This is a genomic window from Pseudomonas sp. Pseusp21 (assembly GCF_059492145.1).
Genome location: NZ_CP168520.1, coordinates 1,366,271 through 1,423,941, shown reverse-complemented (window position 1 = coordinate 1,423,941; position 57,671 = coordinate 1,366,271). Strand labels below are relative to the sequence as shown.

The 57,671-nt window shown below is 60.8% G+C and carries 49 protein-coding genes (1 of these 49 cut by a window edge); 22 read left to right on the top strand and 27 right to left on the bottom strand.

Annotation, left to right across the window (positions count from 1 at the left end; genetic code table 11):
* Window positions 1–538, bottom strand: the 5' portion of a protein-coding gene (gene xthA, locus ACEN93_RS06320; protein WP_085612688.1) for an exodeoxyribonuclease III. The gene continues 275 nt to the left of window position 1, outside the view; the window shows 538 of its 813 coding nt (coding positions 1–538); its start codon is at window positions 536–538; its stop codon lies off the left edge, out of view.
* A 174-nt stretch (window positions 539–712) separates the two neighbouring features.
* Here xthA and ACEN93_RS06315 point away from each other — a divergent pair, with 174 nt between their 5' ends.
* The 7 genes from ACEN93_RS06315 (at window position 713) to ACEN93_RS06285 (ending at window position 11,873) form a co-directional block, all read left to right on the top strand.
* Entirely contained in the window at window positions 713–1,363 is a 651-nt protein-coding gene (locus ACEN93_RS06315) for a GNAT family N-acetyltransferase (protein WP_495611196.1), read from the top strand.
* 66 nt (window positions 1,364–1,429) lie between these two features.
* Window positions 1,430–3,157, top strand: coding sequence for an autotransporter assembly complex protein TamA (locus ACEN93_RS06310; protein WP_495611195.1), 1,728 nt, complete (start codon window positions 1,430–1,432; stop codon window positions 3,155–3,157).
* Window positions 3,154–6,828: a translocation/assembly module TamB domain-containing protein gene (locus ACEN93_RS06305; protein ID WP_495611194.1), complete on the top strand. Its 3,675-nt coding sequence runs from the start codon at window positions 3,154–3,156 to the stop codon at window positions 6,826–6,828. The genes ACEN93_RS06310 and ACEN93_RS06305 overlap by 4 nt, the downstream gene beginning before the upstream one ends.
* Before the next feature lie 263 nt (window positions 6,829–7,091).
* Window positions 7,092–7,574, top strand: a complete 483-nt coding sequence (locus ACEN93_RS06300) for a MarR family winged helix-turn-helix transcriptional regulator (protein ID WP_011334990.1) — start codon at window positions 7,092–7,094, stop codon at window positions 7,572–7,574.
* Window positions 7,564–9,033 carry an efflux transporter outer membrane subunit gene (locus ACEN93_RS06295; protein ID WP_495611193.1) on the top strand — a complete coding sequence of 490 codons (1,470 nt, stop codon included), beginning with the start codon at window positions 7,564–7,566 and terminating at the stop codon, window positions 9,031–9,033. Before ACEN93_RS06300 ends, ACEN93_RS06295 begins: the two co-directional genes overlap by 11 nt.
* A gap of 15 nt (window positions 9,034–9,048) precedes the next feature.
* Window positions 9,049–10,251, top strand: coding sequence for an HlyD family secretion protein (locus ACEN93_RS06290; RefSeq protein ID WP_495611192.1), 1,203 nt, complete (start codon window positions 9,049–9,051; stop codon window positions 10,249–10,251).
* A gap of 92 nt (window positions 10,252–10,343) precedes the next feature.
* Window positions 10,344–11,873: a DHA2 family efflux MFS transporter permease subunit gene (locus ACEN93_RS06285; protein WP_039767480.1), complete on the top strand. Its 1,530-nt coding sequence runs from the start codon at window positions 10,344–10,346 to the stop codon at window positions 11,871–11,873.
* 137 nt (window positions 11,874–12,010) lie between these two features.
* Here the strand turns inward: ACEN93_RS06285 and lpxH are convergent, their stop codons facing one another.
* Window positions 12,011–12,766 carry a UDP-2,3-diacylglucosamine diphosphatase gene (lpxH, locus tag ACEN93_RS06280; RefSeq protein WP_210709773.1) on the bottom strand — a complete coding sequence of 252 codons (756 nt, stop codon included), beginning with the start codon at window positions 12,764–12,766 and terminating at the stop codon, window positions 12,011–12,013.
* Window positions 12,763–13,269, bottom strand: coding sequence for a peptidylprolyl isomerase (locus ACEN93_RS06275; RefSeq protein WP_039767476.1), 507 nt, complete (start codon window positions 13,267–13,269; stop codon window positions 12,763–12,765). The genes lpxH and ACEN93_RS06275 overlap by 4 nt, the downstream gene beginning before the upstream one ends.
* Window positions 13,270–13,519: 250 nt before the next feature.
* Between ACEN93_RS06275 and ACEN93_RS06270 the strand changes: the two genes are divergently transcribed.
* From ACEN93_RS06270 to ACEN93_RS06260, 3 genes are all read left to right on the top strand, one after another.
* Window positions 13,520–15,220 carry a glutamine--tRNA ligase/YqeY domain fusion protein gene (locus tag ACEN93_RS06270; protein WP_074688980.1) on the top strand — a complete coding sequence of 567 codons (1,701 nt, stop codon included), beginning with the start codon at window positions 13,520–13,522 and terminating at the stop codon, window positions 15,218–15,220.
* Between the two features lie 20 nt (window positions 15,221–15,240).
* Window positions 15,241–16,623 (top strand): cysteine--tRNA ligase, encoded by a 1,383-nt coding sequence (cysS, locus tag ACEN93_RS06265; RefSeq protein ID WP_039767472.1) that lies wholly within the window; start codon window positions 15,241–15,243, stop codon window positions 16,621–16,623.
* A gap of 280 nt (window positions 16,624–16,903) precedes the next feature.
* Window positions 16,904–18,115 (top strand): MFS transporter, encoded by a 1,212-nt coding sequence (locus ACEN93_RS06260; RefSeq protein ID WP_039767469.1) that lies wholly within the window; start codon window positions 16,904–16,906, stop codon window positions 18,113–18,115.
* A 16-nt stretch (window positions 18,116–18,131) separates the two neighbouring features.
* On the opposite strand, the gene ACEN93_RS06255 is transcribed toward ACEN93_RS06260, so the two are convergent.
* The gene (locus tag ACEN93_RS06255; RefSeq protein ID WP_495611191.1) at window positions 18,132–19,982 is read right to left on the bottom strand and encodes a sigma-54-dependent Fis family transcriptional regulator; all 1,851 of its coding nucleotides are present in this window, start codon (window positions 19,980–19,982) and stop codon (window positions 18,132–18,134) included.
* A gap of 270 nt (window positions 19,983–20,252) precedes the next feature.
* Here ACEN93_RS06255 and ACEN93_RS06250 point away from each other — a divergent pair, with 270 nt between their 5' ends.
* Genes ACEN93_RS06250 through ACEN93_RS06225 form a run of 6 tightly spaced genes read left to right on the top strand, consistent with a single transcriptional unit; the run spans window position 20,253 to window position 26,205 of the window.
* Window positions 20,253–21,347: an ABC transporter ATP-binding protein gene (locus ACEN93_RS06250; RefSeq protein WP_039767464.1), complete on the top strand. Its 1,095-nt coding sequence runs from the start codon at window positions 20,253–20,255 to the stop codon at window positions 21,345–21,347.
* Entirely contained in the window at window positions 21,347–22,459 is a 1,113-nt protein-coding gene (locus ACEN93_RS06245) for an ABC transporter ATP-binding protein (RefSeq protein ID WP_007951488.1), read from the top strand. The genes ACEN93_RS06250 and ACEN93_RS06245 overlap by 1 nt, the downstream gene beginning before the upstream one ends.
* Window positions 22,456–23,322: a carbohydrate ABC transporter permease gene (locus ACEN93_RS06240; RefSeq protein WP_007951487.1), complete on the top strand. Its 867-nt coding sequence runs from the start codon at window positions 22,456–22,458 to the stop codon at window positions 23,320–23,322. Before ACEN93_RS06245 ends, ACEN93_RS06240 begins: the two co-directional genes overlap by 4 nt.
* Window positions 23,323–23,331: 9 nt before the next feature.
* Complete coding sequence (locus tag ACEN93_RS06235; RefSeq protein ID WP_007951486.1) at window positions 23,332–24,132, top strand: carbohydrate ABC transporter permease; 801 nt, start codon at window positions 23,332–23,334, stop codon at window positions 24,130–24,132.
* 10 nt (window positions 24,133–24,142) lie between these two features.
* Complete coding sequence (locus tag ACEN93_RS06230) at window positions 24,143–24,415, top strand: DUF2160 domain-containing protein (RefSeq protein WP_039767461.1); 273 nt, start codon at window positions 24,143–24,145, stop codon at window positions 24,413–24,415.
* A gap of 47 nt (window positions 24,416–24,462) precedes the next feature.
* The gene (locus ACEN93_RS06225) at window positions 24,463–26,205 is read left to right on the top strand and encodes an ABC transporter substrate-binding protein (protein WP_064380728.1); all 1,743 of its coding nucleotides are present in this window, start codon (window positions 24,463–24,465) and stop codon (window positions 26,203–26,205) included.
* 55 nt (window positions 26,206–26,260) lie between these two features.
* On the opposite strand, the gene ACEN93_RS06220 is transcribed toward ACEN93_RS06225, so the two are convergent.
* From ACEN93_RS06220 to ACEN93_RS06185, 8 genes are all read right to left on the bottom strand, one after another.
* Window positions 26,261–26,638 carry a type II toxin-antitoxin system VapC family toxin gene (locus ACEN93_RS06220; RefSeq protein WP_039767456.1) on the bottom strand — a complete coding sequence of 126 codons (378 nt, stop codon included), beginning with the start codon at window positions 26,636–26,638 and terminating at the stop codon, window positions 26,261–26,263.
* Window positions 26,635–27,066 (bottom strand): type II toxin-antitoxin system Phd/YefM family antitoxin, encoded by a 432-nt coding sequence (locus tag ACEN93_RS06215; RefSeq protein WP_074688974.1) that lies wholly within the window; start codon window positions 27,064–27,066, stop codon window positions 26,635–26,637. The genes ACEN93_RS06220 and ACEN93_RS06215 overlap by 4 nt, the downstream gene beginning before the upstream one ends.
* 158 nt (window positions 27,067–27,224) lie before the next feature.
* Entirely contained in the window at window positions 27,225–28,103 is an 879-nt protein-coding gene (locus ACEN93_RS06210) for an alpha/beta fold hydrolase (protein WP_039767453.1), read from the bottom strand.
* On the bottom strand, window positions 28,100–29,050 hold the full coding sequence (locus tag ACEN93_RS06205; protein WP_074688970.1) for a class I SAM-dependent methyltransferase: 951 nt from the start codon (window positions 29,048–29,050) through the stop codon (window positions 28,100–28,102). The genes ACEN93_RS06210 and ACEN93_RS06205 overlap by 4 nt, the downstream gene beginning before the upstream one ends.
* Window positions 29,047–30,270, bottom strand: coding sequence for a YcaO-like family protein (locus ACEN93_RS06200; RefSeq protein WP_495611190.1), 1,224 nt, complete (start codon window positions 30,268–30,270; stop codon window positions 29,047–29,049). Before ACEN93_RS06200 ends, ACEN93_RS06205 begins: the two co-directional genes overlap by 4 nt.
* A gap of 50 nt (window positions 30,271–30,320) precedes the next feature.
* Window positions 30,321–30,449 (bottom strand): hypothetical protein, encoded by a 129-nt coding sequence (locus tag ACEN93_RS06195; protein ID WP_256574470.1) that lies wholly within the window; start codon window positions 30,447–30,449, stop codon window positions 30,321–30,323.
* A gap of 373 nt (window positions 30,450–30,822) precedes the next feature.
* Complete coding sequence (locus tag ACEN93_RS06190; protein WP_490840820.1) at window positions 30,823–32,232, bottom strand: heavy metal sensor histidine kinase; 1,410 nt, start codon at window positions 32,230–32,232, stop codon at window positions 30,823–30,825.
* The gene (locus tag ACEN93_RS06185; protein WP_007951475.1) at window positions 32,229–32,903 is read right to left on the bottom strand and encodes a heavy metal response regulator transcription factor; all 675 of its coding nucleotides are present in this window, start codon (window positions 32,901–32,903) and stop codon (window positions 32,229–32,231) included. Before ACEN93_RS06185 ends, ACEN93_RS06190 begins: the two co-directional genes overlap by 4 nt.
* A gap of 408 nt (window positions 32,904–33,311) precedes the next feature.
* Here ACEN93_RS06185 and ACEN93_RS06180 point away from each other — a divergent pair, with 408 nt between their 5' ends.
* The 5 genes from ACEN93_RS06180 to ACEN93_RS06160 all read left to right on the top strand — a co-directional run bounded on the left by ACEN93_RS06180 (window position 33,312) and on the right by ACEN93_RS06160 (window position 39,717).
* Window positions 33,312–34,559, top strand: coding sequence for a TolC family protein (locus ACEN93_RS06180; protein WP_414882730.1), 1,248 nt, complete (start codon window positions 33,312–33,314; stop codon window positions 34,557–34,559).
* Window positions 34,560–34,608: 49 nt separating this feature from the next.
* Window positions 34,609–35,802 (top strand): efflux RND transporter periplasmic adaptor subunit, encoded by a 1,194-nt coding sequence (locus ACEN93_RS06175; protein WP_495611189.1) that lies wholly within the window; start codon window positions 34,609–34,611, stop codon window positions 35,800–35,802.
* 15 nt (window positions 35,803–35,817) lie between these two features.
* Window positions 35,818–38,970 (top strand): efflux RND transporter permease subunit, encoded by a 3,153-nt coding sequence (locus ACEN93_RS06170; RefSeq protein ID WP_495611188.1) that lies wholly within the window; start codon window positions 35,818–35,820, stop codon window positions 38,968–38,970.
* A 134-nt stretch (window positions 38,971–39,104) separates the two neighbouring features.
* Window positions 39,105–39,305 carry a co-regulatory protein PtrA N-terminal domain-containing protein gene (locus ACEN93_RS06165; RefSeq protein ID WP_163975831.1) on the top strand — a complete coding sequence of 67 codons (201 nt, stop codon included), beginning with the start codon at window positions 39,105–39,107 and terminating at the stop codon, window positions 39,303–39,305.
* A gap of 79 nt (window positions 39,306–39,384) precedes the next feature.
* Window positions 39,385–39,717 carry a DUF2790 domain-containing protein gene (locus tag ACEN93_RS06160; protein ID WP_039767437.1) on the top strand — a complete coding sequence of 111 codons (333 nt, stop codon included), beginning with the start codon at window positions 39,385–39,387 and terminating at the stop codon, window positions 39,715–39,717.
* Window positions 39,718–39,866: 149 nt separating this feature from the next.
* On the opposite strand, the gene ACEN93_RS06155 is transcribed toward ACEN93_RS06160, so the two are convergent.
* Complete coding sequence (locus ACEN93_RS06155; protein ID WP_495611187.1) at window positions 39,867–41,192, bottom strand: OprD family porin; 1,326 nt, start codon at window positions 41,190–41,192, stop codon at window positions 39,867–39,869.
* Window positions 41,193–41,339: 147 nt separating this feature from the next.
* Window positions 41,340–41,519, bottom strand: coding sequence for a hypothetical protein (locus tag ACEN93_RS06150; protein ID WP_134333884.1), 180 nt, complete (start codon window positions 41,517–41,519; stop codon window positions 41,340–41,342).
* A 326-nt stretch (window positions 41,520–41,845) separates the two neighbouring features.
* On the opposite strand from ACEN93_RS06150, the gene ACEN93_RS06145 reads away from it, so the two are divergent.
* Entirely contained in the window at window positions 41,846–42,319 is a 474-nt protein-coding gene (locus ACEN93_RS06145) for a GNAT family N-acetyltransferase (RefSeq protein ID WP_039767435.1), read from the top strand.
* 58 nt (window positions 42,320–42,377) lie between these two features.
* On the opposite strand, the gene nuoN is transcribed toward ACEN93_RS06145, so the two are convergent.
* From nuoN to ACEN93_RS06080, 13 genes are all read right to left on the bottom strand, one after another.
* Complete coding sequence (nuoN, locus tag ACEN93_RS06140; protein WP_064597748.1) at window positions 42,378–43,841, bottom strand: NADH-quinone oxidoreductase subunit NuoN; 1,464 nt, start codon at window positions 43,839–43,841, stop codon at window positions 42,378–42,380.
* A 7-nt stretch (window positions 43,842–43,848) separates the two neighbouring features.
* Window positions 43,849–45,381 (bottom strand): NADH-quinone oxidoreductase subunit M, encoded by a 1,533-nt coding sequence (gene nuoM, locus ACEN93_RS06135; protein ID WP_039767431.1) that lies wholly within the window; start codon window positions 45,379–45,381, stop codon window positions 43,849–43,851.
* Window positions 45,382–45,420: 39 nt separating this feature from the next.
* Window positions 45,421–47,274: an NADH-quinone oxidoreductase subunit L gene (gene nuoL, locus ACEN93_RS06130; RefSeq protein WP_074688953.1), complete on the bottom strand. Its 1,854-nt coding sequence runs from the start codon at window positions 47,272–47,274 to the stop codon at window positions 45,421–45,423.
* Window positions 47,271–47,579, bottom strand: coding sequence for an NADH-quinone oxidoreductase subunit NuoK (gene nuoK / locus ACEN93_RS06125; RefSeq protein WP_003180046.1), 309 nt, complete (start codon window positions 47,577–47,579; stop codon window positions 47,271–47,273). Before nuoK ends, nuoL begins: the two co-directional genes overlap by 4 nt.
* A 3-nt stretch (window positions 47,580–47,582) precedes the next feature.
* Complete coding sequence (nuoJ, locus tag ACEN93_RS06120; RefSeq protein ID WP_007951462.1) at window positions 47,583–48,083, bottom strand: NADH-quinone oxidoreductase subunit J; 501 nt, start codon at window positions 48,081–48,083, stop codon at window positions 47,583–47,585.
* A 9-nt stretch (window positions 48,084–48,092) separates the two neighbouring features.
* Window positions 48,093–48,641: an NADH-quinone oxidoreductase subunit NuoI gene (nuoI, locus tag ACEN93_RS06115; RefSeq protein ID WP_007951461.1), complete on the bottom strand. Its 549-nt coding sequence runs from the start codon at window positions 48,639–48,641 to the stop codon at window positions 48,093–48,095.
* Between the two features lie 11 nt (window positions 48,642–48,652).
* Complete coding sequence (gene nuoH / locus ACEN93_RS06110; RefSeq protein ID WP_007964859.1) at window positions 48,653–49,660, bottom strand: NADH-quinone oxidoreductase subunit NuoH; 1,008 nt, start codon at window positions 49,658–49,660, stop codon at window positions 48,653–48,655.
* Window positions 49,657–52,371 carry an NADH-quinone oxidoreductase subunit NuoG gene (nuoG, locus tag ACEN93_RS06105; protein WP_495611186.1) on the bottom strand — a complete coding sequence of 905 codons (2,715 nt, stop codon included), beginning with the start codon at window positions 52,369–52,371 and terminating at the stop codon, window positions 49,657–49,659. Before nuoG ends, nuoH begins: the two co-directional genes overlap by 4 nt.
* A 136-nt stretch (window positions 52,372–52,507) precedes the next feature.
* Window positions 52,508–53,863 carry an NADH-quinone oxidoreductase subunit NuoF gene (gene nuoF, locus ACEN93_RS06100; RefSeq protein WP_074688949.1) on the bottom strand — a complete coding sequence of 452 codons (1,356 nt, stop codon included), beginning with the start codon at window positions 53,861–53,863 and terminating at the stop codon, window positions 52,508–52,510.
* Entirely contained in the window at window positions 53,860–54,357 is a 498-nt protein-coding gene (nuoE, locus tag ACEN93_RS06095) for an NADH-quinone oxidoreductase subunit NuoE (protein ID WP_039767421.1), read from the bottom strand. The genes nuoF and nuoE overlap by 4 nt, the downstream gene beginning before the upstream one ends.
* Window positions 54,358–54,359: 2 nt before the next feature.
* The gene (nuoC, locus tag ACEN93_RS06090; protein WP_039767687.1) at window positions 54,360–56,144 is read right to left on the bottom strand and encodes an NADH-quinone oxidoreductase subunit C/D; all 1,785 of its coding nucleotides are present in this window, start codon (window positions 56,142–56,144) and stop codon (window positions 54,360–54,362) included.
* A gap of 69 nt (window positions 56,145–56,213) precedes the next feature.
* Window positions 56,214–56,888, bottom strand: a complete 675-nt coding sequence (locus ACEN93_RS06085) for a NuoB/complex I 20 kDa subunit family protein (RefSeq protein ID WP_007951456.1) — start codon at window positions 56,886–56,888, stop codon at window positions 56,214–56,216.
* Window positions 56,889–56,898: 10 nt separating this feature from the next.
* Window positions 56,899–57,312: an NADH-quinone oxidoreductase subunit A gene (locus tag ACEN93_RS06080; protein ID WP_003223812.1), complete on the bottom strand. Its 414-nt coding sequence runs from the start codon at window positions 57,310–57,312 to the stop codon at window positions 56,899–56,901.
* Between the last annotated feature and the right edge of the window lie 359 nt (window positions 57,313–57,671).

Sequence of the window (57,671 nt, the reverse complement as noted above, 5' to 3'; positions counted from 1 at the left end):
AGCTGCATTTGCCGGTTTTCAGCCAGCGTTTCATGTTGTCCGGGCCGATGCCGATGTCGCTGTCTTCCGGAGAGATGTTGACGTCGCCCATCACCACCAGCGGCTGCTCGTTGTGGAACTGGCTCTCCAGCAGGGCTTGCAGGTCGCTGTAGAAACGCTGTTTGGCCGGGAATTTGGTCGGATGGTCGCGGCTTTCGCCCTGTGGGAAATAGCCGTTCATGATCGTCACCGGCACGCCGTTGGCGTCGGCGAATGTGCCCCAGATAAAGCGCCGCTGTGCGTCTTCTTCATCGGTGGCAAAACCTTTGTGTACGGCAATCGGTTCCTGGCGCGAGAGCAGGGCGACGCCGTAATGGCCTTTCTGGCCGTGGAAATACACGTGATAACCCAGGGCCCGCACTTCATCCAGCGGGAACTGGTCGTCGTGGACCTTGGTTTCCTGCAGGCCGATGACGTCCGGCTGATGCTTTTCGATCAGCGCCGCCAGCTGATGCGGACGGGCCCGCAGTCCGTTGATGTTGAAGGAAACGATCTTCATGGTCGGCAGTCCTGGCAAAAGGGCGATGCTAGCTGACATGTAGGATCTGGGCCAGCGTGGCGGTAGTCCATATGCGCTGCTAATGTCTTTCGGATGTGGGAACGATCCCTTCTGCCCAAGGCTCGTATAAAAAGAACGGGGCCTCTTGAGTCCCGTCCAGGGAGAATCACCGTCATGCCTGAAACCCAAACCGCTGTTGCCGACATTCATATGCTCGACCGCGGCTATTCCCGTGAAGCGCGATCCCTTCTTTATCAGGCCTATCGTCACGAGCCGACCTTCGCTTACCTGTTCGAAGCCGAGCGTCCGGGTTACGAGCAACGGGTGCGCGCCACGGTGCGGGAGCTGGTCAAACAGCATTTCCTGCAGGATCTGCCGGCCATCGGCCTGTTGGTCAACGACCGCTTGATCGGCATCGCCCTGATTGCGCCGCCGCAACGTCGTCTGGGCGTCACCGAGAGCTGGGCCTGGCGTTTGCGCATGGTGCTGAGCACCGGTTTCCGCTGCACCCGGCGTTATCTGGAATATCACGCCGCCGTTGAGGCCTGCGTGCCGACCGACTCGGTGCACATGCTGCCGCTGCTCGGCGTGCATCCACAATTTCAGGGCAAGCATTTCGGCGAGCAACTGCTGCAAGCGGTGCACAACTGGTGCGCGGTGGACGAAAGCTCCCAAGGCGTGATTCTCGACACCGGCAACCCGCGCTATCTGGAGTTCTACAAGCGTCAGGGTTACGAGGAAATCGGCGAAGTGGCCGTCGGCCCGGTTCGCGAGCACGTGTTTTTCCACGCCACCCCGCAGGTGTTACAAACAGCAACGGGATGACCATCGAACTTTTTCGGAAATTTCCTGTTCTATCACGCTCCCAAGCCCGTGATAGCATCCGCGCCTATGAAGTTTCCAGGAAGATTTACCAGTGGCGTGCTCATGCTGTTAACCAGCTGCGCGGCGCTGGCGCAAAGTGAATTGGATGTGCGGATCAAACCGTCCAACGATGAACTGAAAGCCAATATAGAAGGCTATATCGGCAGTCTCGGCGATCGTGACGAAGAAGCCTTGCAGCGCTTCAGTCGCGGCGCCGAAGAACAGGCGCGCAAGGCGGCCCAGGCCTTGGGTTATTACCAGCCGCAGATCGAAAGTGACGTCAAGGGCGGTGAAAAACCGCGTCTGGTGCTGAACATCGATCCCGGCGAGCCGATTCGCCTGCGCAACGTGACCGTGCGTGTTGACGGTCCGGCGGCCTCTCTCAAATCCTTTCGAGTCCCCAAGAGTGACGTGCTCAAGCCCGGCGCGGTGCTCAACCATGGGCGTTACGAAGACGCCAAGCGCCTGATTCAGAACCAGGCCTCGCGTTATGGCTTCTTCAGTGGCCGTTTCACCAGCCAGAAATTGATGGTCGATCCACGCGCCGGGGTCGCCGATGTCGAACTGATCTACGAAAGCGGCCCGCGTTATGCGCTGGGCAAGGTCAGCTTCGAAGGCGACACCCCGTTCGACGAAGACCTGCTACAACGCATGGTGCCGTTCAAGGCCGGCGAGCCGTATGACTCCGAGCTGATCGCCGAACTCAACCGCGACCTGCAATCGAGCGGATATTTTGAAGGCGTGCGGGTCGACGCCGCGCCGACCGCCGCGAAAAACGGCGTGATCCCGGTGGACGTCAAACTCGACACCCGCAAGCCGCGCACCATGGGCCTGGGGCTGGGTTATTCCACCGACGTCGGCCCGCGCATCAAGGCCAACTGGACCCGCCACTGGGTCAACCCGCAGGGCGACAGTTATGGCTGGGAGGCCGAACTATCGGCGCCACGGCAGAACGTCGGTCTGTTCTACGACGTCCCGCTGGACCCGCCGCTGACCGACAAACTGCGCTGGGCCGGCGGTTATCAATACGAGGACATCGACGGTTCCGACACCTTGAGCAAGCTGCTGACTTTCGGCCCGGAATGGCACAGCAAATTGCCCAGCGGCTGGCAGCGAGTGATCTCGCTGAAATGGCAGCGCGAGGAATACCAGCTCGGAGACGACTCCGGTCTGAGCACCTTGCTAATGCCCGGCGTCAGCTATTCCTACCTCAAGAGTGACAACCGCATCGACCCGCACAACGGCTATCGCCTGACCTTCGAAAGCAAGGTTGCGAAAGAAGGCCTCGGCTCCGACAACAACCTGGTTTACGGCACGGCGCTGGTCAAAGGCCTGACCACCGTGTTCGACAAGCACCGTCTGCTCGGTCGGGTACAGGTCGGCGGCAGCGCCACCAACGGCTACAAGTCAGTGCCGCCTTCACTGCGCTTCTTCGCTGGTGGCGATCAGAGCGTGCGCGGTTACGACTATCAGAGCCTGTCCCCGGAGAACTCCGAGGGCGACCGTATCGGCGGGCGCTACATGGTGGCCGGCAGCGTCGAATATCAATATTCGATTGCCGAGAAGTGGCGCGTGGCGACCTTCGTCGATCAGGGCAACTCTTTCAATAAGCTCGAACTGCCGAACCTCAAGACCGGGGTCGGTATCGGTGTGCGCTGGGTTTCGCCAGTGGGGCCGATCCGCCTCGACCTGGCCCACGCGCTGGACGACGATGGCGGCATCCGGCTGCACTTTTCCATGGGGCCTGAGCTGTGAAGCGTGGTTTGAAAATATCGGCGCTGGCGCTGTTGTCGCTGGTGCTGCTGATTGTATTGAGCATTACCGTTGTCCTCGGAACGCAGGCCGGCAGCCGTTGGGTGCTGGGTCTGGTGCCGGGTTTGAGCGTCGACAATTTTCAGGGTCGCCTCGGCGGGCAGTGGAGCGCCGATCATCTGCTGTGGCAGCAGGACAGCAGCCGCGTCGAACTGGACAAGCCGATCTTCGAATGGTCGCCGCTGTGTCTGACGCGCATGACGTTGTGCATCGAACAGCTCAAGGCCGATACCGTCAGCCTGCAATTCCCGCCGAGCGAAGAAGTCACCGAAAGCGGCCCGATCAAGCTTCCTGATCTGCAATTGCCCGTGGCCATTGAGCTGGGCGACGTGCAGGTCGGCAGCCTGTTGTTCAACGGCAGCGAAGAATTGAAAGGCCTGCAACTGGCGGCGCACTGGACGGCCAAAGGCATGCAGATCGACAGCGTGAAACTGCAACGCGACGAGTTGAGCCTGAACCTCTCCGGCCTGCTACAACCGACCGGCAACTGGCCGCTGAACATCACCGGTGATCTGACCTTGCCGTCGCCGGCGCCCGAGCCGTGGACGCTGGCGCTGAAAATCGACGGCGACCTGCTAAAAACCCTCAACCTTAACGCCGACAGCCGTGGCTACCTCGACGGCCAGTTGAGCGGCGAACTGCAACCGTTGGCGGAAAACCTGCCGGCCAAAGTGCGGATCACCTCGGAGGCGTTCAAGCCGAGTGCGGATCTGCCGGACACGCTGCAATTCAATCAACTGCTATTGACCGGCGAAGGCGACCTGAAAAACGGTTACCAATTGCTCGGCAATGCGACGCTGCCTGCCGATAAAGGCCCGGTAGCGCTGTTGCTCAAAGGCAAGGTCGACGCCAACGGTGCACAGATTGCCGGCCTCGATCTGACGGCCAACGACAAGCAAAGCCTCAAGCTCACTGGCAATGTCGACTGGAGCAAAGGCCTCAGCGCCCAGGCCAATATCAACTGGCTGGATTTCCCCTGGCACCGGCTCTATCCGGAAATCGACGAGCCGCAGGTCACGTTGCGTACCTTCACCGGCGAAGTCTCCTACACCGACGGTCAGTACCTCGGTAACTTCGCCGCCGCTGCAGATGGTCCGGCGGGGGCGTTCAGCCTGAGCAGTCCGTTCAGTGGCAATCTCAAGCAGATCTTCCTGCCGCAACTGAAACTCGAAGCCGGGCAGGGCAAGGCCGAAGGCCATGTGAACGTGCAGTTCGCCGATGGTATCGCCTGGGACACCGCGCTGGAGCTGTCGGCGCTCAACCCGGCGTATTGGGTCGCGGAGCTGCCGGGCACCCTGGCCGGCCCGTTGAAGAGCAAAGGCGAAATGAAGAACGAGCGCCTGAGCCTGAATGCCGACCTCGATCTGAAAGGCAAACTGCGCGGCCAACCGGCGATCCTGCAAGCCAAGGCCGACGGCGCGGGCGAGCAGTGGAATCTGAATGCCCTGCAAATTCGCCTCGGCGACAACAGCATCAACGGCAAGGGCAGCCTGCAACAGAAGCTCACCGGGCAGATCGACATCAAACTGGCGCGTCTGGCCCAGCTCTGGCCGCAGCTGCGCGGGCAGATCAACGGTCGGGTCGATGTTGCCGGTACGCTCAAGGCACCGCAGGGCAAGCTCGGTCTGCAAGGTTCGCAACTGGCGTTCCAGGACAATCGCCTGCAAAGCCTTAACCTCGATGCCACCCTCGACAGCGCGCAACGGGCGAAAATCGACCTCAAGGGCAGCGGGATTCAGGCCGGCGACACGTCGCTGGGCACCCTGACCGCCAGCGCTCAGGGCGATATCAAAAGCCAGAAACTCAACCTCGACCTGCTCGGGCCGAAGCTGAAACTGGCGCTGGGCCTGGACGGCAATCTGGACAAGGGCAACTGGCGCGGGCGTCTGGCCAGCGGTGACATTCAGGCCGGCGGTCAGGACTGGAAACTGCAAAACCCGGCGAAACTCGAGCGTCTGGCCGACGGCAAGATCAACTTTGGCACCCATTGTTGGATGTCCGGCAATGCCAGCCTGTGCGGTGAAGATCAGCGCCTGATGCCGGAGCCGAAGCTGCGTTATCACCTCAAGCAATTCCCGATCGATAGCCTGGCGCAATGGCTGCCGAAGGATTTCGCCTGGCAGGGCAAGCTCAACGCCGACCTGCAACTGGACCTGCCGGCCAGCGGCCCGAATGGCCAGATCAGCGTCGATGCCAGCGGCGGCACCTTGCGCATGCGCGAGAAGGATCAGTGGGTCGACTTCCCGTACCAGACCCTCAAGCTCACCAGCAAACTCACGCCCAAGCGCATCGACACTGATCTCAACTTCGTCGGCGGCAAGCTCGGTGAACTGATGGTGCAGGCGCAGCTCAATCCGCTGCCGAAGAACAAACCGCTCAGCGGTACATTCCGCCTCAGCGGGCTTGATCTGTCGGTGGCGCGGCCGTTTGTGCCGATGGTCGAAAAACTCACCGGGCGCCTGAACGGCAGCGGCACGATTTCCGGTGGCCTGCTCGCGCCGCTGGTCAACGGCACCGTGCAGCTCAGCGACGGCGAAGTGTCCGGGCCGGAGTTGCCGATCGAGCTGCAAGCGTTGCAACTGCAAGCGGTGATCGCCGGTGAGGCTGTGCAATTGAACGGCGGCTGGAAAAGCGGCAAGAGCGGGCAGGGCAGTCTGAACGGCAACATCGCCTGGGGTCAGGCGCTGGTGGTGGATCTGGCGCTCAAGGGCACGCAATTGCCGGTCACGGTCGAGCCCTACGCGAAACTGGAGGTAGCGCCGGACCTGAAGATTTCCATGGCCGGCGATGAGCTGGCGATTGCCGGCAAGGTGCTGGTACCGAAAGGCGAAATCACTGTGCGGGAACTGCCGCCATCGACGGTGAAAGTCTCCGATGACACGATCATCGTCGGCGCGCAGACCGAAGAGGGCAAGCCGCCGCTGGCGATGAAAATGGACATCGATGTGGTGGTCGGCCAGGACAAATTGAGCTTCGCCGGATTCGGCCTGACCGCGAACCTGCAAGGCCAGGTGCACATCGGCGACAACATGGATACTCGCGGCGAACTGTGGCTCAACGACGGACGCTACCGCGCCTACGGCCAGCGCCTCACGGTACGTCGCGCGCGTCTGCTGTTCGCCGGGCCGCTGGATCAGCCGTATCTGGACATCGAAGCGATTCGCCAGACCGATGACGTGATCGCAGGCATCCGCCTGAGCGGCAGCGCCGAGCAGCCGACGACACAGATCTTCTCGGAACCGGCCATGAGCCAGGAACAGGCGCTGTCTTATCTGGTGCTGGGACGTCCGCTGAGCACCACCGGCGAGGACAACAACATGCTCGCGCAGGCCGCGCTCGGCCTGGGCCTGATGGGCAGTTCCGGGGTCACCAGCAGTCTGGCCAGCGACCTGGGCATTCAGGACTTCCAGCTCGACACCCAGGGCAGCGGCAACACCACCAGCGTGGTGGCCAGCGGCAACATCTCGGAAAAACTCAGCCTGCGCTATGGCGTCGGCGTGTTCGAGCCGGCCAACACCATCGCCTTGCGTTACAAACTGAGCAAAAAGGTTTACCTCGAAGCCGCCAGCGGCGTGGCCAGTTCGCTGGACATCTTCTACAAGCGGGATTTCTAGCCCGCTTTCCCTCTCCTCCTGATCGTTCCCACGCTCCGCGTGGGAATGCAGCCCGGGACGCTCCGCGTCCCATTCAACGGCGGATGCAGAGCGTCCCTTTATGCATTCCCACGCAGACGGTTCGACGCCTCGACGTGGGAACGATCTTGCGCGGTCAGTTATCGGCTAATTACAAAGCAACCTAACTATTACGTTGACATTCGCTGCCTAGGCAGTAACATCTCGACATACATTCACTGCCTAGGCAGTTATTAGGTGAGCACATGAAGCATTTCACCCCAGACGAATTCCAGCATTGCCATCTCGGCCTGTTGCTCGGCCGTGCCGCTTTACTCAAGGACAAGATCATCGACACCCACATGGAACCCCACGGCATCACCGCCGCGCAGTTCAAGGTGTTGATCATCATGGCCCAGTTCGGCGTCGACACCCCGGCCGAGCTGTGCCGGCACCTGTCGCTGGACAGCGGTTCGATGACCCGCATGCTCGATCGTCTGGAGCAGAAAGGTTTTCTGGTTCGCCAACGCAGCGAAGGCGATCGCCGTCAGGTGCAACTCAAACTCACCGAGCAGGGCCAGCAACTGGCCGATCGCCTGCCGCACATCGGTGCCGATGCCATGAACGAACTGGCCGGCGCCGTGACCCCGGACGAGTTGAAAACCCTGGAATACATCCTCAAGAAAATTTTGCTGGCAGCCGGTGACCCCATCACCATCCAGCGGTTAGGTGAACACAATGAGCGGTAAAACCTTGCGCAGCAGCCTGACACTGGTGCTGTCGGCGATGATCCTCGCCGGTTGCGCCAACTACAGTGGCCTCGATACCCAGGGCGCGAGTCTCGATGCGAAAACCCTGAAAGCCGGGCAATCGCTCAACGGCGTGACCCTGTCCCAGGCCGCCTGGCCGAAGAGCGACTGGTGGACCAGCCTCGGCGATCCGCAGCTCGACGGCCTGATTCGCGAAGCCCTGAAAGACAGCCCGGACATGCAGATCGCCGACGCCCGCGCCCATCAGGCCAGCGCCGCCGCGTATGCCGCCGATGCCGAGCGTTATCCGACCCTCGACGCCAGCGCCGGCATCAGCCGTTCGCGTCTGGCCAAGGACCAGGACCCGTTGGGGCAGGGTGGGGCTTACTCCACCGTGCGCAACATCAGCGCCGGCTTCAATTACAACTTCGACCTGTGGGGTGGTCAGCGTGACGCCTGGGAAGCTGCACTCGGTCAGGCCCGCGCCGCCGAAGTCGACCGTCAGGCCGCGCAACTGACCCTCGCCGCCGACGTGGCTCGGGCCTACAGCGATCTGGGTCAGGCGCACATCGTTTATGACCTGGCCAACGAAGATTTGAAGCGCACCAAACAGATGCTCGACCTGAGCCAGCGTCGTTTGAGTTCGGGGATCGACAGCCAGTACCAGTTCCAGCAGACCCAAAGTCTGGAAGCCAGCTCCGAAGCCAGCCTGATCGACGCCGAAAAACGCCTGAACAGCGCAAAAATCGCCCTGGCCGTGCTGCTCGGCAAAGGCCCGGATCGCGGCAACGAAATCGCTCGGCCGAAAGTCCTGCAAGCCAGCGCTGTCGCACTGCCATCGATGCTGCCGGCCGAACTGCTGGGCCGTCGCCCGGATCTGGTCGCGGCGCGCTGGCGTGTCGAGGCGGCAAGCAAGGACATCGACTCGGCCAAGACCCGCTTTTATCCCAACCTGAACCTCTCGGCTTCGGCCGGTGCCGAATCCTTGTTGGGGGACGCGATGTTCGGTTCCGCCAGTCGCTTCTTCAACATTGCCCCGACGATTTCGGTGCCGATCTTCGATGGCGGACGTCTGCGCGCCAACCTCGATGCCCGCGACGCCGATTACGACCTCGCCGTGGCGCAGTACAACAAAAGCCTGGTGAAAGCCCTGGGCGATGTCAGCGACACGATCAACCAGTTGCGTGACATCGGCCGGCAGATCGGCGCCCAGCAGCACGCGACCGAGATTGCCCAGGATTCTTACAACACCGTCGTCCAGCGTTACGGTTCCGGCATCGGCAACTACCTGGACGTGCTCAGCATCGAGCAGCAATTGCTGCAGGCCCAGCGTCAGCTGGCCAACCTGAATGCCGAGCAGATCGACCTGTCGATTCAACTGATGCAAGCGCTGGGCGGCGGCTTCCAGGGTGAAACCCTGACCGCAGCCAACGCCACCCCAGCCACGCCGCACAACTAATTCAAGGTACTTGTCATGGCCACTGCCGAAAACACACAAGCTCAAGACAACGCCCAGGACACTGGCAATCCGCGCAAACGCAAGGTGATGCTGCTGGTGCTGGCCGTTGTGGTTGCCCTCGCCGGTGCCGGCGTCTGGGCGTATCACGAATTCATCCGGCGCTGGAGCGAAAGCACCGACGACGCCTACGTCAACGGCAACGTGGTGGAAATCACCCCGCTGGTGACCGGCACCGTGGTCAGCATCGGTGCCGACGATGGCGATCTGGTGCATGAAGGCCAGGTGCTGATCAACTTCGACCCGAACGACGCCGAAGTCGGTCTGCAAAGTGCCAAGGCCAATCTGGCCCGCACCGTGCGTCAGGTGCGCGGCCTGTACAGCAACGTCGACGGCATGAAGGCCCAGGTCAATGCGCAACAGGCCGAAGTGCAGAAAGCCCAGGACAACTTCAACCGGCGGAAAAACCTCGCGGCCGGCGGGGCGATTTCCCAGGAAGAACTGTCCCACGCTCGCGATGACCTGACCTCGGCGCAAAACGCCCTGGCCAATGCCAAACAGCAGCTGAAAACCACCAGCGCGCTGGTCGATGACACCGTGGTCTCCTCGCACCCGGACGTGATGGCCGCCGCCGCGCAACTGCGTCAGGCCTACCTGACCAACGCACGCAGCACCTTGATCGCGCCGGTCACCGGTTATGTCGCCAAGCGCACCGTGCAGCTTGGCCAGCGTGTGCAGCCGGGCACCGCGCTGATGGCGGTGATTCCGCTGGATCAGCTGTGGATCGACGCCAACTTCAAGGAAACCCAGCTGCGTGACATGCGCATCGGCCAACCGGTGGAGATCGAGTCGGACATCTACGGCAGCGACGTCAAGTTCAGCGGCACCATCGACAGCCTCGGCGCGGGCACCGGCAGCGCGTTCGCCCTGTTGCCGGCGCAGAACGCCACCGGTAACTGGATCAAGATCGTGCAACGTGTGCCGGTACGGATTCACGTCAACGCCGAAGAGCTGGCCAAACACCCGCTGCGCGTCGGCCTGTCGACCAATGTCGAGGTCAACCTGCACGACCAGAGCGGTCCGGTACTGGCCCAGCAGCCGCCGCAAAAGGCCTCGTTCAGCACCAACGTCTACGACCGCCAACTGGCCGAAGCCGACGCGATGATCACCCAGTTGATCCACGACAACAGCGCGGCGGTCAGCAAGACTGCGCAACGCTGATCTCTTTCCCCCTGTGGGAGCGGGCTTGCTCCCACAAAGGGCAGCTGTGTCCGTAACAGACACGGCGCCAACCCGGCTTCATAGGATTCGCGATGAGCAATAACGCCTCTTTTACGCCGCCCAGCCTGTTGCTCAGCACCATCGGCCTGTCGCTGGCGACCTTCATGCAGGTGCTCGACACCACCATCGCCAACGTGGCGTTGCCGACCATTTCCGGCAACCTCGGCGTGAGTTCGGAGCAGGGCACCTGGGTCATCACCTCGTTCGCCGTGAGCAACGCCATTGCGCTGCCGCTCACCGGCTGGCTGAGCCGTCGCTTCGGCGAGGTGAAGCTGTTTCTGTGGGCGACCATCCTGTTTGTGCTGGCTTCGTTCCTCTGCGGTATCTCCACGTCGATGCCGGAACTGATCGGCTTCCGCGTGCTGCAAGGCCTGGTGGCCGGGCCGTTGTACCCGATGACCCAGACACTGCTGATTGCGGTGTATCCGCCGGCGAGGCGGGGCATGGCCCTGGCGTTGCTGGCGATGGTTACGGTGGTGGCGCCGATTGCCGGGCCGATCCTCGGCGGCTGGATCACCGACAGTTACAGCTGGCCGTGGATTTTCTTCATCAACGTGCCGATCGGGATCTTCGCGGTGATGGTGGTGCGCCAGCAGCTGGCCAAACGCCCGGTGGTCACCAGCCATCAGCCGATGGATTACGTCGGGCTGATCACGCTGATCATCGGCGTGGGCGCGTTGCAGGTGATCCTCGACAAGGGCAATGACCTGGACTGGTTCGAGTCGAACTTCATCATCATCGGCGCGGCGATTTCGGTGATCGCGCTGGCGGTGTTCGTGATCTGGGAAATGACCGACCAGCATCCGGTGGTCAACCTGCGGCTATTTGCCTATCGCAACTTCCGCATCGGCACGCTGGTGCTGGTGTTGGGTTACGCCGGGTTCTTCGGCATCAACCTGATCCTGCCGCAGTGGTTGCAGACCCAGATGGGCTACACCGCGACCTGGGCCGGTCTGGCGGTGGCACCGATCGGTATTCTGCCGGTGCTGCTGTCGCCGTTTGTCGGCAAGTACGCGCACAAGTTCGACCTGCGCCTGCTGGCCGGGCTGGCGTTCTTGGCGATCGGTCTGAGCTGCTTCATGCGCGCCGAGTTCACCAACGAAGTGGACTTCCAGCACATCGCTCTGGTGCAGCTGTTCATGGGGATTGGCGTGGCGCTGTTCTTCATGCCGACCCTGAGCATTCTGATGTCGGACCTGCCGCCGAGCCAGATTGCCGATGGTGCGGGTCTGGCGACGTTCCTGCGGACGCTGGGCGGCAGCTTTGCGGCGTCGTTGACTACGTGGATCTGGATTCGCCGGGCGGATCAGCATCATGCCTACATGAGCGAGAGTATCAGCACCTTCGAACCAGCGACTCGCGAGACCTTGCATTCGCTGGGTGGCGCGAGCCAATCGGCCTATGCGCAGATGGATCAGATCCTCACCAGTCAGGCGTACATGCTCTCCACCGTGGATTACTTCACGTTGCTGGGCTGGGGGTTCATGGGGTTGATTCTGATTGTGTGGCTGGCTAAGCCGCCGTTTGCTGCGAAGGCAGGGCCGGCCGCCAGCGGTCACTAAGTCAGGCAGATCGTTCCCACGCTCTGCGTGGGAATGCAGCCCGGGACGCTCCGCGTCCCATGCCGAAGCGGACGCGGAGCGTCCATTGAGGCATTCCCACGCAGAGCGTGGGAACGATCAACTAAGTCCGGGAACGATCAGACGGTGGCGGGGGCGGGCAGTGCTGGCGGCGGTGCGAAGTCGAATGGCGCCAACGCAAACCCGTTCTCATCCACCTGCAACGCCCAACCCTGACGATCCCAATCCCCCAGCACAATTCGCTTCGCCGCCTGATCGCCGATCTGCAACTTGTGGATCGCCGGGCGATGGGTGTGTCCGTGAACCAGGGTTTTCACCCCATACTCCTGCATGATTCGCGGAATTTCCTCCGGCGTGACATCGACGATGTCATTGGCCTTCATCCGCGTCTGCGCCCGGCTTTCGTTGCGCAGCTTGCGCGCAAGTTTGTGCCGGGTGCGCAACGGCAGGTTGCGCAGGATGAACAGGCTCAGCGGGTTGCGCAGGTAGCGGCGCAGCTTCATGTAGGCTTCGTCGCGGGTGCACAGGCTGTCGCCGTGCATCAGCAATACGGGCTCGCCGTAAAACTGCACGACACTCGGGTCCTTCAACAGCGTGCAGCCGGCCTGCTTGCAGAAGGCCTTGCCGAGCATGAAGTCGCGATTGCCGTGCATCAGAAATATCGCCGTGCCGCTGTCGCTGAGTTCGCGCAGGGCCTGGCAGATGGAACGCTGGAAGGGCGTCATGGCGTCGTCGCCAATCCACGCTTCGAAGAAGTCGCCCAGAATGTACAACGCACTCGCCGAGCGGGCGCGTCCGGCGAGCAAATCCAGAAACGCCCGGGTAATGTCCGGGCGCTCCTCCTCCAGATGCAAGTCTGAAATCAGCAATATCACGCTTCGATGATCTCGGCTTTCTCGATGATCACGTCGTCTGCGGGTACGTCCTGGTGGCCTGCCTTGGACGTGGTGGAAACGCCTTCGATCTTGTCGACAACGTCGGTGCCCGAAACCACTTTACCGAACACGGCATAACCCCAGCCCTGAGCGGTCTTGGCGGTGTGGTTCAGGAAGCTGTTGTCGGAGGCGTTGATGAAGAACTGTGCCGAAGCCGAATGCGGGTCCATGGTGCGGGCCATGGCGATGGTGTACTTGTCGTTCTTCAGACCGTTGTCGGCTTCGTTCTGGATGCTCGGGCTCTTGTCTTTCTTTTCTTTCATGCCTGGCTCGAAACCGCCGCCCTGGATCATGAAGCCTTTGATTACGCGGTGGAACACGACGTTCTCGTAGTGACCTTTCTTGACGTATTCGATGAAGTTGGCGGTGGTGAGAGGCGCCTTTTCAGCGTTCAGTTCGATGACGATGTCACCGAAGTTGGTGGTCAATTTAACTTGAGTCATGATCGATGCTCTTTATAAGGAATTCGTGGGTATTGGGACATTTGGGCCCCGTACCGGTTCAGCCCGTGAGGGCCAAGGTGCGCAGTTTAGCGTGACAGGCGCGAATTTCGAGGCTGTTTTTCAAAACCCGGCGATTAAATGCATTCCTTTTAAGCCCTGCTCTGTCAGGGGCTTGACAGCATCGGCTATGATAGCCGCTTTGTTTTGTCAGGCCCGTGTCCCGGCCGCGCACTGTACGTTCAAGGATCCTATGAGCAAGCCCACTGTCGACCCTACCTCGAATTCCAAGACCGGCCCCGTTACGCCGGTCAATTTCCTGCGCCCGATCATCCAGGCGGACCTGGACTCGGGTAAGCACACGCAGATCGTCACCCGTTTCCCGCCTGAGCCCAACGGCTACCTGCACATCGGCCACGCCAAGTCGATCTGTGTGAACTTCGGCCTGGCCCAGGAGTTCGGCGGCGTCACTCACCTGCGTTTCGACGACACCAACCCGGCCAAGGAAGACCAGGAATACATCGACGCGATCGAAAGCGACGTCAAATGGCTGGGCTTCGAATGGTCCGGCGAAGTGCGCTACGCCTCGCAATATTTCGACCAGTTGCACGACTGGGCCGTCGAGCTGATCAAGGCCGGCAAGGCCTACGTCGACGACCTGACGCCCGAGCAAGCCAGGGAATACCGCGGCAGCCTGACCGAGCCGGGCAAGAACAGCCCGTTCCGCGACCGTTCGGTGGAAGAGAACCTGGACTGGTTCGCCCGGATGCGCGCCGGTGAGTTCCCGGACGGTGCCCGCGTGCTGCGCGCCAAGATCGACATGGCCTCGCCGAACATGAACCTGCGCGACCCGATCATGTACCGCATCCGCCACGCCCATCACCACCAGACCGGTGACAAGTGGTGCATCTACCCGAACTACGACTTCACCCACGGTCAGTCGGACGCCATCGAAGGCATCACCCACTCGATCTGCACCCTGGAGTTCGAAAGCCATCGTCCGCTGTACGAGTGGTTCCTCGACGCACTGCCAGTGCCGGCGCACCCGCGTCAGTACGAGTTCAGCCGTCTGAACCTCAACTACACCATCACCAGCAAGCGCAAGCTCAAGCAACTGGTTGACGAGAAACACGTCAACGGCTGGGACGATCCGCGCATGTCCACGCTGTCGGGCTTCCGCCGCCGTGGCTACACCCCGGCATCGATCCGCAACTTCTGCGAGATGATCGGCACCAACCGTTCCGACGGCGTGGTCGACTTCGGCATGCTCGAGTTCAGCATCCGTCAGGACCTGGACGCGAACGCCCCGCGCGCCATGTGCGTGCTGCGTCCGTTGAAAGTCGTGATCACCAACTACCCGGAAGGCCAGATCGAGAACCTCGAACTGCCGCGTCATCCGCAGAAAGAAGAACTTGGCGTGCGCCAGCTGCCGTTCGCCCGTGAAATCTACATCGACCGCGATGACTTCATGGAAGAACCGCCAAAAGGCTACAAGCGCCTGGAGCCGAACGGCGAAGTGCGTCTGCGCGGCAGCTACGTGATCCGTGCCGACGAAGCGATCAAGGACGCCGACGGCAACATCGTCGAACTGCGTTGCTCCTACGATCCGGACACCTTGGGCAAGAACCCTGAAGGCCGCAAGGTCAAGGGCGTGATCCACTGGGTGCCGGCCGCTGCCAGCATCGAGTGCGAAGTGCGTCTGTACGATCGCCTGTTCCGTTCTCCGAACCCGGAGAAGGCCGAAGACAGCGCGAGTTTCCTGGACAACATCAACCCTGACTCACTGCAAGTGCTGACCGGTTGTCGTGCTGAACCCTCGCTGGGCAACGCACAGCCGGAAGACCGTTTCCAGTTCGAGCGCGAAGGCTACTTCGTCGCGGATATCAAGGACTCGAAACCAGGTCAGCCGGTATTCAACCGTACCGTGACCCTGCGCGATTCGTGGGGCCAGTGATCAAGTCTTAAGGAAACACCGTGCTTACGATCTACAACACGCTCACCAAGAGCAAAGAAGTCTTCAAGCCGCTGGATGGCAACAAGGTGCGCATGTACGTCTGCGGGATGACCGTGTACGACTACTGCCACCTGGGCCACGGCCGCAGCATGGTCGCGTTCGACCTGGTGACCCGCTGGTTGCGGTTCAGCGGTTATGACCTGACCTACGTGCGCAACATCACCGACATCGACGACAAGATCATCAACCGGGCCAACGAGAACGGCGAGTCGTTCGAAGCGTTGACCGAGCGCATGATCGCGGCGATGCACGAAGACGAAGCGCGCCTGAACATCCAGAAGCCGGACATGGAGCCGCGCGCCACGGATCACATCCCTGGCATGCACGCGATGATCCAGACCCTGATCGACAAGGGTTACGCCTACGCCCCGGGCAATGGCGACGTGTACTACCGCGTCGGCAAGTTCATGGGCTACGGCAAGCTGTCGCGCAAGAAGATCGAAGACCTGCGCATCGGTGCGCGGATCGAGGTCGACGAAGCCAAGGAAGATCCGCTGGACTTCGTGCTGTGGAAAGGCGTCAAGCCGGGCGAGCCGAGCTGGGAATCGCCGTGGGGCGCCGGGCGTCCGGGCTGGCACATCGAGTGCTCGGTGATGTCCACCTGCTGCCTCGGTGAGACTTTCGACATTCATGGCGGCGGCAGCGATCTCGAGTTCCCGCACCATGAAAACGAAATCGCCCAGAGCGAAGCGGCCACCGGCAAGACCTACGCCAACGCGTGGATGCATTGCGGCATGATCCGTATCAATGGCGAGAAGATGTCCAAGTCCTTGAACAACTTCTTCACCATTCGCGACGTGCTCGATAAGTACCACCCGGAAGTCGTGCGTTACCTGTTGGTGTCGAGCCACTACCGCAGCGCGATCAACTACTCGGAAGACAACCTCAAGGACGCCAAGGGCGCACTGGAGCGTTTCTACCACGCGTTGAAAGGCCTGCCGAACGTGGCGCCGGCTGGCGGCGAAGCGTTCGTCGAGCGCTTCACCACGGTGATGAACGACGACTTCGGCACGCCGGAAGCCTGCGCGGTACTGTTCGAGATGGTCCGTGAGATCAACCGTCTGCGTGAGAGCGATCTCGATGCCGCGGCCGGTCTGGCGGCGCGCCTGAAAGAACTGGCCAGCGTGCTGGGTGTGTTGCAGCTCGAAGCCGACGACTTCCTGCAAGCTGGTGCCGAAGGGCGCGTGGATGCAGCCGAAGTCGAGGCGCTGATCGCTGCGCGTCTGGCGGCACGTGCCGGCAAGGACTGGGCCGAATCCGACCGCATCCGCGACCAGCTCACCGCCATGGGCGTGGTGCTGGAAGACGGCAAGGGCGGCACGACCTGGCGTCTGGCTGACTGATTGCTGCGCCTGTTACAAACAAAACCCGCCTTGTGCGGGTTTTTGTTTTTCGGTTCGCATTGATCGTTCCCACGCTCCGCGTGGGAATGCAGCCCGGGACGCTCCGCGTCCCATGCCGAAGCGGACGCGGAGCGTCCAATGAGGCGTTCCCACGCAGACGGTTCGACGCCTCGACGTGGGAACGATCCAGACAATGTGTGATTGCTTTTGGCATTCGCATAGGTCTTGATAGCGCACGCGGCAGGATGCTCATCAGCGGCGAATCCGGAAGGGAGGAATCATGGCTAATCACTATCGCGAGTTGGTATCGACACCCGGCGCGACCGGGCTGATCCTCGCGAGCTCTATTGCCCGACTGCCCCAGGCAATGATCGGCATCGGCATCATCACCATGCTGGTGCAGCAGACCGGCGTTTACTGGCTGGCCGGCGCAGTCGCCGGTACGTTTACCCTGGCCAATGCGCTGCTCGGCCCGCGCATCTCGAAACAGGTTGATCGGCGAGGCCAGAGTCGCGTGCTGCCCGTCGTCACGGCGTTCAGCATCGTCATGTTGCTGGCGCTGATTGTTGCCGTGCACCTGAGGGCGCCGGCCGCGCTGTTTTTTGTGCTGGCGGCACTGGCGGGGACGATGCCGAGCATGCCGTCCATGATCCGCGCACGCTGGACGCAGCTGTTTCGTGGCAAGCCACAACTGCACACCGCGTTCTCGCTGGACACGGTTCTCACCGAACTGGCCTACATCATCGGCCCGCCACTGGCGATCGGTTTGAGCGTGAGTTTTTTCGCGGAAGCCGGGCCGCTGGTGGCGGTGGGGTTGCTGGCCGTCGGCGTGACGGCGTTTCTCATGCAGCGTCAGACCGAACCGAAAGTCGTGGCGGGCAACCGGAAAAACAGTGGTTCGACCCTGCTGATTCCCGGCGTTCGCACCATTGTCCTGGCACTGCTGGCGATGGGCGCCATTGGCGGATCGATCGATGTCGCCGTTGTAGCGTTCGCCAATGCCCAGGGCTGGCCAGCGTCCGCCACCTTCATCCTCGCCGCCTATGCGTTCGGCTCGCTGGTGGCGGGCCTGACCTTCGGCGCGTTGCGGGTTTCGCTAGCGATTGAAAAGCAGTTCTTTATCGGGATCCTGGTCACGGCAGTCACCGGCGTATTGCCGATTTTCTCACCGGACGTTTATGTCCTTACCGCGATGCTGTTTATCGCCGGCATCTCGTTCGCGCCGACCATGGTTGTGGTCATGAAGCTGGGGACGATCATCATTCCTGCCGCGAGGATGACCGAAGGCCTGACGTGGATGACCACCGGAATCAGCATCGGCGTGGCGCTCGGCGGCATGCTGGCGGGGCTGGTGATTGATGCTTTTGGTGCACGGGCAGGGTTCGCGGTCGCGATTGCTGCAGGTCTGATGATGATGGTCGTGGTGCTGATGGGCCTGCGGACGTTGGCGGCCGCATCGGCTGCGCCTGTTGAGCCGACCGTTTCGGCCTGACCGGCTATGGGGGCGCTCAGCTTTCAAGCTGCCGCAATCGCTTGTACAGCGTATTGCGGCTCACCCCCAATCGCCGAGCCAGGTGGGAAATATTCCCGCCGGCCAGTTGCAACTCCCGGTTCAGCGCCTCGGCATCGTTCAGGTCGATGCCCAACGGCTCGGCCGCTTCAACCGGCTCCATCTCCAGATCGACAAAAAAATCGTCCGGCAAATGCTCGGGCCTAATCGGTTGCTCCTCGGCCATCGCCAGCGCCACCTGCATCACGCTGCTGACCTGACGCAGATTGCCCGGCCACGGGTGCCGCTCGAACAGCTCCAGCACCTCACGACTCAATCCCGCCCACTGCGACGGCTCGCGATGTTGTTCCCACAGGCGTTTGAACAGCGCCTGCTTGTCGCTGCGCTCGCGAAGCGGTGGTAATTCGAGAGTCAGGCCGCCGATGCGGTAGTACAAGTCTTCGCGAAAGCGCCCCAGTTGCACCTGTTCCCGAAGCGAACGGTTGGTGGCGGAGATGATCCGCAGATCCACCGGGAACAGCTCGCTGCTGCCCACCGGTTGCACGCAGCGCTCCTGCAGCACCCGCAACAGCCGGGCCTGGGTCGGCAGCGGCATGTCGCCGATCTCGTCGAGGAACAGCGTGCCTTTGTCGGCCTTGCGGATCAGGCCGATGCTGCCTTTCTGGTTGGCGCCGGTGAACGCGCCTTTCTCATAGCCGAACAGCTCGGACTCCACCAGTTCGGCGGGGATCGCCGCGCAGTTGACGGCAATGAACGCCTGTTTGCTGCGGGAGCTGGCCTGATGCAGGGCTTTGACGAACACTTCCTTGCCGACCCCGGTTTCCCCGTGAATAAGCAGCGGGATGTCCTTTTCCAGCAGACGTTCGGCCTGGCGCACGGCTTTCTCCACGCGGCTGTCGCCGAAGTGCAAAGTGCTCAGGCTGATGGCCGTCGGTGCGGCGACTTTCGGTTCGGCGGTTCTTGTTTCAGTGAAGACACGCGCCTGAACCGGCGCCTGTTTAGGTCGCTTCAACAAACACTGGAAACGATTGCGCCCGGAGGTCTGCAAGGCGAACGGCAAACCGTCCGGCTGATTGATCAACTCCAGCAACGAGACCTTGAACAGACTCTCAACGCTGACCCGCGACAAGCGCACACCCAGCAGATTGTCGGCCCGACGGTTGGCCGACAGCACCTGACCGCTCTCATCAAAGATCAGCAGCCCGGCCCACTGGCTGTCGAGATTGTTCAACCCGGTGTTGAAGGTCAGTTGAAAGTGCTGGCCATGGAACAGGTTGAGGATCAGCCGGTTTTCCACGGTCTGGCTCATCATCTTGACCATGCCGAGGGTGTGCGAGGGCGGCAGGTAGCTGTCGCTGGACACATCGAGTACGGCGATGACCTTGCGCTCGGCATCGAAAATCGGTGCGGCGGAACCGGTCATGAAGCGGTTGGCCTTGAGAAAGTGTTCATCGTGTTCGATGTGCACCGCCTGCTCGCAGGCCAGCGCCGTGCCGATGGCGTTGGTGCCGCTGGCGCGTTCGATCCAACTCGCTCCCGGTTGAAAACCCCGCGCCAGACTCGGCTCGATAAAGCGTTGCGTGCCCCACGAGGTCAGCACCTGGCCCTGATTGTCGGCGAGCATGATCAGGCAGTTGGAATTGCTGAGGATGTTTTCGTAGTAGGGCAAGACTTCCTGGTGGGTGGTCTGCACCAGCGCGTGATGGCTGTCGAGCAGATGCGCGATGCCGGCGGCGGGCAACTGATCAAAGGCCGGGGCGCTTTGGTGATCCAGACCGAACGCGCGGCAACGTTGCCAGGAACTCTGGACGAGGGCGTCGTGGGACAGCGGCGGGGCAGGTGCGGCCATGATTGGCAGTCTCTGAAGGGTGCTTTGTTGTTTTTGTTATGGCTCGTTCGACGAGCAAAAAGCATCCATAGAGTGTTGTTCACTATTGTTCATTGTCAATCGCCAAACTGTTCAATTGTTCAGTCGCGACTGTTCACTTGTGTTCAGCTACGAACCACGGTTTGCGTGGCTTTCAGCGAATCTAACGGTAAATCAACAGCTTGCCGTTTCTGGCACGAATGTCGCTCTACAGGACAGGTCGCTTGACTCCAATAATAAAAAGGCCGAGCCATGTCACTCACCCTGGAGCACGTCTGCCGTACCGTCGAGGGCCAGACCTGGATCGACGATGCGAGCCTGAAATTCGAACCTGGATCTTTCAACGTTTTGCTCGGACGCACGCTGTCCGGCAAGACCAGTCTGATGCGCCTGATGGCCGGTCTGGACAAGCCCGACAGCGGCCGCATCCTGATGAACGGCGTCGACGTCACCCAGCGTCCGGTGCGTTTGCGCAACGTGTCGATGGTCTATCAGCAGTTCATCAATTACCCGACCATGACGGTGTTCGAGAACATCGCCTCGCCGCTGCGCCAGGCCGGGATCTCCAACGAACAGATCCAGAGCAAGGTGCAGGAAACCGCGAAGATGCTGCGCATCGAAAAGTTTCTGCAGCGTTATCCGCTGGAACTGTCCGGCGGCCAGCAGCAGCGTACCGCGATGGCGCGGGCGCTGGTCAAGGATGCCGAGCTGATTCTGTTCGACGAGCCGCTGGTCAACCTCGATTACAAGCTGCGCGAAGAGCTGCGCCAGGAAATGCGCGAGCTGTTCAAGGCGCGCCACACCATCGCCATCTATGCCACCACCGAACCCAACGAAGCGCTGGCGCTGGGCGGTACCACGACCATTCTGCACGAGGGCCGGGTGATCCAGAGCGGCCCGTCGACCGAGGTCTACCACCAGCCACAAACGGTGCTGGCCGCCGAATTGTTCTCCGAGCCGCCGATCAACCTGATGCCGGGGCGTATCGCCGGTAACGAAGTGAGTTTCGCCAACTTCGTGCACTTCCCGCTGAACGTCGATCTGCGGCCAGTGGGCGAGGGCGAGTTCCGTTTTGGTGTGCGCCCGAGTCATATCTCGCTGGTGCCGAGCAACGACGACGACCTGGAACTGGCGGTGACCGTCGAGGTGGCGGAAATCAGCGGTTCGGAAACCTTCCTGCACGTGCGCAACGAGCATTTTCTGCTGGTGTTGCATTTGCCGGGGGTTCACGAATACGACGTCGATGCGCCGATCCGCATCTACATTCCGACCCATAAACTGTTTGTGTTCGATGCGCAGGGCCGTCTGGTGCAGGCACCGGGCCGGCGCGTCGCGAGGGTTGCCTGATGGCCGAAATCCGTTTGCAGCACCTCGCCCACAGCTACAGCAAAACCCCGAGCGGGCCCGAGGACTATGCGATCCGCGAGATGGACCACATCTGGGAGCAGGGCGGCGCCTATGCCTTGCTCGGCCCTTCGGGTTGCGGCAAATCGACCTTGCTCAACATCATTTCCGGTCTGCTCAGCCCGTCCCAGGGCCATGTGCTGTTCGATGGCAAAGCGGTCAACGACCTGACCCCGGAGAAGCGCAATATCGCCCAGGTGTTCCAGTTCCCGGTGGTGTACGACACCATGACCGTGTTCGACAACCTGGCCTTTCCCCTGCGCAATCAGGGCCTGGCCGAGGCGAAAGTTCACAGCAAGGTGCAGGAAATCGCCGAAGTCCTCGACCTGCAAAACCTGTTGAGCAAAAAGGCGCGCAACCTCACCGCCGACGAAAAACAGAAAGTCTCCATGGGCCGTGGCCTGGTGCGCGATGACGTCTCGGCGATTCTGTTCGACGAGCCGCTGACGGTGATCGACCCGCACCTGAAATGGAAACTGCGGCGCAAGCTCAAGCAGATCCACGAGCAGTTCAACATCACCATGGTCTACGTAACTCACGATCAGCTGGAGGCTTCGACTTTTGCCGACAAGATCGCGGTGATGTACGGCGGCCAGATCGTCCAGTTCGGAACGCCACGGGAATTGTTCGAGCGGCCGAGCCACACCTTTGTCGGCTACTTCATCGGCAGCCCGGGGATGAACCTGATCGAAGTGCAACCGCAACCGGGCGGGGTCGGTTTCAATTCAACCCATCTGCCGCTGTCCGACGGCTTGCAGCGCCATATCGAACACGGCCAGTGGAAAAATCTGAAGGTCGGCATCCGTCCCGAGTTCATCCATGTGTGGGACGAGCCGTTTGATGACGCGATGCAGGCGCGGGTCGTACACGTCGAAGACCTCGGCACCTACAAGATCATGACCCTGGATCTGGACGGCGCACCGCTGAAAGTGCGCCTGGCCGAGGACAAACCGGTGCCCCAGGGCACTGCGTACATCAGTTTTCCGGCGCAGTGGCTGATGGTCTACGCCGACGAGTTTCTGCTGGATGCCACCGACAGCGAGGTACAGCCATGAACAAGGTGCAGAACAACAAGGCCTGGTGGCTGGTGTTGCCGGTGTTCCTGCTGGTGGCGTTCAGTGCCGTGATCCCGATGATGACCGTGGTCAACTATTCGGTGCAGGACATTTTCGACCAGTCCAGCCGCTACTTCGTCGGTGCCGACTGGTACAAGCAGGTGCTGCTCGATCCGCGTCTGCACGACTCGTTGCTGCGCCAGTTCATCTACTCGGCGTGTGTGCTGCTGATCGAAATCCCCCTCGGGATCGCCATTGCCCTGACCATGCCGACCAAGGGTCGCTGGTCGTCGGTGGTGCTGATCGTGCTGGCGATCCCGTTGCTGATTCCATGGAACGTAGTCGGCACCATCTGGCAGATTTTCGGCCGTGCCGACATCGGCCTGCTGGGGTCGAGCCTCAATGCCATGGGCATCAGCTACAACTACGCGGCCAACACCATGGACGCCTGGGTCACTGTGCTGGTGATGGACGTCTGGCACTGGACTTCGCTGGTGGCGCTGCTGTGTTTTTCCGGCTTGCGGGCGATTCCCGATGTGTATTACCAGGCCGCGCGCATCGACCGGGCCTCGGCCTGGGCTGTGTTCCGGCACATTCAGTTGCCCAAGTTGAAGAGCGTGCTGCTGATCGCGGTGATGCTGCGCTTCATGGACAGCTTCATGATCTACACCGAGCCGTTCGTGCTCACCGGTGGCGGGCCGGGCAACTCGACGACCTTCCTGAGTCAGACCCTGACCCAGATGGCCGTAGGCCAATTCGACCTGGGGCCGGCGGCGGCATTCTCGCTGGTGTACTTCCTGATCATCCTGCTGGTGTCCTGGCTGTTCTACACCGCCATGACCCACAACGATGCCAACCGCTGAGGCCCGGCCATGAGCAAAAGAAAGCTGATTCCCCTGCTGCTCTACATTCTGTTCCTGCTGGTGCCGATCTACTGGCTGCTGAACATGTCGTTCAAGAGCAACACCGAAATCCTCGGCGGACTGACCCTTTTCCCACAGGATTTCACGCTGGCGAACTACAAGGTGATCTTCACCGACCCGAGCTGGTACACCGGTTATATCAACTCGCTGTACTACGTCAGTCTGAACACGATCATTTCTCTGACCGTGGCACTGCCGGCGGCCTACGCGTTTTCACGCTACCGTTTTCTCGGCGACAAGCACCTGTTCTTCTGGCTGCTGACCAACCGCATGGCACCGCCGGCGGTGTTCCTGCTGCCGTTCTTCCAGCTGTATTCGTCGATCGGTCTGTTTGATACCCACATCGCCGTGGCGCTGGCGCACTGCCTGTTCAACGTGCCGTTGGCGGTGTGGATCCTCGAAGGTTTCATGTCCGGGGTGCCGAAGGAAATCGACGAAACCGCCTACATCGACGGCTACAGCTTTCCCAAGTTCTTCGTGAAGATCTTCATTCCGCTGATCGGCTCCGGCATCGGTGTGACAGCGTTTTTCTGCTTCATGTTTTCCTGGGTCGAGCTGCTGCTGGCGCGCACGCTGACCTCGGTGAACGCCAAACCGATCGCGGCGGTGATGACGCGCACGGTGTCGGCATCCGGGATTGACTGGGGCGTACTGGCGGCAGCGGGGGTGTTGACTATTCTCCCCGGCATGCTGGTGATCTGGTTCGTTCGCAACCACGTGGCCAAGGGCTTTGCCCTGGGCCGGGTCTGAGGAACTGATGATGGAATGGATGAGCTGGACCGTCCCGACGGCGGCGTTTTTCATCGTGATCGGGTTGATCCTGGTGGGCATGACCACCTGGGAACTGCGCTCGCCGAGCATCTTGCGGCGAGGGTTTCTGCCGATTGCCACCACCCGTGGCGATCGTTTGTTCATCGGTCTTCTCGGCAGCGCCTACCTGCATCTGCTGGTAATCGGCGTGACCGACTGGAGCATCTGGGTAGCGTCCGCGTTGTCCCTGGTGTGGCTGTTGGCTGTGATGCGTTGGGGCTAGTCGAATCGCTCGGCAATCGTGCTCCGAAAACCTAACAGGAGGTCTCTATGTTCGATAAGAAAAATAAGCTGCGACATAGCATTTCATTGGCAGCCATGCTGGCACTCAGCGGTTTGAGCGCGTCTGCCTGGGCCGACGCCTACGAAGATGCCGCAAAAAAATGGATCGGCAGCGAGTTCAAACCGTCGACCCTGACGGCAGATCAGCAGCTCGAAGAACTGAAGTGGTTCATCAAGGCGGCCGAGCCGTTTCGCGGGATGGACATCAAGGTGGTTTCGGAAACCCTGACCACCCACGAATATGAATCCAAGGTGCTGGCCAAGGCCTTCAGCGAAATCACCGGCATCAAGCTGACCCACGACCTGCTGCAGGAAGGCGATGTCGTGGAAAAAATGCAGACGGTGATGCAGTCGGACAAGAACATCTACGACGGCTGGGTCAACGACTCGGACCTGATCGGTACGCACTTTCGCTACGGCAAGACCGAATCGATCACCGACCTGATGGCCAACGAAGGCAAGAACTTCACCTCGCCGACCCTCGACATCAAGGACTTCATCGGCATCTCCTTCACCACTGCGCCGGACGGCAAGATCTATCAATTGCCCGATCAGCAGTTCGCCAACCTGTACTGGTTCCGTGCCGACTGGTTCGAACGCGCCGACCTGAAAGCCAAGTTCAAGGAAAAGTACGGCTATGAACTGGGCGTGCCGGTGAACTGGTCGGCCTATGAAGACATCGCCAAGTTCTTCAGCGAAGACGTCAAGGAAATCGACGGCAAACGCATTTACGGGCACATGGACTACGGCAAGAAAGACCCGTCGCTGGGCTGGCGCTTCACCGATGCCTGGTTCTCCATGGCCGGTGGCGGCGACAAGGGCATTCCCAACGGCTTGCCGGTGGACGAGTGGGGGATTCGCGTCGAGGATTGCCACCCGGTCGGCTCCAGCGTGACCCGCGGCGGCGACACCAACGGCCCGGCGGCGGTGTTCGCCACCACCAAATACGTCGACTGGCTGAAGAAGTACGCGCCACCGGAAGCGGCGGGCATGACCTTCTCCGAATCCGGCCCGGTGCCGTCCCAGGGCAACATCGCCCAGCAGATTTTCTGGTACACCGCGTTCACCGCCGACATGACCAAGCCGGGCCTGCCGGTGGTCAACGCCGACGGCACGCCGAAATGGCGCATGGCACCGTCGCCACGCGGGCCGTACTGGGAAGAGGGGATGAAGCTCGGTTATCAGGACGTGGGCTCGTGGACCTTCATGAAATCCACGCCTGAGAAACAGAAACTCGCGGCCTGGCTGTACGCGCAGTTCGTGACCTCGAAAACCGTGTCGCTGAAGAAAACCATCGTCGGTCTGACGCCGATTCGCGAGTCGGACATCAACTCGCAAGCGATGACCGATCTGGCACCGAAACTCGGTGGTCTGGTCGAGTTCTACCGCAGCCCGGCCCGTGTGCAATGGACGCCGACCGGCACCAACGTGCCGGACTACCCACGCCTGGCACAATTGTGGTGGAGCCACATCGCCGAAGCCGCCAGCGGCGAGAAGACCCCGCAACAGGCCCTCGACGGTCTGGCCAAGGATCAGGACGCGATCATGACCCGTCTGGAACGCTCCAAGGCCCAAGCGGTGTGCGCCCCGAAAATGAACCCCGAGCGCGACGCGCAATACTGGTTCGACCAGCCGGGCGCACCAAAACCGAAACTGGCCAACGAGAAGCCGAAAGGCGAAACCGTGAGCTACAACGAACTGCTCAAGTCGTGGGAGGCGGCACGCAAATAAGCGCTTTTGCGGGACGGAACGGCACCTTCGGGTGCCGTTTTTCTTTGTGCGGGATTCAGACCAGAACAGCCAGATCTGTGTACTGAGCCACCAGGGGATCGGCGGTTAGCAGCTTCATCGGCTCAATCATGGCGGTTGCAACAATAAGCCGATCGAATGGATCGCGATGGTGGTGTTCAAGCTCCTTTACGGCAATGGCGTGTTCTGAGGTCACTGGGAGTTCTATAAAGCCGCTGTCGAGGCTGTATTGCCTTATTTCTTCGAGATCTACATTCAACTTACCGAGCCCGACCTTGATTGCCATCTCCCAATAGGTCGCAGCGCTGATATAGATTTCGGTGGCGTTCTCAATCAGTTTTCTGGCTTTTGCGGAGAGTCTGGAATCGTCTGAAAGCGTCCAGAGCAGAATGTGGGTGTCGAGCAATACCCTCATGACTGGCCACCCTCAAATGCGTCGAGCATGTCATCCGATAGTGGCGCGTCGAAGTTTTCGGGAAGCACGAGTTTGCCCTTCATCGCACCTATGCGCGGACCGTGAGACTTGGTGACAGGAACCAGACGAGCGAGTGCACGCCCATGTTTGGCAATTGTAATGATCTGCCCCGAGGCGGCCTCATCGACGAGTCTGGATAGATTGTTTTTGGCTTCGGCCAACGGAACGATGATCATCATGTTTTCCTCATATTCTGGACAAATATAGCCAGAATCAAGGGGGCCGGCAAAGTCCCGGATTTGTTCTGTGCAGGTGGGGGGCAAACCTGCACGTCGCGCTATATAGGGAAATTGCATGACTTTGCTCCGTCGCTCGACCACCGATGAATCGAAGCTGCTCACCAGCTCAAAAAAGATTTCACGTTTCATTGTCCGTTCTGGCCTCAGCCGCTTGGTAAACCGTGACCCAAGATAACGTCTTGTTTCCTGGTGTGGCTGTAGGACGAGACGGGCATTCTGGAGAGAGCTTTCTGTGTTCCCGGCGGGACGGGCCAGTAACGGAAAAAGATCCTACGGCCATATAACGCTCACCTTTCGATTTCACGTTTCACCGCCCGACGCACCGCTTTGAGGAGGGCGTTTTCAAAGGCGTTGTGCCCGGCGTGCAGCAGCCGGCAGTGGATGTTCATGCGTTGCCTGAGCCAGCGCACGCTGGCCATGCCATGGGTGTCGCGGATGCCCTGGATCAGCAGGGTGTTGTCATCGAGGGTCAGGTCTTCATCCTTTGGCGTGAAGCAGTAGTTCTGCAGGTGGTAATGCAGCTCGAGACGGATGGCGAGCACCGCTTCCTGATCGACAAAGCGCTCCAGAGTGTCGGGGCAGATCGTCTGCCCTGTGCGACGTAGAACAGCGTTCAACCATTCGATGGCGGCGCGGTATTGCTGCGATGGACAGCCTTCGCCGAGGATCCGGTAGATGTCCCTGGCACGGTGGCCGGGCGACATGTGAGGCGATTGTGCCAACCCGTCATTGAGTGCCTGATCGTAGGCCCGGACATTGGCGGCAAACGGCACGAATACCGAAACCAGCGTGGTTTTCAGCAGGTGCTGCGGATATCGCTGTTGGTACTGGATCGCCAGCCAGCTACCCCATGACACGCCAAGCACGCTGATTTTTTCGAAGCCGAAATACTGGCGCAGGGCATCGATGTCTTCGACACACAGCCCGGTAGTGTTGTCCCGCAGTTCGCCGTAAGGCGTCGAGCGCCCGCAGCCCCGTTGGTCGAACAGGATGATGTCGAACCGACCCGGTTCGAAGAACTGCAAATGGTGGCGGCTTATACGTCCGCCGGGCCCGCCATGGAGGAAAAACACCGGTTCGTGTCCCGGAACACCATGCCGTTCCCAATAGAGTTGATGGCCGTCGCCGGTCGGGTAATAACCTCGGCTATGCAGGGAAAAGCTCATGGCGCCGGAACCGTCAGACGATAGAACTGGAACAGCTCGATTTGCCCTGGTCGTGCCGCGACACTGGATTCAAGTTTCAGGTGATGGATGGAGGCAAGCCAGGTGACCGGAATCAGCACCGGGGTGTGACCGAAGACGAGGATCGTGCCACCGGGATTGACGCAGCGGATCAGCGATTCGAACGCTACGTGGGCCTCACGGCGGGTCAAGACTTCGGCGTTGAGGAAACGCAGGATCAAGACATCGCAGCGAATTCCGGAATTGAAAGCTTCACTCGCCTCCAGCACGTCAAATTCGACGGATGTCCCGCTGTGCCAGCGCCTGGCATGTTCGATCATCGAGGCCGAACGGTCAGTGCCCAGGCACAGACAGTCGGGCAGGGCGCGGGCGAGGTGGGCGATGAACGCGCCGGTCGAACAGGCCGGGTCGTAAATCAGTGCGCCTTTTTCAGTGATGGCCTGGAGCAGCCCGGCGCAGTATTCGCGCAAGTGCTGCTCGTCAGTGTTCAGCTGTTCGGCCAGTGATTCGTTGCATTGCCAGAAGTCTGCCGGGCAGACCGCTTCCCGGCCCGCCTCATCCAGCAGCGGGAAGGGAACCAGGATCTCGCTGTCAGCCTGATGCAATGCATGTTCAAAGACCTGCGCTTTCTCCGCGGGTGAGGCCGTCCGATAGCCGATCGACAACCCGTCATCCCCCCACAATGAATGCAGATGCGGGCCAAACAACATGTCGGGTTTGAGCGAGCTGCTGGCCTGCCATCGAAAATGCCGGTCACGTTGCAGGAGCTTGCGGCCGACCCAGAGCTCATCGTTTACCCGCAGGAAAAAAACGTGATGCAGTCCGCTGCCTCGCGGTTCGAGGAAGTGGCCAACAGCGCCGTTCTCGTTGAGGTAAAGGCGCATGGATCGGGCCAGTGTCAGCTCCCGGTTGCGATCGGGTCGGCTCATGGGGCGGGCCTCTCCAGAGTACGGCCCCGGGCTTGCGGTATGACGACGTTACCGCTGCAGACCACGAAGAAGCGTTCCAGTCCGGGGATCACCACGTTGAGCAGGGTCGTGCCGAGCTCGGTTCGCTGCAGGACCGCTGCACCCAGCGAACGGCCATGAATCCGCAGGTCTTGAGTCAGCAGGTGCAGTTGATTTTGCACCGACAGGTCTTTGGCGGCATCCGGCAGGCTCACCTCGTGTTGAACGCAGCGATGCAGAAGCGTGTGCGGATCAAACTGCGAACAGCGCAGCAGGCGCGGGAACGGTTGCAGGTTGCGCAGCGCATTGGCCAGTGTCTGACGGTATTCGGGTTCGGCGGCACTCAGTTGCAGCTGCACCAGTTCAGTAAGCGCCCGCCACGCCGCGTGCCGCGGGTCGAGGGAGCTACCGCTGCCGAATACCTGTGGGTGAGCGCCCGGCTTCGTGGTGAAGGCCAGAAAGGTTCGCGTCTTGAACTCGGTGCTGATATCCACCAGCACGATTTCGCCGTCGATCTCTTGTTCGGCATCAGCCCAAAGACGATCGAGATCGTCGCGTTCAGTGAGACGCGCCACCCGTCGCAGTGGCGGATGGTTCTGATAATAAAAATGATCGAGCAGAAACAACGACACGGCGTCGCGCTCGATGCATTCGTTGGCGGCGTGCAGCATCGCTTCGTGGTAAGTGGCGCCAATGGCGGTGCCGCTGTTGCTGGCGTAGCGCTGCACGGCACGGTAGTCCGCCATGCCCGGTGACGAGGGTAAACGTGAGCCGTTCGGCGAGGTCAGCGCCACCGGGTAGGAAAACCGGTCATGCCACGGCGGACAGACATAGGTCCGGCAGGGGATGCGCACGTTTTGCTGGCAAGTGAGCCTGTGCAGAAGCGAGTCATCGGCAAACACCGGCGTGTCTTTGAAATAGCGTTCCGTTTCGTGGTGAACATCGTAGGTACAGAGCTCATCCGTCCAGTAATGCTCGAGCGCTTCATAGAGCGCGCCCAGGTGCGCCTGATCCGCATAACCCTTGCCGGAGCCACGGGCATGACGGTTGTCGCCGCCATGAAGACTCGCCTGAACTGCAACCACTTTGCTGCCGAGGGTGCGGGTGTGCGGTGTGAGGCCCAGGCGTGAAAGTTCGGTGTGAATACGCCGTTCTGCCTGATCGGCCGTGAGCTCACGCTCGGCCAACGTTGTCTTGTGCATGATTTCCTTCCTGGAAAGCCCGCGAGGGCGCAAGGCCCCCGCGGGTTCTGTCACTCGGCGTTGAGTTCCGCCTGTTCTTCCTCGGTCAGTTGCAGCGCTTCGATCTGCTCTGGCGAGGGTGCTTCCTGCTCTTCCAGTTCATCGATAGGGTTTGCGTTCCAGCTGCCCATGTAGCCCATGATGTTGCTCCTTGGTTGTTGTTTGGGAGTGCTGTTGCAAGCACGAGCCGAATCTAAAAGGGCGGTGAGGGCGGGGTCAAAAATGTCCGGACGTTTCCAGTCGCGGGTTTCAGCGGTGTCGAAATACGTACTGATAAAACGTGAATTGACGCCGCGAGGACGTGTTTCTGAGGGGGCAGCACTGCATTGCAACGGGCGAGCCACGCGAAAGGAATCAGCGGTTTGAGGCGTTCTGTCTTTTGCCGCTGTCAGACGTTTCAGCGCAGGGGCGACGCAAATTCGTGCTGAAGGATTTACGGGGATGGATGCAGCACTTGTGCGGCGATTTTTCCTATGAAGTTTGAGAACACACCGCACAAATCAGCTTGAAGGTTCAGTGCCGTTCCGGGTGCATCGCAGGAAACACCAGACTGAACACCGTCATCGCCCCCGGTCGGCTTTGAACCTGCGCAGAGCCTTGATGCAAGGTCATGATCGAGTGCACGATGGCCAGTCCCAGACCGGTACTGCCCTGTGACCGGGTGCGGCTGCTGTCGACCCGGTAAAAACGGTCGAACAGATACGGCAGGTGCTGCGCTTCGATGCCCGCACCGGGATTGCTCACCCGCAATGACACCTCGTTCGACGCCTGTTCGATGAACAGCGAAACGGTCTTGCCGGACGGGCAGTGGCGCAGGGCATTGGACAGCAGATTGGAAATCGCTCGCTGAATCATCAGCCGGTCCCCCGACACCTGCGCGCTGCCGATGATCTTCAGATCGATCTGTTTGTCCTGTGCCGTCAGGGAAAACAGATCCACCACCCTGGACGCCTCTTCCTCCAGCGCAATCGGTTCGAACGAGGCGTGCGCCGCAGGCTGGCTGGCCTGGGCCAGGAACAGCATGTCCGAGACAATCCGCGCGACCCGCTCCAGCTCTTCGGTGCAGGACACCAGAACGTTGGTGTATTCCTCGACCGAGCGCTCCCGCGACAGCGTCACCTGGGCCTTGCCCATCAGGTTGTTGATCGGCGTGCGCAGCTCGTGGGCCAGGTCATCGGAGAACTGCGACAACTGCTGCACGCCGCTGTCCAGTCGATCGAGCATGACGTTGATGCCCTGCGCCAGTTCGCTGAGTTCCTGGGGCATGTTCAGCACCGACAGGCGATGGTCGAGATCCTGCGTCGTCACTCGCGCCGCCACTTTGCGAAACTCGCGCAACGGTGCCAGCCCTCGCTGCACGGCACCCCATGCGGTCAGGCCGATGAATACCAGCAGCAACGGCAAAGCCATCAATGTCGAGCGCAAATAAGCACTGAGCAAGGCCTGATCGTGGGCGTTATCCATCGACAGCAGGACCGGTACGCTGCTGCCGTCCTTGAGGCGAATCAGCTTGGAGACGGTGAGAAACTTCGCACCTTCGGCATCGGCGCTGTCGGTGTGGGTCAACTGATCGGTTGTCGCCCGTACCGCCTTCAGTTCAACGCGCGGATCGGTCAGACCCGAACCGGACTTGAGCAGCGGGGTGCGCAGGTTGTTCAGGTCATAAATGGTCAGGGTCAGGTTATCGTGCCCCATGACCTGATCGAGCAGAATGTGCGGCTTGGCGCTGATCTCGCCGGTGTCGAAGTACAGCGTCAGGCTGTGCTCGACCTGTTCCAGCTTCTTTTCCAGGCTGTCGCGCGATAGCGCGTTCAGCTCGTGGGTCAGGGCGAAATACGCGAGGATCGCCAGGAACACCACCAGCAGCGCGCCGAGAATGCTGACCGTCAGACCCAGCCGCAGCGACAGGCTCGCAGGCTTCATTCCCGCGCCTCCAGCACATAGCCGACACCGCGCAGGGTGTGGATCAGTTTGCTGTCGAACGGGTCGTCGATCTTCGCCCGCAAGCGACGGATCGAAACTTCGACCACGTTGGTGTCGCAGTCGAAATTCATGTCCCACACCAGCGAGATGATCTGGGTGCGGGTCAGCACTTCGCCGGACTGGCGCATCAGCAGGTGCAGCAGGGCAAACTCCTTGGTGGTCAGGTCGATCCGCTGGGTGCCGCGAAAGGCCCGGTGACGGCCCGGATCGAGTTCCAGATCGGCGACCTTGAGCACCTGCGGCACCGGAATATTTTCACTGCGCCGCATCAACGTGCGTACCCGGGCCAGCAGTTCCGGAAACTCGAACGGCTTGACCAGATAATCGTCGGCGCCCAGGTCCAGACCCCGGATCTTGTCCGCCAGCCGCCCGCGTGCGGTGAGCATCATCACCCGGGTGGAGTGGGTGCGACGCAGTTGTTCCAGCACGCTCCAGCCGTCGAGTTCCGGCAGATTCACATCGAGAATGATCAGGTCATAAACCTGTTGTTGCGCCAGGTGCAAACCATCCGCGCCATTGACCGCGTGATCAACGATATAACCACTTTCGGTCAGGCCCTGATGCAAGTATTCGGCAGCTTTAAGCTCGTCCTCGACGACAAGGATTCGCATGATGTTTCACCACTTTTAATGAATGGGTATTTAAGTAAGTGAGTCTGGAAGTTGCAGTTTTTGCAGGGACTTCCTGACGGACTTTGGAGCTGAGTGGCGTGTACCGTAAAGGCTGTAGTGGCTACAGAGTCAACGCCTGAGCCCTTTAAATCGGCCATCCGCGACAGCCTGTCGCAGCGAAGTGGTCAATTTTTCATGACTTCCATTTCGGCAAGTGCTGTTCGGCTGATAACTAACATGCATTTGTTTCGGTGTGTTGCAGCAAAGCCATTCGAACTTCGAATCCTAGAGCAAAACAACTTCGATTAACCGTGGATAACGGATTTGTAATGTTCACGTCACCTTGTCGATAAGTTCAAAACCCTACCGTGGCGCCATCAACGATTCTTGATTGAAGGAAGTCTTCCATTGCCCGGTTTAATTGAACTGACGGCGCGATCACGCCTGAAAAAAACCGCCAGCGGCCTGTTGTTGCTGGCTTGTACCAGCCTTGCCAGTGCATCGACTTTGACGCTGGGTCAGGCGTTGCAAACCGCCTTCGCCAACAACCCGGAGCTGGCCGCCGCGCAGTGGGAAATCGGCATTGCCGAAGGTGACCGCAAGCAGGCCGGGCTGATCCCCAACCCCGAGGTGTCGTGGGAGGCCGAAGACACCCGGCGTGAATCACGCACCACCACGGTGATGCTCAGCCAGCCGATCGAGCTGGGCGGCAAGCGCGGCGCGCGGATTGATGTGGCGAGTCGTGCCCAGGATGCCGCCGGCATCGAGCTGGAGCGCAAGCGCAACGTCCTGCGCGCCGACGTGCTTCAAGCGTTCAACGGTGCGCAGACCGCGCAGCAACGTTTGCAACTGGCCCGGCAGTCGCTGCAACTCGCCGAGCACGGTTTGCGTGTGGCGCAGGGGCGGATCGAGGCGGGCAAGTCGTCGCCGGTGGAAGGCACGCGGGCGCAAGTGCAGCTTTCGGAAGTGCGCCTGGAATTGAGCCGCGCCGAGCGTGATCAGGCCAATGCGTACCAGCAGTTGGCACAGGTCATGGGCGCACCGTTGCCGACGTCGACCACGGTGCAGACCGCAACTCAAAGTCTGCCCAGCGTACCGCCGCCCACCCGTTTGCTTGAGCGTCTGAACGAGACCGCGCAGCTGCGGCTGGCCAGGTTGCAGATCGACCAGCGCGAAGCGTCGCTGGGGCTGGAAAAGTCCCAGCGGATTCCCGATCTCACCGTCAGCATCGGCAGCCAGTACAGCGAAACCGAGCGCGAGCGGGTCAACGTGGTCGGGCTGTCGATGCCGATTCCGCTGTTCAACCGCAATCAGGGCAACGTGCTGGCGGCGGCGCGGCGTACCGATCAGGCGCGGGACCTGCGCAACGCCACCGAACTGCGCTTGCGCACGGAAATCCAGACCACGCTGGCGCAATGGCAGACCGCCAACGGCGAAATCCAGGCATTCGACCGGACCATCCTGCCCGCCGCGCAAAGTGCGGTCGACAACGCCACTCGCGGTTTCGAAATGGGCAAGTTCGGCTTCCTCGACGTGCTCGATGCCCAGCGCACATTGATCGCCGCTCGCAGCCAATACATCCAGGCGGTGAGCGAGGCGACCGACGCCCGGGTCCGCATCGAACGCATCTTCGGCGACCTCAGCGCCAACCCTTGAATTTCAACGTTCTGATTACTGCGCGATGGTTTGGCGCAGAGGAGTTTCCATGGATAAAAAACTGATCGTGGTTGCTGCGGCGACCTTGGCGCTGGGCATTGGCATCGGCTCGATGTGGAGCGGCAATGCGTCTGTCGATGCCCATGCCGATGAAGCGGCGGAGCACGCCGACCATGCCGAAGAAGGCGCCGCCGCTGACGGCGGGCACGACGAAGAAGGGCACATCGAACTGACGGCCGAGCAGATCGCGGCGGCGGGGATTCAACTGGCCGCCGCCCAGGCGCAGAACTTCAGCCTCGGTCTGTCGTTCCCCGGCGAAGTGCGCTTCGACGAAGACCGCACCGCGCATGTGGTGCCGCGCGTACCGGGCGTGGTCGAGTCGGTGTCGGTCAATCTTGGGCAGTCGGTGAAGAAGGGCCAGTTGCTGGCGGTGATCGCCAGTCAGCAGATTTCCGATCAGCGCAGCGAGCAGGCAGCCGCGCAACGCCGCTTGGCCCTGGCCCGCACGACGTTCGAGCGCGAGAAGAAACTGTGGCAGGACAAGATCTCCGCCGAGCAGGATTTTCTCCAGGCGCGCCAGGCCCTGGAAGAAGCCGAAATTGCCGTGAGCAATGCCCGGCAAAAGATCAGCGTGCTCAGTGGCAGCGTGGTCGCCACCGGTGGCAATCGCTATGAGCTGCGGGCGCCGTTCGAAGGTGTGGTAGTGGAAAAGCACCTGACGCCGGGCGAGGTGGTCGATGAAACCACGGCGGCGTTCACGCTCTCGGATTTGTCGCGGGTGTGGGTCACGTTCGGCGTGTCACCGAAAGACTTGAACAAGGTGCAAGTGGGCAAACCCGTCACCGTCAGTGCGGCGGAATTGAACGCCGAAGTCAGCGGCACCGTGACCTACGTCGGCAGCCTGCTCGGCGAACAGACCCGCACCGCGACCGTGCGCGTCACCCTGGAAAACCCGCAAGGCTCCTGGCGCCCGGGCCTGTTTGTCACCGCGCTGGTCGCCACCGACAGCCGCCAGGCCAAAGTCGCCGTACCGGAAACCGCAATCCAGACCGTCGAGGACAAGCCCACGGTGTTTGTGCGCACCGACGACGGCTTCAAGGCGCAAGCAGTGGAGCTGGGCAGTCGCGCGGCAGGCCAGGCGGAAGTCATCGCCGGACTGGAACCGGGCGTGCAAGTCGCCAGTACCGGCAGCTTCGTCCTCAAATCGGAGCTGGGCAAAGCCTCGGCCGAGCACAGTCATTAATCGCGGAAGACTCCCATGTTCGAACGCCTGATCCAGTTTGCCATCGAGCAGCGCATCATCGTGCTGCTCGCCGTTCTGCTCATGGCCGGCCTCGGCATCGCCAGTTATCAGAAACTGCCGATCGACGCCGTGCCCGACATCACCAACGTCCAGGTGCAGATCAACACCGGTGCAGCGGGATTCTCGCCACTGGAAACCGAGCAGCGCATTACGTTCCCGATTGAAACCGCGATGGCCGGTTTGCCAGCGCTGGAGCAGACCCGCTCGCTGTCGCGTTCGGGGTTGTCGCAGGTCACGGTGATCTTCAAGGAAGGCACCGATCTGTTCTTTGCCCGGCAATTGGTCAACGAACGATTGCAGTCCGCCAAGGAGCAGTTGCCCGAGGGCGTGGAAGCGGTGATGGGGCCGATCTCCACCGGGCTCGGCGAGATCTTTTTGTGGACGGTCGAGACCAAGGAAGGCGCACTGAAGGACGACGGTACGCCCTACACGCCGACCGACTTGCGGGTGATTCAGGACTGGATCATCAAGCCGCAACTGCGCAACGTCCCCGGCGTGGCGGAGATCAACACCATCGGCGGTTTTGCCAAGGAATATCAGATCGCGCCCGATCCGAAAAAACTCGCGGCCTACAAACTGACCCTCACCGATCTGGTGACGGCGCTGGAGCGCAACAACGCCAACGTCGGCGCCGGGTACATCGAGCGCAGCGGCGAGCAATTGCTGATTCGCGCGCCGGGCCAGGTAGCGAGCACCGAGGACATTGCCAACATCGTCATGGCCAACGTCGACGGCACGCCGATCCGGATCAAGAACGTCGCCACCGTGGACATCGGCCGCGAACTGCGCAGCGGCGCCGCCACGGAAAATGGCCGGGAAGTGGTGCTTGGCACGGTGTTCATGTTGATCGGTGAAAACAGCCGCACGGTCTCCCAGGTCGTCGCCGCGAAGCTCGAACAGATCAACAAGTCGTTGCCCGCCGGCGTGATCGCGGTGCCGGTGTACGACCGCACGCATCTGGTCGACAAGGCCATCGCCACGGTGAAGAAGAACCTCGTCGAAGGCGCGATTCTGGTGATCGCAATCCTGTTTCTGTTCCTCGGCAATATCCGCGCTGCGCTGATCACGGCGATGGTGATTCCGCTGTCGATGTTGTTCACCTTCACCGGCATGTTCAGCAACAAGGTCAGCGCCAACCTGATGAGCCTCGGCGCGCTGGACTTCGGCATCATCGTCGATGGTGCGGTGGTGATCGTCGAAAATACGCTGCGACGACTGGCCCATGCGCAGCAGCATCACGGGCGTCTGCTGACGCGATCCGAACGTTTCCATGAAGTGTTTGCAGCAGCGAAAGAGGCGCGGCGACCGCTGATTTTCGGCCAGTTGATCATCATGGTGGTGTACCTGCCGATCTTCGCCCTGAGCGGCGTCGAGGGGAAAATGTTCCACCCGATGGCGTTTACCGTAGTCATCGCGTTGCTTGGCGCCATGCTGTTGTCCGTGACTTTTGTGCCGGCGGCGATTGCGCTGTTCGTGACCGGCAAGGTCAAGGAAGAGGAGGGCGTGGTGATGCGCGGCGCGCGTCGCGTTTATGCGCCGACGCTGAACTGGGTCATGTCCCATCGGACGATGGCGGTCGGCGCGGCGTTGGCTGTGATTGTGCTCAGTGGCGTGGTCACCAGCCGCATGGGCAGCGAGTTTGTGCCGAGTCTCAGCGAGGGCGATTTTGCCTTGCAGGCGCTGCGCGTGCCGGGCACCAGCCTGACGCAATCGGTGGACATGCAGCAGCGGCTGGAAACGTTGATCCTGAATAAAGTGCCGGAGATCGAGCGCGTCTTCGCCCGCACCGGTACTGCGGAAATCGCCTCTGACCCGATGCCGCCGAACATCTCCGACAGCTACGTAATGCTCAAGCCCAAAGAGCAATGGCCGGACCCGGGCAAGTCCCGCGAAACCCTGATGGCCGAGCTGCAACAAGCCGCGGCAACGCTGCCGGGCAGTAACTATGAACTGTCGCAGCCGATCCAGTTGCGCTTCAACGAGCTGATCTCCGGCGTGCGCAGCGACGTGGCGGTCAAGGTGTTCGGTGATGACATGGACGTGCTCAACGCCACGGCGGCGAAGATTGCCGTCGCGATGCAGAAGGTCAACGGCGCGTCCGAGGTCAAGGTCGAGCAAACCAGCGGTCTGCCGGTGCTGACCATCAATATCGACCGCGACAAGGCCGCGCGTTACGGGCTCAACGTCGGCGATGTGCAGGACACCATTGCGGTGGCCGTCGGTGGGCAGAAGGCCGGCACTCTGTATGAGGGGGACCGTCGATTCGACATGGTGGTGCGCTTGTCCGACGCCATGCGCAAGGACATCGACGGGTTGTCGGCACTGCTGATTCCGGTGCCGGCGGCGGGTGGTGATGCTTCCAGTCAGATTGGCTTCATTGCGCTGAAGGACGTTGCCAGCCTCGATCTGGTGCTGGGGCCGAATCAGGTCAGCCGCGAGAACGGCATGCGCCTGGTGATCGTCAGCGCCAACGTGCGTGGGCGCGACATCGGTTCTTTTGTCGCCGAGGCGGGCGATGCGATCGAGCGCGACGTGCAGGTGCCGGCAGGTTACTGGACCACCTGGGGCGGGCAGTTCGAGCAACTGCAATCGGCGGCCAAGCGCTTGCAGATCGTGGTGCCGGTGGCGTTGCTGCTGGTGTTCGGGTTGCTGTTCATGATGTTCAACAACCTCAAGGACGGCTTGCTGGTGTTCACCGGGATTCCGTTTGCGCTGACCGGCGGGGTCATGGCGTTGTGGCTGCGGGACATTCCGCTGTCGATCTCGGCGGGTGTCGGGTTTATCGCGCTGTCCGGCGTGGCGGTGCTCAACGGGCTGGTGATGATTGCGTTCATTCGCAACTTGCGGGAGGAGGGACGTTCGCTGTCCGAAGCGATTCACGAAGGTGCGCTGACGCGATTGCGCCCGGTATTGATGACTGCGCTGGTGGCGTCTTTGGGCTTCATTCCGATGGCGCTTGCGACCGGCACCGGGGCCGAGGTGCAGCGACCGCTGGCAACGGTGGTGATTGGTGGAATTCTGTCCTCGACCATTCTCACGCTGCTGATCCTGCCGGCGTTGTATCAGCTGGCGCATCGTCGGGATGAGGAAGCGCCTACGGCGGCCTAGTCAATTTTTCCCTCAACAACAGGCCCGCCATTGCGGGCCTTTCTACATAACGGATATGTAATTTCGGCGCCACCGTCACGAAAGGTTCGGATTGTTACCTTGATCCCGTCAGTGACTTGAATGAGGAATGAACGATGAAACTTGCACAGATTGGCGCGTTTGCCGTGGCTCTGATGATGTCTTCCCTGGTGTTGGCCGAAGGTGGCGGCGACCGCACTTTCGACCGAATGATGGCCGCCAATGACCACTCGATGGAGGTGTTTGCTGCGAAGGAAAAGGCCCGTGATCCGGTCGTTGTGAACGACAAGAAGGACGACAAGACCCAAGACCTGTAAGCGTGCTGCCAGTGAATGAGCCCGTCATCGCGCATCGATGGTGGGCTTTTTTATGAGTCGTGTTTTGAAGGAAACGAATATGAAAACTCTAAAGCTGTTGGCGTTCACCGCTGTCATGGCGATGTCCTTGAATGTGTTGGCCGAAGGCGGTGGCGACAGAACGTTCGACCGGGCGCTCAGTGCCAACACCAAAGCCATGGAGCAGTACGCGGCCAGTCAGGGCAAAGCGGCGCCGGTGGTCAAGGAATACGGGTACGGAATGAAGCTGGATGTGAAGAAGGTGGTGAGCGTTGTCCGGCCGAAAAATGAATGCGCGGTCGTGCCGGCTGCGATGACTTACGAGGACTCCAAGGGGCAGCTCAATACGGTCACTTACAACGTGATGGGCAATTGTCGTCAGCAGGGTGGCTGACGCTAATCCCTGCTGAAACGCCCGGTTCATGTGCAGTGAGTCGGGCTTTTTTTCGGGCGCAAAAAAGGCGCCCCGAAGGACGCCAAAGATTCACCTCTTACCAAAGGAGCAAGGAGCTTCTAAAGGTGAATGGGCATTGCTCGTGAAACTCAGAGAATCGCCAGCGGGTATTCGACGATCACCCGCACTTCATCCAGGTCTGACTCGAATGCGGTGGCGCGGGTCGTGGCCTGGCGCAGACGCAGCGACAGGTCTTTCATCGAACCGCTTTGCACCACGTATTTGACTTCGATGTCACGCTCCCAGCGCTTCTGGTCAGTCAGCGGATTGCCCTCGGCATCGCGGCGCATGTACACGGCGTTGGCGTTGGAATAGTCAGCGTCAGTGCCGCGTGCATAACGGGTCATGAACGACAGGCCCGGCACGCCATAGGTGGTCATGTCGAGGTCGTAGCGCACCATCCATGAACGCTCTTTCGGCGAGTTGAAGTCGCTGTACTGAATGGAGTTGTCGAGGAAGATCGAGTCGGACTGACGCAGGTAATCGAAGTCGTCATTGCCGTTGTTGCGCTGGTGGGAGAGGGCGACGGAGTGGGCGCCGAGTTTCACGCCGACGCGGCCGCTCCAGATGTTGTTGTCGAACTCGCCGAGCAATTGTTTGCCCTCGTCGACAGCCTTGTAGTAATTCAGGCCGCCGAACAGCGACAGGTCATCCGACAGTGGATACGTCCAGGCGGTGCCGGCGTAGTACTGGTTCCAGGCATCTTTGAGGCGGCTGGAGTACAGGCTGAAACTCAGGTTTTTGTTCAGCGCGTAATCGCCGCCGCCGTAAGCAATCCACGGCGAATTGACCGGGCCAGCATAGAAGGTCGCGAAGTTCTCGCTCAGGTCGCTGGACACCGGTTGGCTCATCGCATGCAGCCGACCACCCTGGATCGACAGACCTTCGATGCTGGTGTTGATCGCCGTCACGCCGCGAAAACTTTCCGGCAGCAATCGCGAATCGCCTGCCGCGACCACCGGGTTGGCCGGGAACACATCCCCGACTTTCACCACCGTATCGAAAGCGCGCACTTTGGCGGCGCCACCGACCTTGGTGTATTCGTCCCGCGCTTCGCCGTCGCTGTTGACCGGCAATACATCGAACGAGCTGCGGCCACCGTTACGGCCGTCGCCGGTGTCGAGCTTCAGGCCGATCATCGCAAACGCATCCACCCCGACCCCGACGGTGCCCTGGGTGAAACCGGATTCGAACTTGCCGATGATGCCGTGGGCCCAGGCCTCCGAATATCCGTTGCCGGTGGGACTGGACTGGCCGTTGCGGTGGTTACGGTTGAAGTAAAGGTTACGGTTGAGCACCGTCAGGCTGCTGCCTTCGATAAACCCTTCGGGTTTTTCTTCTGCAAACACCGTGGACGGCCCGGCGCCGACAACCACTGCCAGAGCGGCCATCGACATTTTTGTGTTGTTAACCATCAATCACTCCTTGGGTTCGGCAGAACGGGAACGAGCTTCGGCGTGGGTTTTATTGTTCGAACGGGCAAAGGCCCGCCGGTAGGATCGCCGGGTGACATCGTTGCAGCCTGCAGATAACGCGGAGGTGATTGGGGAATTACAATTTCGTTAGGTGGATTTGGTTGGTGTTCGACTATTCAGCTTGGGGCAGATTTCTATTTCCCCACTGGTGATCGGTATTCGCTTTGGCAAATTCAGCGTGTGGGTTTTCAGAGTGATTTTGCCTTCGCGTGCGGCTGCCAAGTCTCTGAGGCCATCCATCAGTTCCGAAAAAATTTCGCGTTTCATTGTTCGTCCTCGTCTCGATTGAGCTCTTGAGCAGGCAAACAACATAGTGGTATTGCCCCTGGGCTGGCTGTAGGACGAAACGGATATGCTGGCGAGAGCTTTCGATAAAGAAGAGAAGAAGCTTCGCAATTGACGTGACCGAACAATCCGCAGCACTATCCAGCCATGACTGCCCAACACCGAATGATCATGATGTGCTCCTCTATGACCGCTTCCGGCGGGCCATAAGGTCATGCATGTCTGGTCAATGACGTGTTACCCAAAGCCCCGCCAGAAATGGACGGGGCTTTTTCATGCCCGTCCGCACATGGCTCAAGGAGAGAGAAATGTTCGAAATGAAAAGAGCCGACCCGGACGATGCCGGGATAGCGTTCGAGATTCGGCGACAGGCGATCCGGCATCAATGCATCGGTGCCTACAGCGAGCAGCAAATGCTCGACTGGACAAAGGGCTCGGCGGCAGACGGTTATGACACGCTCATGCAAAAGCATTTCTATCTGGGTTGCGTTGAGGGTGAGCCCGTGGCAACCGGCATGCTCGATCTGGAGCACCGCGAAATCGGCGCAATCTTCATCCATCCGGATTTCATGCAGCGCGGTCTGGGTAAGCGTGTGCTGCACTTTCTGGAAGCGCTGGCACAGGATCTGGGACTGGCAGAGGTTTGTCTGGATGCGACGTTGAATGCCGCTGATTTTTATCGGCGTTGCGGTTACGTCGGGGAGGGGAGTGCGATCTACCAATCGCCTTCAGGTCTGCAACTGGCTTGCGTGCCAATGGTGAAAAAACTCAAGACGGTCTAGACGCAAAAACGGCACCCGAAGGTGCCGTTTCTGTTTGTAGCCAGCTATCGCTGAGCGATCAGCCCGCCAGGCCCGATTGCTGAACCAGGGTCAGCAACGGTTGTGGGTACAGGCCGAGGAAGAACGCCAGGACGGCAATCGCCAGCAGCATCACGCCGCCTGCTTTCTGTTCCCAGTGCAGCTGGGCGTCGTGGCGGCGCAGGTTTGGTTCGATCAGGTACAGGGTGACCATCACGCGCAGGTAGTAGAACACGCCGATGGCGCTGCCCAGTACCAGGGAACCGACCAGCCACCATTGGTGCGACTCGACACCGGTGGCGATGATGTAGAACTTGCCAATGAAGCCAGCAGTCAGCGGGATACCGGCCAGGGACAGCATCATCACGGTCAGGACGGCGGTCAGGTACGGACGGCGCCAGAACAGGCCGCGGTACTCGTACAGGGCGTCTGCGTCACGGCCGTTGTACGGCGAGGACATCAGGGTGATCACGCCGAAGGCGCCGAGGCTGGTGATCACGTAGGTGACCAGGTACACGCCGATGGCTTCCACCGCCAGACCCTTGCTCGCCACCAGTGCGATCAGCAGGTAGCCGAAGTGCGCGATGGACGAGTAACCGAGCAGACGCTTGAGGTTGCTCTGGGTCAGGGCCAGCAGGTTACCGAACAGGATCGAGGCGATGGCGATGATGGTCAGCACGTTGCTCAGAACGCCACTGCTTGCAGCAGGGGAGATCTGGAACAGACGAACCATGACCGCGAACACAGCCACTTTCGAAGCGGTGGCGAGGAACGCGGCCACCGGTGCCGGAGCACCTTCGTACACGTCCGGCGTCCACAGGTGGAACGGTACCAGCGACAGCTTGAACGCCAGACCGATCAGCATCATGCCCAGGCCCAGTTGCGCCAGCGAGCTTGGCAGGCCGGTCGCGGCCAGGGCCTGACCGATGCCGACGAAGCTCAGCGAACCCGAATCTGCGTACAGCAGCGCCATACCGAACAGCAGGAACGCGGAACCGGCGGCCGACAGCACCATGTACTTGATGCCGGCTTCCAGCGAACGCTTGTTGAAGAAGGCGTAGGCCACCAGACCGTAAACCGGCACCGACAGCAGCTCCAGACCGATGAACAACCCGGCCAGGTGCTGCGCGCTGACCAGAACCAGACCACCGGCGGCGGCCATCAGGATCAGCAGGTACAGTTCTTCACGGTTGCCCGGGTAACCCGAACCGCCATCGCCGAGGTAGGCGTGGGCGAGAGTGACGCAAGCGAGGGTGGCGACCAGGATCAGCGCCATGTACAGGCAGGCAAAGGTGTCGATCTGCAGCAATGGAGTCACGGCCAGAGGCGCGACTTTCAGGGCCGGCAGGATCGACAGCAAGGCCAGGTTCAGACCCGCCACCGAAATCAGGAAGGTCTGCGAGTGGTTGCGGCGCCAGGCGATTGCCAGCATCACCACGATAATGGTGAGGCTGGTGATCAACAGTGGCGCAAGCGCAATAAAGTGTTGAATCGTGAATTCCATAGCGCTCTTACCGGGCCGAAGCGAGTTGAGTGAAGGCGGTGCCGAGCCACTGCTGCACGCCATGCATCGTGGCGGCGGAAGTGTCGAGGAACGGTTGCGGGTAGACGCCGAGGTAAATCAGCAGTACCGCAAGGCCCAGCACCATGATCAGTTCGCGACCGTCCATGCCGTGCAGGATCGAATCCGATTTCGACGGACCGAAGTAAGCGCGGTGGATCATGATCAGCGAGTAGACCGAACCGAACACCAGACCGGAAGTGGCAATCGCGGTGATCCATGGCGCACTGGCGAACGTACCGATCAGGATCAGGAACTCGCCGACGAAGTTACCGGTGCCCGGCAGACCCAGAGAGGCGGCTGCGAAGAACAGGCTGATCGCTGGCAGGTAAGCGATGCGCGACCACAGACCGCCCATCTCACGCATGTCACGCGTGTGCAGACGCTCGTACAGCTGACCGCTGAGGATAAACAGTGCCGCCGCCGACAGACCGTGGGCCAGCATCTGGATCACGGCACCTTGCAGCGCCAGTTGGCTGCCGGAGTAGATGCCGATCAGTACGAAGCCCATGTGGGAAACGGACGAGAAGGCGATCAGACGCTTGATGTCGGTTTGCGCGAAAGCGAGGAACGCACCGTAGAAGATCCCGATCAGACCGAGGGTCATGGCGATCGGCGCGAATTCGGCCGAGGCGTTCGGGAACAGCGGCAGGGCGAAACGCAGCAGACCGTAGGCCGCGGTTTTCAGCAAGATACCGGCGAGGTCGACGGAACCTGCAGTCGGCGCCTGGGCGTGAGCGTCAGGCAGCCAGGAGTGGAACGGAACCACTGGCAGCTTGACCGCGAAGGCGATGAAGAAGCCGAGCATCAGAATGTACTCGGTGGTCATCGACATCTTGGTCTTCAACAGATCGGCGTAGTTGAAGGTGATCACGCCGGTGCTGTTGTAGTTGACCAGGACCAGACCGAGGATCGCCACCAGCATGATCAGGCCGGAAGCCTGAGTGAAGATGAAGAACTTGGTCGCGGCGTAGATCCGGGTTTTCTTGCCGTCCGAAGAACTGTGACCCCAGAGCGCGATGAGGAAGTACATCGGCACCAGCATCATTTCCCAGAAGAAGAAGAACATGAACAGGTCGAGGGCGAGGAACACGCCGACAACGCCGCCCAGAATCCACATCAGGTTCAGGTGGAAGAAGCCAACGTGACGTTGAATCTCTTTCCACGAGCAGAGTACCGACAGGATACCCAGCAGACCGGTCAGCAGGATCATCAGCAGCGACAGGCCGTCGAGGGCCAGGTGCACGTTGATGCCGAAGCGCTGGATCCAGACGTGCTTGAACTCAAGCGTCCAGGTCGGATCGGCGCCAGGCGCCGGTGCAAATGAATAGTCACCGTGGGCCCACAGCCAGAGGCCGAGGGCGAGTTCCAGGGTCATGGTCAACAGCGCAATCCAGCGGGGGAGGGTGGCGCCGAAGCGCTCACCCAGCCAGCACAGCAGGCCGCCGATGAAGGGGATCAGGATTAGCCAAGGCAGAATCATGACGGGCTCGTTTCCTTTCGCAAATTCGCAAGGTTCATATCAGACCGCTACCAGCACGACAGCGCCGATGACCAACACGGCACCAGCAGCCATCGAGGCGGCGTACCAACGCAGTTGACCGGTTTCAGTACGGCTCAGGGCAGTGTGACCACCCTTGGCCATGCGCGGGATCAGACCGATGGTCTGGTCGAGCGGGTCTTTGCGCAGTACATGGCTGATCGCAAGGTACGGCTTGACGAACAGTTTGTCGTAGATCCAGTCGAAGCCCCAGGCAGCGAACCACCAGGCCGAAAGGAGACGGCCGATGCCGCTGTTGGCGATTGCGGTCACGAAGCGACGCTTGCCGAGGAACAGCAGGGCCGCCAGCAGGATACCGGCCAGGGCGATGGCGCCCGAGGCGATTTCCAGACTGTGCTTGGCTTCGCCACCGGCATGGCCAACGCTCTCTGGCAGTACGCCGTGCAGCGGTGGAACGATCATGGCGCCGACGAAGGTCGACAGCACGATCAGCACCGACAGCGGCAGCCAGTGAGCGATGCCGTGACCGGCGTGGGCTTCGGTCTTGGCTTCACCGTGGAACGCGATGAAGATCAGGCGGAAGGTGTACAGCGACGTCATGAATGCGCCGACCAGACCTGCGTACAGCAGACCGTGGTTGCCGCTGGCGAACGCTTCCCAGAGGATTTCGTCCTTGGAGTAGAAACCGGCGGTCACCAGTGGCAGGGCGGCCAGAGCGGCACCACCGACGATGAAGCTGGCGTAGGCCAGCGGCAGTTTCTTCCACAGGCCGCCCATCTTGAAGATGTTCTGCTCGTGGTGGCAGGCAACGATCACCGCACCGGAGGCAAGGAACAGCAGGGCCTTGAAGAAGGCGTGGGTCATCAGGTGGAAGATCGCGCCTTCCCAGGCACCAACGCCCAGCGCCAGGAACATGTAGCCGATCTGGCTCATGGTCGAATAGGCGAGGATACGTTTGATGTCGGTTTGCACCAGTGCGGCGAAACCGGCCAGTACCAGGGTCACGCCACCGACGATGCCGACCAGGTGCAGAATGTCCGGCGCCAGGGCGAACAGACCGTGGGTACGGGCGATCAGGTAGACACCGGCAGTCACCATGGTTGCGGCGTGGATCAGTGCCGAAACCGGGGTAGGGCCGGCCATCGCGTCCGCCAGCCAGGTTTGCAGCGGCAGTTGCGCCGATTTACCGACCGCACCACCCAGCAGCATCAGGGTTGCCAGCACGATCCAGAAATCGCCGACCTTGAAGTGCTCAGGCGCCTTCACCAGCAGTTCCTGGACGTTCAGCGTGCCCAGTTGCTGGAACAGGATGAACAGGCCGATCGCCATGAACACGTCGCCGATACGGGTGACGATGAAGGCTTTGAGTGCGGCGTTACCGTTGTTGCGGTTGCTGTAGTAGAAACCGATCAACAGGTACGAGCACAGGCCCACGCCTTCCCAACCGAAGTAGATGAACAGCAGGTTATCGCCCAGGATCAGGAACAGCATGCTGGCGATAAACAGGTTGGTGTACGAGAAGAAGCGCGAGTAACCGTCTTCGCCACGCATGTACCACGATGCAAACAGGTGGATCAGGAAGCCGACACCGACGACCACACCGAGCATGGTCACGGACAGACCATCCAGGTACAGCGCGAAGTCAGGCTGGAAACCTTCCACCGACATCCAGCGCCACAGCACCTGGGTGTAGACGCCACCTTCCGGTGGCGCGACGTTGAATTGCCAGATCACGTAGGCGGCGACAATGGCAGACAGGCCGATGGAGCCGACACCGATCAGCGCCGACAGGTTTTCCGAGAAGCGGCCGCGGGAGAACGACAGCAACAGGAACCCGATCAGAGGGAATACGAAAGTCAGAAAGAGTAGGTTCATCCGCGCATCTCACTGGCAGCGTCGATATCGAGCGTGTGGAAGCGGCGATACAGTTGCAGCAGGATCGCAAGGCCAATACTGGCTTCGGCGGCTGCAAGGCTGATCACCAGGATGAACATGATCTGTCCATCCGGTTGCGCCCAGCGGGCGCCCGCAACGATGAAGGCCAGTGCAGAGGCGTTCATCATCACTTCCAGACTCATCAACACGAACAAAATGTTGCGGCGGACCATCAGGCCGACCAGACCAAGGCAGAACAGGATGCCGGCAACTGCCAGACCATGTTCGAGAGGGATAGCAGGCATGTCTTACTCCTTCGCCTCGTTACGGCCCAAATGGAACGCCGTGACGGCTGCAGCGAGCAGCAGCATCGAGGCGAGTTCGACCACCAGCAGATACGGACCGAACAGGCTGATGCCCACGGCTTTTGCATCGACGGTGGTGTGGCCGATGGCCTGACCGCTCTGGTGAGCGAACAGCACATACAGCAGTTCGGCCAGCAGCAGGGCGGCGAGAATCACCGGCCCCGCCCAGATCCCGGGCTTGAGCCAGGTGCGTTCCTGCTGAACCGAGGCCGGGCCCAGGTTCAGCATCATCACCACGAACACGAACAGCACCATGATGGCGCCAGCGTAAGCGATCACTTCCAGCACGCCGGCGAACGGTGCGCCGAGAGCGAAAAAGGTCATGGCCACGGCGATCAGCGAAATGATCAGGTAGAGCAGGGCGTGCACAGGATTGGTGTTGGTGACCACACGCAGTGTGGACACAACAGCGATACCCGATGCGAAATAGAAAGCGAATTCCATCGTTCTTCCTTAAGGCAGCAAGCTCTTCACGTTGATCGGCTCGGCTTCGTTTTGTGCGGCGCCTTTCGGCTTGCCCGCAACGGCCATACCTGCAACACGATAGAAGTTGTAATCAGGGTTTTTGCCGGGGCCGGAGATCAGCAGATCTTCTTTCTCGTACACCAGGTCCTGACGTTTGAACTCGGCCATCTCGAAATCCGGAGTCAGCTGGATCGCGGTGGTCGGGCAGGCTTCCTCGCAGAGACCGCAGAAAATGCAGCGCGAGAAGTTGATACGGAAGAAGTCCGGGTACCAGCGACCGTCTTCGGTTTCAGCTTTCTGCAGCGAGATGCAACCCACCGGGCACGCCACGGCGCACAGGTTGCAGGCTACGCAGCGTTCTTCGCCGTCGGGGTCGCGGGTCAGGACGATGCGACCACGGTAGCGTGGTGGCAGGTAGACCGGCTCTTCCGGGTATTGCAGGGTGTCGCGCTTGCGAAAGCCATGGCCGAAGACCATGACCAGGCTGCGCAACTGGGTACCGGTACCCTTAACGATGTCGCCAATATATTTGAACATGGGTCAAATCCTCACTGAACCGCAACCGCAGGTGTGTTCCACAACACAACCGCAGCGGTTATCAGCAAATTGATCAGGGTCAGTGGCAGGCAGAATTTCCAGCTGAAATCCATCACCTGGTCATAACGCGGACGCGGGATGGAAGCGCGCAGCAGGATGAACAGCATGATGAAGAACGCGGTCTTCAGTGCGAACCAGACGAAGGACAGTTGCGGCAGGATGCCGAACGGACCGTGCCAGCCACCGAAGAACAGGGTGACCAGCAGCGCCGAGATCAGGATGATGCCGATGTATTCACCGACGAAGAACATGCCCCATTTCATACCGGCGTATTCAATGTGGTAACCGTCGGCCAGTTCCTGCTCCGCTTCCGGCTGGTCGAACGGGTGACGGTGAGTCACGGCCACGCCAGCGATGAAGAAGGTACAGAAGCCGAAGAACTGCGGAATGATGAACCACAGGTTCTGCGCCTGGTACTCGACGATGTCGCGCATGTTGAACGAGCCGACCTGCACCACGATGCCCATCAGGGCCAGGCCCATGAACACTTCGTAGGACACGGTCTGCGCCGAGGCACGCAAGCTGCCCAGAAGGGCGAACTTGTTGTTACTCGACCAGCCGGCGAACAGCACCGCGTAAACCGACAGACCGGCCATGGCGAAGAAGAACAGCAGGCCGATGTTCAGATCCGCCACGCCCCAGGTCGGGGTGATCGGGATGATCGCGAACGCGATCAGCAGGGCGGACATGGCCACCACCGGTGCCAGGGTGAAGATCACCTTGTCGGCAAACGGCGGGGTCCAGTCTTCCTTGAAGAACATCTTCAGCATGTCGGCTGCGATCTGGAACATGCCGAACGGACCAACGCGGTTCGGACCGTAACGGTCCTGCCACCAGCCCAGCAGGCGACGCTCGACAAAGCTGAGCAACGCGCCTGCGACCACCACGGCCAGCAGGATCACGATGGCCTTGATGACCGTCAGGATCACATCGATCACTTCAGGGGTGAACCAGGTCATTGCGCTGCCTCCTGCAGACCATCAACGGTTTGGCCGAAAATCGCCGGCGGAATGCCTGCCAGACCGGCCGGCAGTGCAACCAGGCCAGCGCCCAGCTCTTCATTGATGCGCAGCGGCAGACGCAGGGTCTGGCCGGCAACATTGAGGCTCAGCAGTGCACCGTCGTTGACGCCCAGGCGATCCGCTTCGGACTTGGCCAGTGCAACGTAGGCAGCCGGGATGCGTTCCTGGACCGGAGCGGCTTTGGACGAGTTCTCGTCGCTGCCGAACAGGTGGTAGAACGGCACGGCTTGCCAGGTGCCCTGGGCCGGGTTGAACGCGCGCGGAACACTGGCGAACCAGTTCAGCGAATCACCGCTGCTTTCGATCAGGCGGGTGCCCGGATCGCCAGCGCGCAGGTGGCCACCGACTTCGTCCTGGAACTTGTTCCAGGCTTGCGGCGAGTTCCAGCCCGGCGACCAGGCGAACGGCACCTGCTGACGCGGTTCGGCGGAGCCCGAGTAACCTTCCATCGAGAAGGCGAACGCGGTGTCCTTGTCTTGCGGGGTGCGTGGTTCGTGAACGTTGATGTCGGCGCGCATCGCGGTGCGACCGGAGTAACGCAGCGGCTCACGGGCCAGTTTCAGACCCTTGATGCGGAACGAGGCGGACGGCGCGGCATCGACGATACGGGCCAGTTGCGGGGTGCTCGAAGCAACGGCAGCGGTCACGTGGTCGAGTTGCGTCCAGTCGATCGGCTGGTTCAGCAGGGTGGCGCGCAGGGCGTGCAGCCAGCGCCAGCCTTCGTGGACCAGAATGCTCGCGTCCATGTATTGCGGGTCGAAAACCTGGAAGAAGCGCTGGGCGCGACCTTCCTGGCTGACCAGCGTGCCGTCGCCTTCAGCGAAGCTGGCGGCTGGCAGAACCAGATGCGCGCGGTCGCTGGTGGCGGTCTTCTGATGGTCGGCAACGATCACTACTTGCGCAGCGTTCAGTGCCGCATCGACCTTGGCTTTGGCGGTGCGGGTGTACAGATCGTTTTCCAGCACGACGATGGCGTCGGCCTTGCCGTCAATCACGGCTTGCAGGGCAGCATCAACCGATTCGCCACCGAGCATGGCCAGACCGAGGCTGTTGGCTTCCGGCACGATCAGACTGATCGAACCGTTCTTCTCGCGCAGCTTCAGGGCCTTGGCGATGTTCGCAGCGGCCTCGATCAAGGCTTTGGAGCCCAGCGAAGTGCCGGCAATGATCAGCGGACGCTTGGCCGCGAGCAGGGCGTCGGCAATGCGCTTGGCCAGTTCCAGGGCTTCGGCGTCCAGACCTTCAACGGCCGGCGCGCTGGCGTCCAGGGCGTGAGCCACGGCGAAACCGATGCGGGCCAGATCGTCGGGAGCTGCGTGTACGCATTCTTCGGCGATGTCGTCGAGCTTGGTTTCAGCCAGGCTGGCGATGAACAGCGGGTTCAGTTCGTGCTGACCGATGTTCTTCACCGCAGCGTCGAGCCAAGGCTGAACGCGCATGGCTTCGGCCATGTCTTCGGCCTTGCCTTTGACCGACTGACGCAGGGCCAGGGCCATGCGGGCGGCGGTCTGGGTCAGGTCTTCCCCGAGGACGAACACGGCGTCGTGGTCTTCGATGTCACGCATGTTCGGCACGGGCAGCGGGCTGTCTTTCAGCACTTGCAGGACCAGACGGATGCGTTCCAGCTCGGAGGCTTCGATACCGGAGTAGAAGTGCTCGGCGCCTACCAGCTCACGCAACGCGTAGTTGCTTTCCAGGCTGGCACGCGGCGAACCGATACCGACGATGTTGCGGCCGCGCAGCAGGTCGGCGGCTTTGTCCAGCGCAGCATCCAGGCCAAGCTTGGTGCCATCGGCCAGCAGCGGCTGACGTGGGCGGTCGGTGCGGTTGACGTAGCCATAACCGAAACGGCCACGGTCGCACAGGAAGTACTGGTTCACCGAACCGTTGTAACGGTTTTCGATGCGACGCAGTTCGCCGTAACGCTCGCCCGGGGAGATGTTGCAACCGCTCGAGCAGCCATGGCAGATGCTCGGCGAGAACTGCATGTCCCACTTGCGGTTGTAGCGCTCGGAGTGAGTCTTGTCGGTGAACACACCGGTCGGGCAGACCTCGGTGAGGTTGCCGGAGAACTCGCTTTCGAGGGTGCCGTCTTCAACGCGACCGAAGTACACGTTGTCGTGGGCGCCGAATACACCGAGGTCGGTGCCGCCGGCGTAATCCTTGTAGAAACGCACGCAGCGGTAGCAGGCGATGCAGCGGTTCATCTCGTGGGAAATGAACGGGCCCAGTTGCTGGTTCTGGTGGGTGCGTTTGGTGAAGCGATAACGGCGCTCGTTGTGGCCGGTCATCACGGTCATGTCTTGCAGGTGGCAGTGACCGCCTTCCTCGCACACAGGGCAGTCGTGCGGGTGGTTGGTCATCAGCCATTCGACGACACTGGCGCGGAACGCCTTGGATTCTTCATCGTCGATGGAGATCCAGGTGTTGTCGGTGGCAGGCGTCATGCAGGACATGACGATGCGACCACGGGTGTCGTTCTCGTCGGTGTACTGCTTGACCGCGCACTGGCGGCAGGCCCCGACGCTACCAAGCGCGGGGTGCCAGCAGAAATAAGGGATGTCGAGGCCCAGCGACAGACATGCCTGTAACAGGTTGTCTGCCCCGTCGACTTCGAGCGCTTTGCCGTCTACGTGGATAGTGGCCATGGTTCAAAGGTCTTCGTTGGCCCGGTGTCAGCGGGCGTGGCTAATGGAATCTTGTTATCCGTCCGAATCCAGTCAGCCCCGAAAGGCGTCATCGGACGAAAGGCGAAGGGCACGGACCCTTCGCCTTTTTAAGCATTTACGCGCCGACTGTGATCGGCTTCGCCAGAGGCGGGACGGTGGCGCTTGCGGGCGCGATACCGGCTTCGAACTCTGGACGGAAGTATTTGATGGCACTGCCCAACGGCTCCACGGCACCCGGTGCGTGAGCACAGAAGGTCTTGCCTGGGCCGAGGAAGTTGACCAGACCCAGCAGGGTCTCGATGTCACCTGGCTGGCCGCGGCCTTGTTCGATGGCCATCAGCAGCTTGACGCTCCATGGCAGGCCATCACGGCAAGGGGTGCAGAAACCGCAGGATTCGCGAGCGAAGAACTGCTCCATGTTGCGCAGCAGGGACACCATGTTGACGCTGTCGTCCACCGCCATGGCCAGGCCGGTACCCATACGGGTGCCCACCTTGGCGATGCCGCCGGCGTACATTTGTGCGTCGAGGTGTTCCGGCAACAGGAAACCGGTACCGGCGCCGCCTGGCTGCCAGGCTTTCAGCTTGAAGCCGTCGCGCATGCCGCCGGCGTAGTCTTCGAACAGCTCGCGACCGGTAACGCCGAATGGCAGTTCCCACAGGCCAGGATTCTTGACCTTGCCGGAGAAGCCCATGAGCTTGGTGCCCATGTCTTCGCTGCCGTCGCGGGCCAACGATTTGTACCAGTCCACGCCGTCGGCAATGATCGCCGGTACGTTGCACAGGGTTTCAACGTTGTTCACGCAGGTCGGCTTGCCCCACACGCCAACGGCGGCAGGGAAGGGCGGCTTGGAGCGCGGGTTGGCGCGGCGGCCTTCGAGGGAGTTGATCAGTGCGGTTTCTTCACCGCAGATGTAACGCCCGGCGCCGGTGTGGACGAACAGCTCGAAATCGAAGCCGCTGCCCAGGATGTTCTTGCCCAACAGGCCCGCTGCCTTGGCTTCTTCCACGGCACGGTTCAGGTGCTTGGCGGCGGTGGTGTACTCGCCACGCAGGAAGATGTAGCCACGGTAGGTTTTCAGCGCGCGGGCGCTGATCAGCATGCCTTCGATCAGCAGATGGGGCAGTTGCTCCATCAGCATGCGGTCTTTCCAGGTGTTCGGCTCCATTTCATCCGCGTTGCACAGCAGGTAGCGGATGTTGATGGATTCGTCCTTGGGCATCAGGCCCCACTTCACGCCAGTGGGGAAGCCTGCACCGCCGCGACCCTTGAGGCCGGCGTCTTTCACGGTCTGGACGATGGCGTCCTGATCCATGTCGGCGAAGGCCTTGCGCGCAGCGGCGTAACCGTTCTTGGCCTGGTACTCGTCGAGCCAGACGGCTTCGCCGTCGTCACGCAGTCGCCAGGTCAGCGGGTGAGTCTCGGCCGAACGCTGGATGCGGTTGGCAGGACCGAAAGAAGTCAGGGTCATACGTAGCCCTCGAGCAGTTTGGCGACGCCGGCAGGCTGGACATCGCCAAAGGTGTCGTCATCGATCATCAGCGCCGGTGCCTTGTCGCAGTTGCCGAGGCAGCAGACCGGCAGCAGGGTGAAACGACCGTCGGCGGTGGTCTGACCCAGGCCGATACCCAGGTTGTTCTGGATTTCGCTGACCACCGACTCGTGGCCACCGATGTAGCAGACCATGCTGTCGCAGACGCGAATGATGTGACGGCCGACCGGCTGACGGAAGATCTGGCTGTAGAACGTGGCCACGCCTTCAACGTCGCTGGCCGGGATGCCGAGGATCTCGCCGATGGCGTACAGGGCGCCGTCCGGCACCCAGCCGCGTTCCTTCTGAACGATCTTCAGGGCTTCGATCGACGCCGCGCGCGGGTCTTCGTAGTGATGCAGCTCGTGCTCGATGGCCGAGCGCTCGGTTTCACTCAAGATGAAACGGTCTGTCTGGATAAGCGTGCTGTTCATGCTTAGCGGTCCACGTCGGCCATAACGAAATCGATACTACCCAGGTACGCAATCAGGTCCGCGACCATGCTGCCTTTGATCACCGAAGGGATCTGTTGCAGATGCGGGAAGCTCGGAGTACGGATCCGGGTACGGTAGCTCATGGTGCCGCCGTCGCTCGTCAGGTAATAACTGTTGATGCCCTTGGTCGCTTCGATCATCTGGAAGGATTCGTTGGCCGGCATGACCGGGCCCCACGAAACCTGCAGGAAGTGCGTGATCAGGGTTTCGATGTGCTGCAGCGTGCGCTCTTTCGGCGGCGGCGTGGTCAGCGGGTGATCCGCCTTGTACGGGCCTTCCGGCATGTTGCGCAGGCACTGGTCGATGATCTTGACGCTCTGGCGCATCTCTTCGACGCGAACCATGCAGCGGTCGTAGGCATCGCCGTTGGCGGCCAGCGGTACTTCGAACTCGAAGTTCTCGTAACCGGAATATGGGCGCGCTTTACGCAGGTCGAAATCGCAACCGGTGGAACGCAGGCCGGCACCGGTGACGCCCCATTCCAGGGCCTCTTTGGTGTTGTACTGGGCAACGCCGATGGTACGACCCTTGAGGATGCTGTTCTGCAGGGCGGCCTTGGTATATTCGTCGAGGCGCTTCGGCAGCCATTCAACGAAGTCCTTCACCAGTTTTTCCCAGCCGCGCGGCAGGTCGTGAGCGACGCCGCCGATGCGGTACCAGGCCGGGTGCAGACGGAAACCGGTGATGGCTTCGATCACCGTGTAAGCCTTCTGGCGGTCGGTGAAGGTGAAGAACACCGGGGTCATGGCGCCAACGTCCTGGATGTAGGTACCCAGGAACAGCAGGTGGCTGGTGATCCGGAAGAACTCGGCCATCATGATGCGGATGACGTCGACCTTCTCGGGTACCTTGATGCCGGCCAGCTTCTCGACCGAGAGCACGTACGGCAGGTTGTTCATCACGCCGCCGAGGTAGTCGATACGGTCGGTGTACGGAATGAAACTGTGCCAGGACTGACGCTCGGCCATCTTCTCGGCGCCACGGTGGTGGTAACCGATGTCCGGAACGCAATCGACGATCTCTTCACCGTCCAGTTGCAGGATGATGCGGAACGCACCGTGAGCCGAAGGGTGGTTCGGACCCAGGTTGAGGAACATGTAGTCCTCGTTCGGGCCGGAGCGCTTCATGCCCCAGTCTTCAGGGCGGAAGCGCGCGGCTTCTTCCTCGAGTTGTTGCTTGGCCAGGTTCAGGCTGAACGGATCGAACTCGGTGGCGCGCGCCGGGAAGTCCTTGCGCAGCGGGTGACCTTCCCAGGTCGGCGGCATCATGATGCGCGACAGGTGCGGGTGACCTTTGAAGTCGATGCCGAACATGTCCCAGACTTCACGCTCGTACCAGTTGGCGTTCGGCCAGATGCTGGTGACGGTCGGCAAGCTGAGGTCGCTCTCGGACAAGGCGACCTTGATCATCACGTCACTATTACGTTCCAGCGACATGAGGTGATAGAACACGGTGAAATCGGCACCGCCCGGCAGCCCTTGACGCTTGGTGCGCAGACGCTCGTCCACGCCGTGCAGGTCATAGAGCATGACGTACGGCTTGGGCAGGTTGCGCAGGAAGGTCAGGACTTCGACGAGTTTGGCGCGAGCCACCCACAGCACCGGCATGCCGGTGCGGGTCGGCTGAGCGGTGAACGCTTCGGCGCCAAAACGGTTGTTCAGTTCGACGACCACATCCTGGTCGTCTGCCTTATAAGGCGGGATGTACAGAGCACTGCCTGTAGTCATGGTTATTTTTTCGCTTTCGGTCAACGTAAAGAATGAAGCCAGCTTCTCGTTTCTTTGAAACAGACTGGATCAGACTTCGTCAGGGCTGCGCAGGTTGGTGACTGCGATTCGCTGTTCGCGGCGCTGTTCCTTCTGCGAAGGCATGTCGGCGCGATAAACGCCTTGATCGCCAACGACCCAGGAAAGTGGGCGACGCTCCTGGCCAATGGATTCCTGCAACAGCATCAAGCCTTGCAGAAATGCTTCTGGACGGGGCGGGCAGCCAGGTACGTAGACGTCAACGGGCAGGAACTTGTCCACCCCCTGAACCACGGAGTAGATGTCGTACATGCCGCCGGAGTTGGCGCACGAACCCATCGAGATCACCCACTTGGGCTCGAGCATCTGCTCGTACAGGCGCTGAATGATCGGCGCCATCTTGATGAAGCAGGTCCCGGCGATAACCATGAAGTCGGCCTGACGCGGTGATGCCCGGATAACTTCGGCGCCGAAGCGCGCGATGTCGTGGGGCGCCGTGAAGGCAGTGGTCATTTCCACGTAGCAGCATGACAGACCGAAGTTGTACGGCCACAGGGAGTTCTTACGTCCCCAGTTGACCGCGCCACTCAGCACGTCTTCCAGCTTGCCCATGAAAATGTTTTTGTGGACTTGATCCTCTAACGGATCGGAAACGGTTTCCCGCTGGCCGATCGGATACTGCTCGTTAGGAGCATCGGGGTCGATTCTGGTGAGATTGTATTGCATTGCCAAAGCCTCATTGTTTCAGCTTCGCCTGCCGCTTGCGACGAGCTTCCGGAGCCCAGTCAAGGGCGCCCACTCGGAACAGGTAGACAAGACCTGCCAACAGAATTGCTATGAAAACGAGAGCTTCGACGAATCCGGTCCAGCCGCTTTCGCGGACGGACACAGACCATGCAAAGAGAAAGAGGGCTTCGATATCGAAGATCACGAACAGCATCGCGACCAGATAGAATTTGGCTGAGAGCCGCAAGCGGGCGCCACCGGTAGGTAGCATGCCGGACTCGAACGGTTCGTTTTTGCTGCGGCCCCAGGCTTTTGACCCAAGGAGGCTGGAGACGCCGAGCATGAAGGCGCACAGGCCGACTACACCCAGAAGGAAAATGGCAAAGCCCCAGTTGTGGGCCATGAGTCCTGTCGCTTCGGGCATGCTGGAAATCCTTAACAGAGAGCAAAGGTCTCTGAGCTTGATAAAGAAATAAGGCAGTGACGATATGTCGCAGCAATCAATCGCGCTGATTTTATGGCTAAACACCCGGCAAGTAAAATTCCTATAGCGAAATTATTTATTGGAATAAGGACATAGCGCACCTCGAAGGGCCCGCAGCCCATGCGTTGCGGGCATTAGCCGGAATTTCAAGAATTATGTTTTGTGGGAAATGTAACGAACATAGTTGTCGCTAAATGATAATTGATATCGTTTGCAGTGGTTTCGTAACTGTTTAACGGGTCGCTAGTCGGGAAGTTGTCTTATATGCGCGTTACTGCAAGTAGCGGCGGCGCCCGTTT

Bases quoted from the DNA above. Each gene is read 5' to 3' on its own strand.
- ACEN93_RS06315 (WP_495611196.1), top strand. From the start codon at position 713: ATGCCTGAAACCCAAACCGCTGTTGCCGACATTCATATGCTCGACCGC.
- ACEN93_RS06310 (WP_495611195.1), top strand. From the start codon at position 1,430: ATGAAGTTTCCAGGAAGATTTACCAGTGGCGTGCTCATGCTGTTAACC.
- ACEN93_RS06300 (WP_011334990.1), top strand. From the start codon at position 7,092: ATGAAGCATTTCACCCCAGACGAATTCCAGCATTGCCATCTCGGCCTG.
- ACEN93_RS06295 (WP_495611193.1), top strand. From the start codon at position 7,564: ATGAGCGGTAAAACCTTGCGCAGCAGCCTGACACTGGTGCTGTCGGCG.
- ACEN93_RS06290 (WP_495611192.1), top strand. From the start codon at position 9,049: ATGGCCACTGCCGAAAACACACAAGCTCAAGACAACGCCCAGGACACT.
- ACEN93_RS06285 (WP_039767480.1), top strand. From the start codon at position 10,344: ATGAGCAATAACGCCTCTTTTACGCCGCCCAGCCTGTTGCTCAGCACC.
- ACEN93_RS06275 (WP_039767476.1), bottom strand. From the start codon at position 13,269: ATGACTCAAGTTAAATTGACCACCAACTTCGGTGACATCGTCATCGAA.
- ACEN93_RS06270 (WP_074688980.1), top strand. From the start codon at position 13,520: ATGAGCAAGCCCACTGTCGACCCTACCTCGAATTCCAAGACCGGCCCC.
- ACEN93_RS06260 (WP_039767469.1), top strand. From the start codon at position 16,904: ATGGCTAATCACTATCGCGAGTTGGTATCGACACCCGGCGCGACCGGG.
- ACEN93_RS06255 (WP_495611191.1), bottom strand. From the start codon at position 19,982: ATGGCCGCACCTGCCCCGCCGCTGTCCCACGACGCCCTCGTCCAGAGT.
- ACEN93_RS06250 (WP_039767464.1), top strand. From the start codon at position 20,253: ATGTCACTCACCCTGGAGCACGTCTGCCGTACCGTCGAGGGCCAGACC.
- ACEN93_RS06245 (WP_007951488.1), top strand. From the start codon at position 21,347: ATGGCCGAAATCCGTTTGCAGCACCTCGCCCACAGCTACAGCAAAACC.
- ACEN93_RS06240 (WP_007951487.1), top strand. From the start codon at position 22,456: ATGAACAAGGTGCAGAACAACAAGGCCTGGTGGCTGGTGTTGCCGGTG.
- ACEN93_RS06235 (WP_007951486.1), top strand. From the start codon at position 23,332: ATGAGCAAAAGAAAGCTGATTCCCCTGCTGCTCTACATTCTGTTCCTG.
- ACEN93_RS06230 (WP_039767461.1), top strand. From the start codon at position 24,143: ATGGAATGGATGAGCTGGACCGTCCCGACGGCGGCGTTTTTCATCGTG.
- ACEN93_RS06225 (WP_064380728.1), top strand. From the start codon at position 24,463: ATGTTCGATAAGAAAAATAAGCTGCGACATAGCATTTCATTGGCAGCC.
- ACEN93_RS06220 (WP_039767456.1), bottom strand. From the start codon at position 26,638: ATGAGGGTATTGCTCGACACCCACATTCTGCTCTGGACGCTTTCAGAC.
- ACEN93_RS06215 (WP_074688974.1), bottom strand. From the start codon at position 27,066: ATGAAACGTGAAATCTTTTTTGAGCTGGTGAGCAGCTTCGATTCATCG.
- ACEN93_RS06210 (WP_039767453.1), bottom strand. From the start codon at position 28,103: ATGAGCTTTTCCCTGCATAGCCGAGGTTATTACCCGACCGGCGACGGC.
- ACEN93_RS06205 (WP_074688970.1), bottom strand. From the start codon at position 29,050: ATGAGCCGACCCGATCGCAACCGGGAGCTGACACTGGCCCGATCCATG.
- ACEN93_RS06200 (WP_495611190.1), bottom strand. From the start codon at position 30,270: ATGCACAAGACAACGTTGGCCGAGCGTGAGCTCACGGCCGATCAGGCA.
- ACEN93_RS06195 (WP_256574470.1), bottom strand. From the start codon at position 30,449: ATGGGCTACATGGGCAGCTGGAACGCAAACCCTATCGATGAACTGGAA.
- ACEN93_RS06190 (WP_490840820.1), bottom strand. From the start codon at position 32,232: ATGAAGCCTGCGAGCCTGTCGCTGCGGCTGGGTCTGACGGTCAGCATT.
- ACEN93_RS06185 (WP_007951475.1), bottom strand. From the start codon at position 32,903: ATGCGAATCCTTGTCGTCGAGGACGAGCTTAAAGCTGCCGAATACTTG.
- ACEN93_RS06175 (WP_495611189.1), top strand. From the start codon at position 34,609: ATGGATAAAAAACTGATCGTGGTTGCTGCGGCGACCTTGGCGCTGGGC.
- ACEN93_RS06170 (WP_495611188.1), top strand. From the start codon at position 35,818: ATGTTCGAACGCCTGATCCAGTTTGCCATCGAGCAGCGCATCATCGTG.
- ACEN93_RS06165 (WP_163975831.1), top strand. From the start codon at position 39,105: ATGAAACTTGCACAGATTGGCGCGTTTGCCGTGGCTCTGATGATGTCT.
- ACEN93_RS06160 (WP_039767437.1), top strand. From the start codon at position 39,385: ATGAAAACTCTAAAGCTGTTGGCGTTCACCGCTGTCATGGCGATGTCC.
- ACEN93_RS06155 (WP_495611187.1), bottom strand. From the start codon at position 41,192: ATGGTTAACAACACAAAAATGTCGATGGCCGCTCTGGCAGTGGTTGTC.
- ACEN93_RS06150 (WP_134333884.1), bottom strand. From the start codon at position 41,519: ATGAAACGCGAAATTTTTTCGGAACTGATGGATGGCCTCAGAGACTTG.
- ACEN93_RS06145 (WP_039767435.1), top strand. From the start codon at position 41,846: ATGTTCGAAATGAAAAGAGCCGACCCGGACGATGCCGGGATAGCGTTC.
- nuoN (WP_064597748.1), bottom strand. From the start codon at position 43,841: ATGGAATTCACGATTCAACACTTTATTGCGCTTGCGCCACTGTTGATC.
- nuoM (WP_039767431.1), bottom strand. From the start codon at position 45,381: ATGATTCTGCCTTGGCTAATCCTGATCCCCTTCATCGGCGGCCTGCTG.
- nuoL (WP_074688953.1), bottom strand. From the start codon at position 47,274: ATGAACCTACTCTTTCTGACTTTCGTATTCCCTCTGATCGGGTTCCTG.
- nuoK (WP_003180046.1), bottom strand. From the start codon at position 47,579: ATGCCTGCTATCCCTCTCGAACATGGTCTGGCAGTTGCCGGCATCCTG.
- nuoJ (WP_007951462.1), bottom strand. From the start codon at position 48,083: ATGGAATTCGCTTTCTATTTCGCATCGGGTATCGCTGTTGTGTCCACA.
- nuoI (WP_007951461.1), bottom strand. From the start codon at position 48,641: ATGTTCAAATATATTGGCGACATCGTTAAGGGTACCGGTACCCAGTTG.
- nuoH (WP_007964859.1), bottom strand. From the start codon at position 49,660: ATGACCTGGTTCACCCCTGAAGTGATCGATGTGATCCTGACGGTCATC.
- nuoG (WP_495611186.1), bottom strand. From the start codon at position 52,371: ATGGCCACTATCCACGTAGACGGCAAAGCGCTCGAAGTCGACGGGGCA.
- nuoF (WP_074688949.1), bottom strand. From the start codon at position 53,863: ATGACCCTGACTTCTTTCGGTCCTGCCAACCGCATCCAGCGTTCGGCC.
- nuoE (WP_039767421.1), bottom strand. From the start codon at position 54,357: ATGAACAGCACGCTTATCCAGACAGACCGTTTCATCTTGAGTGAAACC.
- nuoC (WP_039767687.1), bottom strand. From the start codon at position 56,144: ATGACTACAGGCAGTGCTCTGTACATCCCGCCTTATAAGGCAGACGAC.
- ACEN93_RS06085 (WP_007951456.1), bottom strand. From the start codon at position 56,888: ATGCAATACAATCTCACCAGAATCGACCCCGATGCTCCTAACGAGCAG.
- ACEN93_RS06080 (WP_003223812.1), bottom strand. From the start codon at position 57,312: ATGCCCGAAGCGACAGGACTCATGGCCCACAACTGGGGCTTTGCCATT.